Here is a 57,671-nt window from a genome sequence, read left to right as displayed (position 1 = left end):
TTGGGGGATGTTAGCGGCAAAAAAATTATCCTTCTGGTGGGAAAGGGAAATAACGGTGGAGATGGATTGGCCCTTGCCCGGCATTTGGCCAATGCCGGGGCCAAAATCCGGGTGTTTTTGCTATTTAAAGATAATTTTAAAGGGGATGCTTTAATTAATTTTAACATTTTAAAGAAAATGAGCGAAAAAATTTATGAGGGGATTACCGAAAATTTAAACCTTTTAAAAATCTCCCTGATTGATGCCGACATGGTGGTGGATGCGATTTACGGCACCGGTTTTCGGGGGGCGCTACCGCCGGAAATCCGGGAAGTGGTGGAGATTGTCAACCAGGCGGATGTAGTTAGGCTCGCGGTGGATATCCCTTCGGGGGTAGACGCCGGCACCGGTCAGGTGGAAGGCGTTGCTTTTCAGGCCGACTATACGGTGACCTTCGGGTTTCCCAAAGTGGGACAAATCCTTTTTCCCGGGCGAAAATACTGCGGGGAAATTTACGTGGAGGATATTTCTTTTCCGGAAAAACTAAAAAAAGAGTTTTACGTTCGGCGCTGGCTTATTGAAGAAAAGCTAGTTAAAAAAATTTTAAAGCCGGTGGCAGCGGATACCCATAAAGGACGCCAGGGTTTTGGGTTAGTGGTCGGAGGGTCAAGGGCTTACTCGGGGGCGCCTCTTCTATCTGCAAAGGGATGTTTGGCGTCAGGAGTAGGCGGGGTTTACCTGGCGGTACCGGAAGAGTTATTTAAACCTTTAGCGGGTAAGGTACCGGAAATTATTTTAAGGGGAGTGCCGGCAGCATCCGGGCAATTGGCGCCGGAAGGTTTTTTTATGCTCAATGAACTTCTTTCGAAAGTAAAGGCAGCGGTTATTGGACCGGGAATGGGAGAGCTAAGCGAAAGCAAAGAAGCTTATCTTTCTTTTTTGGAAAATTGTCCTTTGCCGCTGGTGATTGATGCCGATGGTTTAAATAATCTTGCTGGTCACCTGGCGGTTTTAAAAAAGCGAACGGCGCCTACGGTTTTAACTCCCCATTTGGGTGAAATGGCAAGGCTGCTTGGGATAAGTATTGAAGAAGTGAAAGGAAGGCGCGAAGAGCTAGGAAAAGAATTTGCAAGAGAGTATAATGTCTACCTGGTTTTAAAAAGTGAAACTACTCTAATTGCCGTACCAGCGGGGGAAGTTTGGTACCTGGCGGGGGGCAATCCCCTTTTAGCCAAAGCCGGCAGCGGCGATGTTCTGTCTGGCTTAATAGCCGGCTTTTTAACCCAGGGTTATAAGCCCGGGGAAGCAGCGATTTTAGGGGTTTATTTTCACGGTAGAGCTGGAGAATTAGCTTTAGAGGAACAGGCGGAAAACGGCTTTTTTATTTCCGATATTTTTTCGTATTTAAATAAAGCTTTCCGGACTCTAGGGGTTAACAGTGGAAAGAAAAATATCCATTTGGAAAGATAAGTTTCCATAGTTTATAAAGTTTTGTTTAATCTTATAACAGACTGGAAAGTTTTATTTCCAGTTTGTTATTTTTTTAGGGAATTTTCGGGGTTTTTTGACGCCAACTGATATTGGCACTAAAATTGCTTAAACTAAATATAGCATTGGTTTTACTTAAAAAATTTGGGGGTGAATTTTGGATGATTATCGGTGTACCTAAAGAAATTAAAAACAATGAAAACCGGGTGGCGATTACTCCTGCCGGAGTTGAGGCTTTAGTTGCGGCGGGGCATAAAGTGGTGATTGAAAACAACGCCGGTCTTGGCAGCGGGATAACCAATGAAGAATACATAAAAGCGGGGGCGGAAATTCTGCCAACCGCTGCCGAGGTTTTTGCTGCTGCCGATATGATAATGAAGGTAAAAGAGCCACTACCACCGGAATACCCGTTATTTAAGGAAGGACAAATTCTTTTTACTTATCTTCACCTTGCACCGGAACCGGAACTTACCCGGGCTTTAATGGAGAAGAAGGTTGTAGCTATTGCTTACGAAACCATTCAGCTTCCCAACGGTAGCCTGCCATTACTAACTCCTATGAGCGAGGTTGCCGGGCGGATGGCGGTCCAGATCGGTGCTCGCTTCCTGGAAAAGCCTCAGGGCGGTCGGGGTATGCTGTTGGGGGGGGTTCCCGGAGTTCCGCCGGCCGAAGTGGTGATTATTGGAGGCGGTGTCGTCGGTACCAATGCCGCCAAGATGGCTATGGGCATGGGAGCTCACGTGACTATTCTTGATAAGAGTGCCGACCGGCTTAGATACCTGGATGATGTCTTTTTCGGCAAAATAACCACCATGATGTCCAACAGCTACAATATTGCCGAAGCGGTGAAAAAAGCTGACTTATTGATCGGTGCCGTCTTAATTCCGGGAGCCCGGGCACCCAAATTGGTAACGGAAGAGATGGTTAAGACTATGAAACCCGGTTCGGTTATCGTTGATGTGGCTATCGACCAGGGTGGTTGCGTTGAAACTATTGACCGGGTAACTACCCACCAGGATCCGATTTACGTTAAGCATGGAGTTGTCCATTATGCCGTTGCCAACATGCCCGGGGCGGTTCCGAGGACTTCAACTTTTGCTTTAACCAACGTAACCTTACCGTATGCCTTGGATATAGCCAATAAAGGCTGGGAGCGGGCGGTAAGGGAAGACCGGGCCTTAGCTTTAGGCGTTAACGTTTTAGACGGTAAAGTTACCTATAAAGCGGTAGCCGATTCCCTGGGCTTACCTTATACTCCGCTGGAAGAAATCCTCGGTTAGAGAGCAAAGGGGTGGATAATTCCACCCCTTTGCTATATCATTAAAAAAGAAAAGTTTTCTGGTAGGTGGAAAAAAGATGCGTCCGGTATGGGCAGAAGTTAATTTGGAAAATATTCGCCATAATTTCCGGGAAGTAAAGAGACTTGCCCGGATGGCGGAGGCGATGCCGGTAATAAAAGCCAATGCTTACGGGCACGGAGCGGTGGAAGTGGCAAAAGCTTTAATTGGCGAGGGGGCTAAACGGTTTGCGGTGGCCATTCTCGATGAAGGAATAAAGTTACGAGAAGCGGGGATAGAAGTACCGGTTCTTATTTTGGGTTACACTCCCCCCGAAGAGGTGGAAAAGCTTTTATTTTATAACCTGACTCCAACCCTTCACCACCGGGAATTGGCTTTAGCGTATCAGGAAAAGCTGGAAAAGTTTAAGAAAACTCTTTCGTATCATCTTAAAATTGATACGGGAATGGGGAGAATCGGATTCTGGTATGAAGAAATAGAAAAGATTGAGGAAGTATTAAAACTAAAAAATTTAGAGATGGAGGGAGTTTATACCCATTTTGCCAGGGCGGATGAGCAAGATTTAAGTTTTTCCAAGCTGCAAATAGAGAGGTTTAATATTGTGTTAGATCACCTGAAAACCAAGGGGGTTGAGGTAAAGTACCGCCATGCTGCCAACAGCGCCGCAATAATGAGGCTTCCCGAAGCACACTACGATTTGGTACGACCGGGGATTATGCTGTACGGCGAGTACCCGTCCCGGGAGGTACCCCGGGAACTTGCCCATTTAAAGCCCGCTTTAACTTTAAAAGCCAGGGTTTCTCAGGTGAAAAAAGTACCGGCGGGCTTTCCGGTGAGTTACGGTAGCACTTACGTAACTTTCAAATCTACCCTAATTGTTTCGCTACCGTTAGGTTATGCCGATGGTTATTTTCGCCGTCTTTCCAATCAAGGGGTGGTTTTATTAAACGGCAAACGCTGGCCCGTAGCCGGGCGGGTTTGCATGGATCAATTGATGGTAGCGGTGGATGAAACCGAAAGGGTAAATCCGGGAGATGAAGCTGTTCTCTTGGGAAAGCAGGGAGAAGAAATGATTACCGCTACGGAAGTGGCTGACCTGGTGGGAACTATAAATTATGAAGTTTTAACCAATATAAGTTACCGGGTTCCACGAATTTATGTGTAAAATTCAGCCATAAAAAATATTTATGGATTTTGAGGCGGAAAGCCTCTTTTTTTATGTATTTGAAAAGAAAAGTCGAATATGGTATAATTTTATTGACACACTTCTTTTTTCCTGCAAATTATCCCCTCATAAATTCTACCACTTCAACATAAACTTTTAGGGAAGCGGTTTTCTTTAACTATCCAGTAAATCAAACAATAAAAAATGGGAGGTGATAGTATTTATACAATTGCCAAGCTCCACTGGGCTTTTCCGCCAATTATCGGTGGGGTTGAAACGCACCTGGCGCTTTTGTGTCCGGAATTAACCCGACGCGGCTATAATTTACATCTTTTAACCGGTGCGGTTAATGGTGAACCCGAAGAGTTTGATTTCCACGGAATGCGGGTTCGAAGGCATAGATTCTTAGATTTAAATTCTCTTTCACCACAAATTATTAAAGAAAACCGCAGGCAAATAAAAGATCTCCTCCACTCCTTTCTCGATGAAGTCAATCCCGAAATAATCCATCTCCATAATATGCATTATTTTAGCCCGGACCATTTGGAGTTTTTGGTGGAGTATAAAAACCACCGGAAAAAGCCATTGGTATTAACCGCCCATAATGTCTGGGAAGATGATTTATGGCAGGAAATGCTTGCTTTTAAAGACGAGTGGGATTACATCATAGCGGTAAGCGATTTTATTAAAAAAGAGCTTATCCGTTTTGGCTTTGACGAAGAGAAAATTACCACCGTTCACCACGGGATTGATACCGAAAAATTTAAACCCGGCATATCGCCGGATAATCCTTATGCTAAGATGGAGTTTTTCGCCGGGAAAAAAGTTATCTTTCATCCGGCTCGCATGAGTTTTGCCAAGGGCTCCGATTATGCGGTAAAAGCCTTTGCCGAAGTTCAAAAACTATTTCCCGATACCGTCCTGGTGATGGCGGGGACCAAGAAAACGGTGGACTGGGGTGGGGTCCAGCAAAAAGAAGTACAGGAAATTATGAAGCTTGTGGAAGAATACGGTCTTTCGGATAAAGTTTACGTCCAGTTTTTCAACTGGCAGGAAATTCACTGGATGTACGAAATTGCCGACATCTGCATTTATCCCAGTTCCTTTGAGGAACCCTTTGGTTTGGTAATGCTGGAAGCGATGGCTTCCGGGAAACCAATTGTGGTGACCAATTCCGGGGGAATGCCGGAAGTGGTTCAGGATGGAGTAAACGGTTTTGTTATCCCCAAAAGAGACGCCGGCTCTCTTGCCCGGAAACTAAGCTTACTTTTGCACGATGCCGAGTTACGCCGGAGGATGGGTGAAAGTGGCCGGAAAATTGCCGAGGAGCGGTTTACGGTTAAAGTTATGACCGATAATACCGAAAAAGTTTACCAGAAGCTATTAAAACATTAAGGGAAACGGGAGTGGTGTGGATGGCGCTTGATCGGCAGTTAGACGAAGACCGGTTTCGGATTGCCCCCAAGGAATTTCAGCCCCGGGTGGAAGTTTTAAAAGAAGGAGAAATGTTTTTAACCGCTCTGCCCGATGGTTCAATCTGGGAGGGGGATTTGAGCGGTCTTGGGTTATTTTACCGGGATACCCGGTTTTTAAATCGACTATTGATGTATTTAGAGGAGTTTGAACCGTTACTTCTCTCCTCCCTAATTCGGGAAAGCCATTTTGCCCAGATTGAGCTTACCAACCGGGAGTTCCATCTGCCGGATGGGGTCTTACTGCCGCTTCAGTCCATCCACTTCCGCATCACCCGGGTTTTAAAAGAAGGGTTGTATCAGCGGCTTAGAATTATTAATTTTAACTCTTTCCCGGTAACGGTTAATCTCACCTTTTCCGCCGGAGCGGATTACGTTGATATTTTCGAAGTCCGGGGAACGACACGCCAAAACCGGGGGCGACTTTTACCGGTTTGCCAGAAACATAACGGTTTTACCTTTGCTTACGAAGGCCTTGATCATTATTATCGCTCTACCGACCTTACCTTTTATCCGGAGCCAAATCGGGTCTGGGTGGATGGCGATAAAGGATTTGCCCGCTTTACCTTGACTCTTGAACCTCACAAAAAATACTTTCTCTACCTGCAAATAATTCCCAGTATTGCCCGGAAGATTGAGTGTGAAGACGATCCATACGTCAAAAAAGAAATGAGTATTGGGTTTTCCAAAGCGGCAATCAATCTCAACAAAGATTACCTTAACTGGCAGCGCCAGTGTACCAAAATTGAGACCAACAATGAAATAATAAACCAGATGATTAACCAGGCGGTAACGGATTTGCGGGCGTTAATTTCCGAATACCCGGAAAGCGGAAAAATTATCGAAGCTGGGATTCCCTGGTTTGCCGCTCCCTTTGGCCGGGATTCTTTAATTACTTCCTGGCAAACGCTTATCTTAAATCCGGAAATAGCCAAAAACACCCTCAGGTTTTTAGCCCATTATCAGGGCAAGGTCCATGACCCCTGGCGGGAAGAACAGCCGGGGAAAATTTTACATGAAATCCGGCGGGGGGAAATGGCGTTAAATCATGAGGTGCCCCATACTCCTTACTACGGGACCGTTGATGCAACTCCCTGGTTTATCATTCTTTTAGGTGAAGTGTTCCGCTGGACCCATGATGAAAAGCTTTTGCAGGATTTAGCGGAACCGTTAAAAAAAGCTCTTTACTGGTGTGAAAACTACGGGGATATGGACGGAGATGGGTTTATAGAATATTTGCGGCAGTCGGAAAGCGGACTTTTAAACCAGGGGTGGAAGGATTCCTGGGATGGAGTTATTGACCGGGATGGTTCCTTACCGGAAGGGCCTATAGCATTGGTAGAAGTGCAGGCTTATTATTATCTGGCGTTACTCCGGGGGAGTGAACTATTGCAATTTTTAGGGGAAATTGAAGAAGCGTTGCGGCTACGCCGCAAAGCTTTAAAGCTTCAGGCCAAATTTATCAAAGCGTTCTGGATTGAGGACGAAGATTTTCTCGGTTTTGCTTTAGATGGGAAAAAAAGGCTTATTAAAACCACCGTATCAAATCCGGGCCATGCTTTATTTACCGGGATTCTGCCGATAAAGTTAGCCCACAAAGTTGCGGAAAGATTGTTTCGCCAGGACATGTATTCCGGCTGGGGTATCCGAACCATGAGTGCCAAGGAGAAACCGTATAACCCCATGAGTTATCATAACGGTTCGGTCTGGCCCCATGATAACTCCATCATCGCACGGGGTTTAAAGGAAATTGGTCAGGAATTTTTGTTAGAAAAACTTGTGACCGATTTGGTGGAAGCAGCCAGGTACTTTAATTACTACCGCTGGCCGGAATTATTTTGCGGTTTTACCCGCCGGGCCAACGGCGGTCCGGTTCGGTATCCAATAGCCTGCGACCCGCAGGCCTGGGCGGTGGGAAGCGTATTTATTTTGCTGCAAAGCATTCTCGGTATCTTTTGCGATGGCGGTGACATCAGGATAGTAAGACCAAATTTACCCGGCTGGCTTAGTGAAGTATATTTAGAAAACCTCAGAGTTGGAAACGGTAAGGTTGACTTAGAGTTTAGCCGGAGCCGGGGAAAAACTTACTGTAACGTTGTGAAAAGGGAGGGAGAGGTGAAAGTTTTGATAGAACCGTAGGAGGTGAAGGGATGCGAAGTAATCTTTTGGTGGTATCTAACCGGGGACCTTTTACCATTGAAGAAAATAACGGCAGTTTAAAGTGCCGTCCGGCGGTAAGTGGACTTGTGTCGGCGGTCCTTCCCGCGGTAAAAAAAATCGGGGGAACATGGTTAGCCTGGGCAGGGAGATTTGCGGAAAAGCCTGGGGAAGTCCAGGCGGTAATTAAAGACGAGTTTCAATTTGTGGAAATCCTTTTATCCAGAAAAGAAGTAGAGGGGTATTACGAAGGTTATGCCAACGGAGTTCTCTGGCCCCTTTGCCACCTGATGCCGGAAAAAGTAAAACTTTCCGAAGAAAATTACCAAATCTACCGGGAAGTTAACTATAAGTTTGCCCAAAGGGCAGCTGCATTATTGCGTTCAGGAACTTTGTTGTGGATTCATGACTATCACTTAGCTTTAATGCCCCACTTTATTCGCCAAAAAAATTCCTGGCAGCGAATTGCCTTTTTCTGGCATATACCCTTTCCGCCGGTAGAACTGTTTACCATTCAGCCCTGGGCGGAAGAACTGTTACGTGGCCTTTTAGGAGCGGATATTATAGGTTTTCATATTGATGATTACCGGGAAAACTTTTTACGGGCGGTGGAGCGGGTTTTAAGGCTTCCGGTAAATTACGAGTGGGGTACCGTTTATTATAATGGACGAGAAATCCTGGTTAAGGCAGTACCGATTGGTATTGAAACGAAAAACTTTCAAAAGGAAGTGCCAGAAATTCCGGAAATTAAGGAAGAAATTGCGGGACAAAAGGTTTTTTTGGGTGTTGAAAGATTAGATTATACCAAAGGGTTAAAAGAAAAAATCCAGGGGTTTGCCCGCTTTTTGGAAAGTAATCCCGAGTACTGGGGTAAAGTTAAGCTTTTACAGGTGGCGGTACCGACCCGGGAAAATATTGACCAGTATCAAGCTTATGCCCGGGAGGTTTTAGCCGAAGCAGCAAAGGTAAATGAACGTTTTGGAAACAACCAATGGCAGCCTATAAAAATTTTAAAGCGAAATTATAGCCAGGAAGAACTTATCTATTTATACCGCATTGCCGATGCGCTGGTTATTACCTCCCTGGAAGATGGGCTTAACTTGGTGGCTAAGGAATATATTGCTTCTAAAAAAGAGCCGGGAGTGCTTATTTTAAGCAAACGGACGGGAGTTGCCCGGCAGCTGGGGGCTGCCCTTTTGGTTAACCCCTATTCGCCGGAAGAAATTGCCTTGAAATTGAAAGAAGCTTTAGAAATGCCGGATAATCTTAAGAAAAAGAGTTTTTCTTTCTTAAAAGAACAGGTTATCTTAAAAAACAATGAATGGTGGCTGGAAAATTTCCTGGGAAAAGAACTCAGGTTTATGGATACAGGTTTTGGCAAATACTACCGCAAACGGGGTGAAAAGAAAGTTGGAGCTATTGACTGAACTTTCCGGCCGAAAAATACTGCTCATGACCGATTTTGACGGAACGATAGCGGCTTACAGAAAAGACCCGCGCAAGGTAAGTTTAGCCAGAGATATGGTGGCAATCCTGCAGAAATTTACCCGGCAGCCAAATCTTAAATTAGCGGTAGTTTCCGGTCGGGGACTTCAGGATTTAGAAAACAAGGTAAATATCCGGGGAATTACTTTAGCCGGCTGTTTTGGAGGAGTATTTCGGGATGAACGGGGAAAAGTTCATACCTGGGAAAAGGCGCCTTATTATTTTGGACCGGTGGAGGAGTTAACGGAATTTTTTTCCCGTTTTCCCGTTTTTAAAGAAGTTTATATTGAAAAAAAAGAAATTGCCCTGACTTTACATTACAAAGATTTGGGAGTAAAGAAACGGCGGGAGGTATTAAAGGTAATTGAAGAAGCCCGGGGGAAAAACCCTATTTTTAACTTTCACGTGGGGGATAAAGGAACCGAAATTATCCCGCAGGGATTGGGTAAAGGATGGTTTATTCAGAAAATGTTAAAAAAATACCCAGACTTTTATCCGGTGTTTTTAGGGAATGACTGGGTAGACCTTGAGGGAATTGAAGTTTTAAGGGGGCAGGGGTTAGCTTTTTACGTAGGGGATACCCCGCCCCCGGGAAGTCACGGGCTTTCGGGAATAAAAGAAGTGAAAAAGCTTTTTAAGAAGCTTTTGGCAGTAAACCAAGCCGCTTTAAATGCATCTTAATACCGGTGATTTCCCACATTCGTACCCAGGGGTCAATTTTTTGAAACTTTAAGGGATAAAAGATGGAATTATCGGCTATTTCTTCGATGGTGTACCCTTTTTGCCACAATGTTTTAATTTTTTCTTCCCGCAGGGCGATTATCTCTAAAAAACGGTCTAACCGGGGTAAAAAGTTTTTCTTTTCCACCATTCCTTCTTCGTGCCCCGTTATGTAGTATTCGGCATCAACTTCCCGTAAAATTTGGGAAGATTTGATAAACAGGTCGATATCACCGTCGGGAGCCATGTAAAAGGGGCCAAAGGAAGTTAAATCGTAATCTCCGGTGTAAATTACTCCGAGGTCCGGAAAATAAGGAAAAACATAGCCCGGGGTGTGGCCGGGGGCTTTAAGAAAAATGGTTTTAATTCCGACAATTCTAATTTCTGCCGAAGTTGGATATGCTTCTTTGGTTTTTTCGATAACCGTTACAATATCGGGACGATTGTACGGCGAAAGGGAAGGGCTTTTAAAACCCTTTTTTATTTCTTGAGCCCACCAGTTCGGGTAATCTTTACCGAAGTACTGTCCGGTTCCAAGACGCCGGGCAAATTCCCTTAAATCCGTAAGGGCCGGTAAGTCATCCGCATTTAGAAAAACGGCCGTGGTTTTTGGAAAAAAATTAACCCCCCAGACGTGGTCGTAGTGATAATGGGTTAAATAAATTTGCTGAACTGAAAGATTTCTAAGAATATTTCCTGCCCCGGGATCGATTAAGGCCTGTTTTCCGTTACCTTCGAGAAGCAGACTGGTGCAGTAGGGAAAACGGCTATTATTTTCCCCGGGAATAATTTTAAGTGGTCCGAAATCTTGCACCTTTCTCCCCCCTCTTCTTTACTATCTTAACAGAAAAAAATTAATCCGGCTATGCCGGATCAGGGGGTAGAGGGTGATATTTTTTTTAAATAAACAGGAAAAATGGAAAAATTACCGAATTCTTAAAGTAGTAATTATGGTATGTAGGTTTTTCAGAAAAGGTGCAGGGAGGCATGGGTATGAACAAAAAAATTTTGGGGCTGGTTTTCTTGATGATTTTCCTTTTTATTGCAGGGTGTGGCAGTAAAGAAGTGGAGGATAAAGTGCCGGTGAAAGAAGAAAAACTTGCCGTTAATCCCTTTTCACCGGCTACCGATTGCAGTTTTTGTCATAACCAGTTTTACAATGAGTGGCGGGGCACAATGCATAATCTTGCTTTTACTGATCCTTTTTATGCCAAGATGGCCGAAGTAGCTTCCAGAGAAACCGAAGGATTAACCGATAAATACTGTGCTAACTGTCATATTCCAATTGGGGTGCACACCGGACAAGTGCCACCGGTAGATGGTAGCGGTGCCGATACTATTTCTTTGGAAGGAGTAAGCTGCGATTTTTGTCATGCAGTGGAGGGGGCAAAAGGTATTGGCAACGGAAGTTTTATTGTAAATCCCGGAGGAGCTAAATACGGTAACCTTGCGGATGCGGATTCGCCGATGCATAAAACCGTCTACGTGGAGCTATTTAAAAAAGCTGAATTTTGCGGCATGTGCCACAGTGTAAGCCATCCTACCAATGGTCTACCCCTGGAAACTACCTATGAAGAATGGAAAAACGGGCCGTATGCTAAAGAAGGTATTGTTTGCCAGGATTGTCATATGACTCCTACGCCCGGGGTGAAAAAGCCCAATCCTGGGAAGGTAGCACGGCAAGGACGGGAGCGAAATCATATTTATACCCACACCTTTGTCGGAGGAAATTTCTGGATTACCGAAATTATGGGAGCAAAGGAAGTTGCTAAATTGGCCCGGGAAAGATTACAAGCCGCGGCTAAGGTAGAAATTGTTAACGTGACCAAACAGGGCGGTATGACGAAAATTAAGGTACGGGTGAGCAATGTAGGGGCTGGCCATTACTTACCTACCGGTCTAACCGAATCAAGACAGCTCTGGCTGGAAGTGACTGCTTATGATGGCAATGGCCGGGAAGTGTACTCTTCCGGTAAATTGGATCAGGATGGAATGCTTCCGGAGGGCACGGTAATTTATCATACCGAGGTGGTGGATGAAAGCGGGCAGGTAACGGAAAAGTTCTGGAGGGCAACCAAAATCCTTAAAGATTACCGGATTCCGCCTAAAGGATACCGGGAGGAGGAGTTTACCATCCCGAACTCATCCGGCAGTGTTATTGTTAAATTAAACTACCGTTCGGCAAATCAGGCATTCTTAGATGAGCTGTTTGGCGAGCGAAAGTATACTGTACCGTATTTAACCATTGCCCAGACCCGCAAGAAGTACTAACCATTTAGCTGTTGTTTTTGGCGTTTTAGCATTAAAATCATACCACTTAAAGTTTTGTCATTCCGTAAACTCCAATTAGATGTGTAAAATAATGTAAGAAAAGGAGGGAGCGGGATGACTCCTCGGGAAATCGAAGATGTTTTTTATGAAAGTCCTGAAGTTTTAGATGTGGCTGTAGTTGGTATTGATGAACCTTTGGCTACTGAAAATGCAGTTGCTTTTGTGGTGTTAAAAGATAAAGATAAAATTGAAACTTTGTTTGAGCTGTGTAAAACAAAACTCCCCCCGCGGTATATCCCCAAAAAAATTATTCCGGTAGATTTTATTCCCAAGACTAAGACCGGAAAAGTAGTTTTTAGCGAACTAAAAGAAATGGTACTATAAAAAACGCGGCTTTTAGCCGCGTTTTTTATCTTATCCTTACCGCACCGGCATAACGGCTGGCGTAATAGCCTTCGCTTATGGAGGAGATAATTACCCGATCTTTGCCGGAACTGGCATGAATAAACTGTCCGTTTCCTATGTAAATTCCCACGTGATTGATAACCGATGAGCCCTGAGTTTTAAAGAAAACCAAATCTCCCGGAGAAAGTTCGCTTCTATCAATTTTTTCACCCGTTGCATACTGGGCGCGGGAGTTGTGCGGCAGGTTGATACCTACCTGACGGTAAACAAAAGCAGTAAAACCGGAGCAATCAAAGGCCGAACCGGAGCTTGCTCCCCACTGATATGGGGTGCCGAGATAACCAAGGGCGATTTTTACCACCTCTTCCCGTCCTCCACCCCGGGAAACTTTTTTGGTGGATTTGGTTTTTGGCCTTGGGGTATTTCTTGAAGTGGTCTTTTTGACTACCAACTTTTGCCCCAAACTTAAATTGTCCGATTTTAGATTGTTTATACGCTTTAACTCATCGACCGACATATTGAATTTTTTCGCTAAATCCCAAAGGGTATCGCCGGCTTTAACTATGTAAACCGAATTACCGCTGGTGGAGCGGGAAACCGCCGTAGCCGTTGACTTTCCGGGAATCACTAATTTTTGGCCGGGCTTTAAAGCTTCCGATTTTAAGTTATTGGCTTTTTTTATCGCCTCAACGGTAGTGTTGTACCGCCGGGCAAGTAACCAGAGATTGTCGCCGCTTTTTACGGTAATGGTTGCGGCCAAGGCTGATGTTTGCAGTAAGAAAACCGATAAAGTTAAAGTTGCCAGGGTTTTTTTCAGGTTCATGGCCACACTCCTTAAAAGTTGTTAAAAACACTTTTAGAAGAGAGTATTCTACAAAAAAGTCCAAAATCCTGCATAAAATGACCAAAAATTTAAAAAGGAATTTTTGGGGGTTTGGTTGTATAATAAGTAAGATAGTAAAAAACTACGGGGGGTTTTGTGGTGAAGTTAACAGAAAATGCTCTAAAAGTTTTGGAAGCACGGTATTTGGCGCGCAATGAGAAGGGGGAAGTAATTGAAACCCCGGAACAAATGTTTTGGCGAGTAGCTCGGGCAATTGCTGAAGCGGAAAAAATTTACGATAAAGAGGCTGATGTCGAAAAAATTGCCCAAGAATTTTATAATTTTATGACAGAACTAGACTTTCTACCCAATACGCCGACCCTGGTTAATGCCGGACGGCCACTGGGACAGCTTTCGGCCTGCTTTGTTTTACCGGTGGGCGATTCGATGGAAGATATCTTTGATGCAGTAAAGTATTCCGCTTTAATTCATAAAAGTGGCGGAGGTACCGGTTTTAGCTTTTCCCGCCTTAGAGCCAAAGGGGCCCGGGTTCGCTCTACCGGAGGTATTGCCAGCGGTCCGGTAAGTTTTATGAAGGTATTTAATGCTGCGACCGAAGCGGTCAAACAGGGTGGTGTTCGGCGCGGGGCTAACATGGGAGTGCTCCGGTGCGACCACCCGGATATTCTGGAATTTATTACCGCCAAAGAAGACAACAAGGATATTACGAATTTCAATATAAGCGTGGCGCTGACCGATAAGTTCATGAAAGCATTAGAAGAAGATGGGGAATACGAATTAATTGAACCATCGACCGGAGAAGTAGTAGGTAAACTTCGGGCCCGGGAAGTTTTTGAAAGAATAGCGAAAAATGCCTGGAAAAATGGCGAGCCGGGAGTTATTTTTATTGACCGGATAAATGAAGCCAATGTCGTTCCGGAGCTCGGGGAAATTGAATCAACTAATCCCTGTGGCGAGCAACCTTTACTGCCCTACGAATCCTGCAACCTGGGTTCTATTAACCTTGCCAATATGGTAAAAGACGGAGAAATAGACTGGGAGCACTTGGAAAAAACCGTGAAATTAGCGGTACGTTTTCTGGATAATGTTATTGATGTTAACCATTACCCCTTACCGGAAATTGAAAAGATGACCAAAAAGACCCGGAAAATTGGCCTTGGGGTGATGGGCTTTGCCGATATGTTAATTAAATTAAGCGTTCCCTACGATTCGGAAGAAGCACTGAATTTAGCCGATAAAGTTATGGAATTTATTAATAAAAAATCCAAGGAAGCCTCAGCAGAGCTGGCCCGGGTTCGGGGTACTTTCCCCGCCTGGAAAAAGAGTGTCTGGGCTAAAAAAGGATTAAAACTTAGAAATGCAACTACCACTACTATTGCTCCTACCGGGTCGATCAGTATCATAGCCGGGGTATCGTCGGGAATAGAACCGGTTTTTGCTCTGGCGTTTAAACGACACATTTTGGACCGGAAGGACATTGTGGAAGTGCATCGCCTGTTTGAGCAGCACGCCCGGGAAAACGGCTATTACAGTGAAAAGCTCATGATGGAGGTGGCCAAAACCGGGCGGATTTCAGGGATTGCCGGGGTTCCGGAGGAGGCAAAGAGACTTTTTGTTACTGCCCTGGATATTGCCCCGGAATGGCATGTAAAAATGCAGGCGGTATTCCAGAAACATACCGACAATGCCGTATCCAAAACGATAAATATGCCCAATTCCGCTACGGTGGAGGATGTAAAGGAAAGTTACCTTTTGGCATATAAGCTGGGGTGTAAGGGGCTTACCGTTTACCGGGATGGCAGTCGCGAGGAACAGGTGTTAAATGTCGGCCTTACCGAAACTAAAAAAGACGAGAAGCCCGAAGAGTTAAAAACCAAAACCTATAAAGTTGTACCCCGACCGCGCCCCACGGTTACTTACGGCGTAACGGAAAAAGTTAAAATTGGCTGTGGCAACTTATACATTACCGTTAACCGGGATGAAGAGGGAATTTGTGAGGTGTTCACCAACTTAGGGCGGGCCGGAGGATGTCCTTCCCAGTCGGAAGCAACCAGCCGGTTGGTTTCCTTGGCGTTACGCTCGGGAATTGATGTTACCGAGATAATTGGGCAGTTAAAAGGTATAAGGTGTCATTCAACCTTAAGGCAGATGGGGAACGGTAAGGACATCAAAGTTTTGTCCTGTCCCGACGCTATAGGAAAGGCGATGGAAAAAGTTTTAAAGGATGCTTACGGTTTTAAAGGTAAGATAGAAGTGGAAGCGCCGCCGGTGGTAATCAGTAATGAGGGGGAGGTTTACATTCCCGAAGAGGAAGGCGAAAGGAAAAATGGCTACTGTCCTGAATGTCACAGCAAGTTAGAACATGAAGGCGGCTGCGTAGTTTGTCGCAATTGCGGTTATTCCAAATGCGGTTAAAAGGCCTTGCAGCTTTTGCTGCAGGGCTTTTTTCCTTTTTTGCATTTTTTGAGGTTGATATGTCCAAATTAATAGGTGAAGCTGAAAAAGTTAGTTTTTTCTTTGGTCGTGGCAAAAACCTAACGTAAAACATTAATAAAAAAGATTATAATGATAGACAAAGAGATGGTTTAGTAACAAACTTAATAAAAAAAATCAAAAAATTTTTTCAATCGCCGAAAAGTTAGCAGGAAAATCAAAAAAAAGAGCGAATATAAAATAATGTCGAAAAAAGACGAGAATCCTGAATAGGCAATTTGTGAACATTTATACAAAAACATTTAAAAAACCTTTTATATGTTACGGAAAGGAAGGAGAATTCCTGATGTCTCCGGGTAAAACCTTTTTTACAATTGGTGATGCGGCAAAGCTAATTGGTGTAGTGCCGGCAACTCTTCGAAACTGGGAAAAGGCAGGGTTAGTAAAACCGGGCCGACAAAATGGGAACTACCGCATTTATTCCCTTAAAGATATTGAAAGGCTCAAAAAAATCAAGTACTTAATGCAGGTTAAAGGTTTTAATATCGTTGGCGTGAAGGAATACCTGGCTGCCCAGGGAGAGGAGTTACCGGCAGAACCGGTTAAGATTGAAAAAAAGGGGCCAAGAATAGCGGTTGGGCAAAAATTAAAGGCGCTTAGAGAAAAAAAGGGTCTTACCCTGGAAGAGGTTTCCCAGGGGACGGGAGTTTCGGTTTCGTATTTAAGCCGAATTGAGTCGGGGCAGGTAAACGTGTCCATTGCTACCCTGCAGAAACTTGCTACCTTTTACGAAAAAAACCTCCTGTACTTTTTTGAAGGAATGGATACCAAAGAGCAAAAATTAATTCGGGCGGGCCTGGGCCAGGTACTGGAAACAGATGAAGAGGGGATTAAGGTTGAGCTTTTGACTGCTTTAAACGAACCGGCCATGGAGCCGCTTCTTTACACCGTAGCTCCGGGGGCAGGAAGGAATGAAAATATTTCCCATGAAGGGGAGGAATTTGTCTACGTTTTAAAAGGGGTTTTGGAAGTTTGGGTTGATGAAACCGAACGTTACGTGGTTGGACCGGGGGATAGCCTCTATTTTAAAAGTACTCAGCAGCACCGCTGGCGCAATATAAGTGATGAAGAACTGGTAGCCCTCTGGATTAATACTCCGCCTACCTTCTAAAAAGGTTGTAAGCCCGAAAGGGCTCTTAATACTTAAAAAATTTTAAAGGAGGTTTTAAAATGGGTTTTGATTTGGTTTTAAAAAATGCCAAAATCCCTCAAGGCAACCGGACAGTGGATACCCACATCCTGGTGAAGGACGGTAAAATTGCCGGTTTTACCAATGACCTTACCGGGATTGAGGTTGCCGAAGTAATTGATGCTGAAAATAACCTGGTATTGCCCGGGTGTATTGACTCCCACACTCACTTTAACGACCCAGGCTTTACCCACCGGGAAAATTTTGCCACCGGTACTCAAGCTGCAGCAGCCGGGGGAGTAACCACCATCATTGATATGCCCTGCTGCAGCGTTCCGTCAGTAAGAAGTGTGGACAATCTTGAAGCAAAGTTAGAAGTAATCAAGGACAAAGCGTACGTTGACTATGCCATGTGGGGTGGGGCTACCGGCGAAGATGTGCGGAACAATGCCCTCTACAACATTAAAGAACAGGCCGATTACGGGGTAGTAGCTTTCAAAGTTTACATGACTCCTTCGGTTCCGACTTATCCGCCGGCCAGCGATGCGGAGATGCTGGAAATTTTCCGGGAAGTAGCTAAGACCGGACTACCCGTTGGCATTCACGCGGAAAACCTGGATCTTTGCACCTATCACGTCAACAAGTTGAGAAAGGAAGGCCGTTTTGATGGGCCGGCCTGGGCCGAGGCACGGCTGGAACTGGCGGAAAAAGTTGCAATTCAAATGGCCATTAGTTTTGCGGAGGAAACCGGTGCCCGGTTACATATCGTCCATATGAGCACCGGTATTGGTGGGGTGCTTGTAGGGGAAGCTAAGAAACGGGGTATTGATGTAACCGCCGAAACTTGTCCCCACTACCTGGTCTTAAATGCCTATGAGTCAATGACTAAATGGCGTCAATTTGCCAAAATTGCACCGCCCTTAAGAACTACTAAAGACAATGAAATGCTCTGGGAACAGTTAGCCGATGGAAGGGTAGACTTTATCGCTACCGACCACGCACCTTATGAAATTGCTACCGAAAAAGAAGCTGAGGGGATGGACATTTGGACGGCGTTCCCTGGGATTCCGGGGGTAGAAACCATGGTACCGATTATTGTCAGCGAAGGTTACAATAAAGGACGTCTTTCCTTATCCCGGTTGGTAGATGTCCTCTCCCGGAACGCAGCGATTCATTACGGTTTGTATCCGAAGAAAGGTGCTCTGGAAATTGGCTCCGATGCTGACTTTACCGTAATTGACCTGGATTATGAATGGACCATTGATAAAGATAAAATGTACACCATGGCTAAGTATACTCCGCTTCATGGTATGAAGCTTAAAGGGAAACCGGTTAAGACCATAGTTCGCGGAAAACTCGTTTATGACGATAAGAACGGTATTGTGGGTAAGCCAGGATACGGTCAATTCGTAAAGCGGCAAACGATTTCGAAACTCGAACGCTGGCTTAAATTTTAACCTGTAAAAGGTTAAAAATATCATTACGAATTTGCAAAGGAGGAGAAAACATGAAAGGTGACAGACACTGTATTGTTATCATCGATATGTTAAACGACTTTATTGGACCCAATGCTCCTTTAAGATGCCCCGATGGGGAAAAAATCGTTCCCAACTTGCAAAAGCTTGTAGAATTTGCCCATGAAAACGGCATTAACGTTGTTTTCGTGCAGGAAGCCCACCGGAAAAACGATGCTGACTTTAGAGTACGTCCGGTTCATGCGGTTAAAGGTACCTGGGGTTCTGACTTTATTCCGGAGCTTCGTCCCGATGAAGAAAAAGGTGACTACATTGTGCAAAAGCGCCGTCACAGTGCTTTTGCTTACACTGACTTAGACCTTTATCTGCGGGAAGAAAAAATTGACACCGTAGTAGTTACCGGTGTGTGGACCAACGTTTGCGTAAGAAGTACCGCTTCCGATGCTCTCTATCATGCTTACAACGTTATTGCCATTTCCGACTGCTGCGCTTCTGCTAATGAAGAAATGCATCAGGCGGGCTTAAGAGACATGGCTTTATTTGCCGAAGTTATGACCTTAGAAGAATACATGAGAGAATGGCCCAATCGGGAAGGTGCCAGGAAGTAACTTTTAAGGGAAAGGTCCTAAATTGGGCCTTTCCCCTCTTTACATTCTAAGGAGGCCTTTATAAATGCGCATTGTAGTAGGGGTAACCGGGGCAAGTGGGGCCATTTACGGCTATACGTTAATCCAGGTTTTAGCGCAGATGGGGATAGAAGTTCATGCGGTTTATACCGAAATGGGTGAGAAAGTCTTAAAACACGAATGCGGTGTTGATTTAGCGGAAATCGCTAAATACGCCCGGCTCTACCATCATTCAGATCTGTTTGCCCCGATTGCCAGCGGGTCGTTTAAAACCCAGGGGATGGTGGTGGTTCCCTGCTCCATGCATACCCTGGGAGCGATAGCTAACGGAACCGGAGAGGATTTACTGACAAGAGCTGCCGATGTGGTTTTGAAAGAAGGTCGGAAGTTAATTATAGTTCCGCGGGAAACCCCGGTAACCGTTATCCATCTGGAAAATATGCTTCGCTTGGCCCGGGTGGGGGCGGTAATTTTACCTGCTTCTCCGGCGTTTTACTTTGGTCCCCAGACTTTAAGCGATATGGTGGCGTTTATAATTGGAAAGATTTTAGATTCCCTTGGAATTGAACACAATTTGTTTAAACGCTGGGGGGAGTAGTACGAGAGGAGGTTTTAACTTTTGGCAGCATCGCTCAGGAGTTTTTTAGAGCAATTAAAACGGCAAAACTCATTATACCTGGTGAAAAAACCGGTAAACCCCAGATTTGAACTGGGAGCACTTTTGAAAAAAACCAAGGGAACTGTTCCCATGTTTTTTCAAAAGATTGAAGGCTACGATGTACCGGCAGTAGGTGGCATAGTTGGTACCAGGGAAAATTTTGCTTTGGCACTGGGGATAGACAAATCCGAACTGTTGGTCAAAATAACCGAAGCAATCACCAATCCCGGTGAAACCCGGTTACTGCCCTCCGGTCCGGTACAGGAAAATGTCCTGACCAAAGGTTTTGATATCGGAAAACTGTTTCCAATTCCCACTTTTCACGAAAAAGATTCGGGAGCGTTTATAACAGCGGGGATCGTTGTTGCCAAAGATCCCTTTTACGGACGGCGTTTTACCTCCATTCGCCGGATGCAGTTAAATGGACCTAACAACTTGAGCATTTTAATTGAGTCTCCGGGTTTAATTGAACAATACTATGAATTTGAAAGACGCGGCCAGGCCATGGAAGTGGCCATAGTTCTTGGTGTGCACCCGGCCATAACTTTATCCAGCCAACTTTCGACCCAAACCTTTGGTTTAGATAAATATAATGTGGCCAGCCGGCTCATGGGAGAGCCGCTCCCGCTGGTAAAATGCAAAACCATTGATTTGGAAGTTCCGGCCGATGCGGAAATAGTGCTGGAAGGACGGATGCTACCGCATGTTCGGCATCCCGAAGGACCCTTTGGCGAATTAATGGGTTACTACGGGCCGCAAACGATGCAGCCGGTAGTGGAAGTGTCCGCTGTAACCTTTAGAAATAATCCGATTTTCCAAATTATCTTCCCTTCCAGTTACGAACATAAACTACCAAATGCTTTGATGCGGGAAGTAGTTTTATATAACCATGTTCGTCATGTGGTGCCAACGGTTCAGGATGTTCACCTCACCATGGCAGGCGGCGGACGCTGCCATGCGATTATTTCCATTAAAAAGACGGCGGAAGGGCAGGGAAAGCAGGCGATTTTGGCAGCTCTGGCCAGCAATAAGGATGTCAAGCACGTGGTAGTGGTTAATGACGATGTGGATATCTTTAACCCGGAAGATGTAGAATGGGCCATTGCCACCCGGGTGCAGGCGGATCAAGATGTGATAATTATCCCCGGGGCGCAGGGAACACCCTTAGAGCCTTCCCATAATTTAAGAGGGGTATCGGCCAAAATGGGTATTGATGCGACCTATCCCCTGGCGGAAAAAGAACGATTTGCCCGGACCAGAATACCGGGATATGACCAAATCCGGCTGGAAGATTACTTAACCCTTGAGTGGTAGGAGGTAATGTTAAATGGGTAATGCAATTGGCTTTGTTGAAACCCGGGGGCTTACAGCAGCAATAGAAGCGGCGGATGCGATGGTGAAAGCGGCCAATGTTCGCATTATTGAATACCGGGTGGTTGGCTCAGGCCTTGTCAATATTACCGTGCAAGGAGATGTAGCGGCGGTAAAAGCGGCGGTGGATGCCGGTGTGGCAGCGGCGCAAAAGGTAGGAGAAATAGTATCCTTTAACGTTATTCCCAGACCCCATGAAGAAATGCTGAAAGTTATACCCGCAAAATAAAGGGGTGAAAAAGTTTGGAAAACCTTGTAGATAAAATTGTGTCTGAGGTTTTAAACCGGCAGGGCAGAGAAACTACTACGATTATTGCCCAGCCCGGTATAAGCCGTCCCAATTATCAGCGGGAAAAAGGCAAGGAACGGCTTTTAGGAATTACAGCACCGGAAAGTGGCAATAAACCGGGTCCATCCTTTGCTCCCCAGTTAAATCCCAGCGGAACCCTTTTTACCGTTTCCATGAAGCCACCGGTGAAAATTAATACCGGGTTTACACCGATGGAAGAAAACATAGAGGTTAAAGCTGAAGTCAGAAAATCGGAAATTACGGAGAAAAGTTTTGGGCAAGCAAAATTTATCGGGGTTTCGGCGGGAAACACCGTTGGTTACGTAATTCCCAATCTTGAACCGGATTTAGGCCAGTACCTTCAGGTTAACAGAAATTTAAGGGCTATAGGGGTAATTAGCTCCCGGATTGGGGCTGCGGTACAAATCATGGCAGCCGATGAAGCGGTTAAGAAGACCAATTCCGAATTAATCCGGTTAGAGCTTGCCCGGGATGAATTAGGTGGTCCGGGCCATGGAGTTTTTGCCTTGTTTGCTGCTGAGGATGTTGCTGATGTCATAAGGGCGGTGGAAATTGCCCTTATGGCTACGGAAGAGTACTACCAGAACATAAAAAATACACCGGCCGGGAAAATTGAAACCCATTACACCGCTCGCGCAGCGGCAGCATTAAACAAGACATTTGGGGCACCGTTAAATCAGGCCTTCGGCATTATTATAGGGGCTCCGGCAGGGATAGGGTTATTGATGAGCGATACTGCTTTGAAAACTGCCCATGTGACCCCGGTGTCGTTCTGGGGGCCCTCGGTGGCTCAGGCTTTTGCCAACGAGGTATGGTTAACGGTCACCGGCGATTCAGCAGCGGTTAAAAATGCCCTGGAGGCAGCGCGGGAAGTAGGAATGCAGGTTTTGGCGGAATTTAGGGCTTAAAGGAGGTCTATTGAATGGATAAAGCCCTTGGTTTAATTGAAGCAATTGGGTACGCTACCGCGATGACAGCATTAGATGCTGCGGTAAAAGCTGCCAATGTAACCTTTTTGGGGTTTGAACGGGTTATAGGGGCCGGAAAAAAAGTATCCGTTACCCTAAAGCTTGAAGGGGAGGTAGCGGCGGTAAAAGCTGCGGTGGATGCAGGTGTTGCGGCGGCCCAAAAAGTTGGTGAAGTTTTAACGTCGCATGTTATTCCTCGACCCCATGGGGAGTTAGATAAAATCATTTTTAGCAATGAAACCAAAGAATCGTTGTTAAAGCCTGAAAAACCCGAGGAAAAAAATAAGGACAATAAAAAATCAAAATAAAAATTTTAAGGAGGTAATTTAATCATGGGTGAAGCTTTGGGTTTAATTGAAACTAAAGGTTTGGTGGCGGCGATTGAAGCGGCGGACGCGATGGTTAAGGCTGCCAATGTTACTATTGTTGGCTATGAAAAGATTGGCTTTGGTCTTGTTACTATTATGGTGCGGGGCGATGTAGGTGCGGTTAAAGCCGCTACCGATGCCGGAGCAGCTGCTGCCCAGAAGGTTGGCGAACTGGTAGCGGTCCACGTCATTCCGCGGCCCCACGCTGAAGTTGAAACGCAAATTTTAGCCAAGATTCAAGGGAAATAGTCCGGGAGTAATCCCGGTACTATCCCCTGCCTTGTTAGGAGGGGTTAAGTGGAGCTCGAACAAAAACTTAACTTGTTAAATGATTTAATTGTCGGGGAAAAGGTAAATCCCCTGCCACCACCCTATAAGGTTGGCGTTGACCTCGGAACTGCGGATATCGTTCTGGTGGTTACCGACCAGGAAGGAATACCGGTTGCGGGAGCCTTGAAGTGGGCCGGTGTGGTTAAAGACGGCCTGGTGGTTGATTACATCGGAGCAATCCAGATTGTGCGGGAACTAAAAGCCAGAGTGGAGGGGCTTTTAGGGACTGAACTTTCCCGGGCAGCCACGGCCATTCCCCCGGGAACTGTAGGACGGAATGCCGAAGCTTGCGGTCATGTAGTTGCCGGGGCCGGATTGGAGCTGGTAACACTGGTGGATGAGCCGGTAGCGGCTGCACGGGCCCTTGGGATTGAGGACGGTATTGTGGTAGATATAGGTGGCGGTACCACCGGTATTGCGGTAATTGAAAAAGGGAAAATTACCGCAACCTTTGATGAACCAACGGGAGGAACTCATCTATCACTGGTCTTAGCCGGAAATTACAGGATACCTTTTGAGGAAGCAGAAGCCCTCAAAAAAGATTTTAGCCGTCACCGGGAAATTATACCGGTAGTTCGACCGGTAATTGAAAAAATGGCAATTATAGTGAAAGAAGTAATTAAAAATTACGATCAATCTTTACCGGTTTATGTGGTGGGTGGCACCGCTTACCTAACTGGATTTCGCGAAGAGTTTTCTACGTTTCTTGGCAAAGAGGTACAGGTACCTATTCATCCGCTGCTGGTAACCCCTTTAGGAATTGCGCTTTTTGGATAGGGGTGAAAAAATGTCCATTTATCTTACCGCAATGAAAAACTATTTAGAGCAGCAAAATAACTTGAACAGTGCAAAGCCCAAAGCATTAATTTTGGTTGCCGGTGCGACCGGTGGGGCGCAGGAAGGCTTTCAAGCCTTAGAACGTTTAAGGGAAAGCTATGAAATAATAGTTGTTGCCAGTCAAGCGGCTTTGGAACTTTACGGTGAAGAAAATCTTAAATCCCTTACCGGAACTGCAAAAATCTATCAGGGTAAGGAGTTTAAAATTTACGAGTTTTTAAAAGCCGTAACCCTGGTGTTTTTACCGGTGGTTTCTGCCAACCTGGTGGGCAAGTTAGCCCATGGTATTTACGATGAACCGTTGGCTTCCCTGATTTTTCATGCCAAACTTGCGGGCAAACCGGTTATTGGTGTTGTGGATGGAGCTTTACCTGCTGGTGATGGCTTTAAAAGCCGGGGATTTGCCAATCCCCCTCCGGGTTTGATAAGGCTAATTGATGAAAATATAGAAAAATTACGGGCCCAGGAAATCTATCTCTATGAAGGTAAAACGATTTTAGAAAAGCTTTCTCCCTACCTTGGACCGCAAACAACAGAAAGTACTGTTGTTTCGTTAAAGGCGGGAGTTACTTTAAATAAACGGGTTATTACCCGGGAAGATCTTTTAAAGCTTGCCAATCAAACTATTACTGTGTCCCAAAAAACAATTATCACCGACCTTGCCCGGGAATATGCCGCTCAAAATAATATAGAAATTAATTTTGTTGAATAGGCGGTGAGGGAATGTTATTAGGTAAAGTTATTGGTAACGTAGTTGCCACGCGAAAAGACGAAGCACTGGTCGGGACAAAAATGCTCATTACCCTGCCGGTAGACTTGGATGGTAATCCTGCAGGCCAGCCGTTTGTTGCTGTGGATACGGTGGGAGCTGGAGTTGGCGAGCTGGTGCTGTATGTTACCGGAAGTGTGGCTCCCTTTGCGGTACGTCGGGGGGAGGTACCTATCGATGCGGCGATTATCGGTATTGTGGATAAGCTTGAGTGGCAACGAAGCTAAAGAGGAGGTTTTTTATGGATGCCCAAACCTTTAAGACCGCAGTTGTTCGGCGGCGTTTGGTTGATGTTTTAATGAATCCGGAATTAAAAGCAACACTGGTCTTAAAAAACGGTCTGGTAATCAATGTTATAACCCGGGAGATCTATCCGGCGGATGTGGCAGTTTACGATGAATACATTTTAAAAGTGGGAGATGCTTCCGACCTGATTGGCCCGGAAACGGAAGTGGTGGATTTAGGGGGAAAATATTACTTATCTCCGGGATTTATCGACTCCCACATGCATTTTGAAAGCAGTATGCTAACCATTTCCGAGTTTAGCCGGCTTTCCATTCCTTCGGGTACCACTACTTTAGTAGCGGACCCCCACGAAATTGGAAACGCTTTAGGGCCTATCGGTATTAAAGCTATGGCCGAAGAAACCAGGGTAGTTCCCAACCGGGTATATTTGGTAGTACCGGCTTTAACTCCCGACTGTCCGGGGTTGGAAACTGCAGGATATGATATTACTTCCAGGGATATGCCGGAAATATTAAATTATCCCAATGTCATCGGCATCGGGGAGCTTCAGGGCTTTTCCAACGCCAGGTATGTTTATAAATACACCCCGGAAATTATTACCGACTTAATTGCTTCAACTACTTACGCCATGTCTATTGGCAAAATAGTGGACGGTAACGCTCCGGAGCTTTTCGGCAGCGAATTAGCCGCACACTTAATTGCTGCCGGTACCGAAGCTTCCTGTCACGAAACCACCACCAAAGAAGAGTGCGTGGAAAAGCTGCGCTATGGCATGTATGTTTTTATGCGGGAAGGTTCGACCCAGAAAAACATGGCCGAATGCATCCGGGCGGTTACCGAAGAAGGTCTGGATTCCCGGCGGTTAATTGGAGCTACCGACGACATGGTGGCCGAGGATTTGGCTAAAAATGGCCACATGAACTGGGTAGTAGCCCGGATCATTAAACAGGGGATTGACCCGGTGGAAGCAATCCAAATGGTAACCATTAACCCCGCAACCTACTTTGGCTTGAAACACGTTGGGGTTTTAGCTCCCGGGAAGATGGCCGATATTGTGGTTATTTCCGACTTAGTGGAAATGAAAGTTGAGAAAGTTTATATTGGCGGAAAATTGGTGGCCGAAAAGGGCAAAATGGTAGTTAACATTCCGAAATACACTTATCCCGATGAAGTAAAGCACTCTGTAAAATGCAAGCCGGTAACGGCGGAAGCTTTAGAGATTAAAGCTACTGGCAGTACTGCGGTAGTGCGCACCATCGGTTTGATACCCGATCAGAACCTTACCGAGGCTTTTGAATTTACCGTTCCGGTTAGTGGGGGTGTGGCACAACCGGATTTAACCCAGGACGTACTGCCGATTGCGGTGGTGGAAAGATACGGACGTAAGGGCAGTATCGGACGGGCTTTTGTTAAAGGTTTTGGGTTAAAGAGCGGTGCCTTTGCGGAAAGTGTCAGCCACGACGCTCACAACATCATTGTGGTCGGAACCAACTACCAGGATATGGCGTTAGCGGTTAACCGGGTTATTGAAATGGGCGGTGGCGTGGCGGTGGTGAAAAACGGCAGGGTTTTAGGTGACCTTCGTCTGCCGGTAGGAGGATTAATTACCGACGAGTTAGATGGCTACGAATTATCCCGGAAGATTGCCGAACTTCACCGTTTAACCGCCGTGGAGCTTGGTTGTACCGTTCATGCACCGTTTATGCATCTGTCGTTTTTAGCCCTGACCACCAGTCCCAAATGGAAAATTACCGACCAGGGTTTAATTGATGTTAATAGTTTTGCCATCATTCCGCCGGTTAAGTAAGGAGGGGCACTTATATGCAAAAGGTTGATTATTTTCGTCCCGAAACCATAGAGGAAGCCCTGGAGCTTTTAGCCGCCGGACGGGAAGAGTATAAAATTCTCGCTGGCGGTACCGACCTGGTGCTTCATTTACGGGAGAGGAAAGTTAGTCCCAAGGCTTTGGTGGATATCACCCATATTTCTGCTCTTAAAGGTATTCGGGAAGAAGAGGGGAAAATTATTATTAAAGCGGCAACAACCTTTACGGAAGTTGCCAGTTCTACCATAGTTTTAGAAAAAATCCCGGCCCTTGCCGATGCCTGTAAAGTTGTGGGCTCACCGCAAATTCGCAATCAAGGGACCATTGGGGGCAATATAGTAAACGCCTCTCCAGCCGCCGATTCGGTACCGGCACTGGTGCTGTTTGATGGGGTAGCCAGACTTACAAGTAAAAGGGGCACCCGGGAGATTTTACTTACCGAACTTCTCCAGGGGGTAGGAAAAACGGCAATTGAACCGGATGAGTTGTTAGAAGAGGTTATTTTAACCCCGTATCCGGGAAGTGTCAGCGGTTTTTATAAACTCGGGCGACGGAATGCTCTGGCAATAGCGCGGATTTCAGGAGCGGTGGAGCTTGTTTTTGCCGGCAGCAAAATTGCAAAGGCAAGAGTGGCCCTGGGTTCGGTTGCTCCCAATCCCTTTCGGGCAACAGAATTAGAACAGTTTTTAAACGGTCGGGAATTTAACGAAGAAACCAAAGAAGAGCTTATCGCTCTTGCCAAAAATTTGGTGGCGGATAAGCTCGGCAGTCGCGCATCGGCCCCCTACAAGCGCGAAGCGATTGCCGGAGTTATGCGGGAAATTTTAAATCGCATTGAACAGCGCCGGGGGAGGTAGCGGCCGTGGAGATGAAAAAGCTTTCCCTTACGGTTAACGGAAAATTAATTGAAAGAGAAGTACCGACCAACATTCGCCTTCTCGATTTCCTTCGAGATTACCTGCACCTGACCGGTACCAAGGAAGGTTGCGGTGAAGGAGAGTGCGGGGCCTGTACCGTTCTCCTGGATGGAAAACCGGTCAACTCTTGCCTGGTAATGGCCCATTCGGCTCACGGGCGGGAAGTGATTACCATTGAGGGCATAGGTACTCCGGATAAACTTCATCCCATTCAAGAGGCTTTTTTGGAGGCAGGAGCGGTGCAGTGCGGTTATTGTACTCCCGGAATGGTGCTGGCTGCCTACGCTTTATTAAAAGAAAATCCCAATCCAACCCGGGAGGAAATAAAAGTGGCAATTTCCGGGAACCTCTGCCGTTGTACCGGTTACAACAAAATTGTTGATGCGGTGGAACTGGCTGCCCGAAAGGAGGGAAAGTAAATGCATGAGCGAATTGTGGGGCAATCTCCCTGGAGGGTTGATGGCATAGCTAAGGTTACCGGAAAGGCGGTTTTCCCCCAGGATATATACCTTCCCGGAATGGTATACGGTAAAACCGTTCGTTCCAAGTATCCTCATGCAAAAATAACCAAACTTGATACTTCTAAAGCCGAGGCGCTACCGGGAGTTTTAAAAGTATTCACCGCCAGAGATGTACCCGGTCATAACGGTCACGGGGTTTTGCATCCGGATATCCCGGTTTTTGCCGACGGTAAGGTTACTTCCATAAACGATGCTATTTGTTTGGTAGTAGCTGAAACTCAAGATATTGCCGAGGAAGCGGCGCTTTTAATTGACGTGGAATACGAAGAATTGCCGGCGGTTTTTGATCCCCGAGAGGCTATGAAAGAAACGGCTCCCAAACTTCGTGAAAACGGTAACATTGCCTATCACTTAAAAATTCGCAAAGGGGATGTGGAAAAGGGTTTTGCCCTGGCCGACGTCATTGTTGAACAGAGCTTTAAGACGTCCATGGTAGACCAGGCTTTTTTGCAGCCGGAAGCAGGAGTGGCCACGGTTGACGAACGGGGACATATTGTCATTTATGTTGCCACCCAGTATCCCCACTGGGATAGAACGGAAATTGCCCGGGCTCTGGGGGTTTCACAGAATATGGTCAGAGTGGTGACCACCGCGGTAGGAGGGGCTTTTGGCGGCCGGGAAGACATGACGGTGCAAATTCATGCCTGCCTGGCAGCGATGGTATTAAAACGGCCGGTAAAAATTGTTTACGACCGAAGCGAGTCGTTTAAAGCCCATAGCAAACGCCATCCCATGTATATGGATTACAGGGTGGGTGCAACCCGGGATGGTAAACTGGTGGCCTTGGAGGCGACGATTATCGGGGATGCCGGGGCATACCTTTCCTGGTCGCCGAACATTTTAAGAAAAGCAGCGGTACACGCCACCGGTCCGTATTATATCCCCAATGTTAAAGTTGACTCTTATGCCGTTCACACCAACAATCCCTTTACCGGAGCAATGCGCGGATTTGGTGCGGCGCAACCCCCAATGGCTTACGAAGCTATTATGGACATGCTGGCGGAAAAGTTAAATCTCCATCCTTTCACCATTCGCTGGCGGAATGCCTTTGAACGGGGTTCGGAAACGGCTACCGGTCAAATATTGGACATGAGCGTTGGGCTGAAGGAAACGATGCTTGAAGCCGCCAGGCGTTTTGGCTGGAACGTCGAAGAGCTTAAATAAGGAGGTGGAAGCGGTGAAAAAAAGGGGTATCGGAATGGCGTCAATTTTTTACGGTACCGGCTACGGTAACGGTTTTCCGGATGTCTCCAGTGCGGTGGTGGAAATCCACGATGACGGGAGTGCTACCGTTTTAACCGGGGCTGCGGACTGCGGCCAGGGTTCCAACACGGTGCTGGCCCAAATTGCCGCAGAAGAACTGGGGATTCCAATTGAAAAGATTACCTTAATTTCGGCGGATACCGACTGTACACCGGACGCCGGAACTACCGCAGCCACCCGGCAAACTTATACCTCCGGCAATGCGGTAAAATTAGCAGCGGCTAAAGCGAAAAAAATTCTTTTGGATTTTGCTGCCGGAGTTTTAGCGGTTAATACCATTGATGGTCTTGATATTAAAGACGGTTATGTTTATGTGAAAACCTTCCCCCAAAAGCGGATTTCCGTTGCAGAATTAGCCAGCCATGCGCGCTTTAAGGGCAACCGTTTAATCGGAGAAGCAAGCTTTACCACCCATTCCACCATGGTTGATCCGGAAACGGGACAGGGAGCTCCCTATTACCCCTATGCTTTTGCTACGCAGATTGCCGAAGTGGAAGTGGATACGGAAACCGGGAAAGTGGAGGTAATACGGATTGTAGCGGCCCACGATGTAGGCCGGGCAATCAATAAGATTGCTGTGGAGGGCCAAATCCAGGGGGGGGTGGCCCAGGGAGTAGGCTGGGCTTTAACCGAAGAAGTAGAACTGAAAAACGGCCAGATTCAAAACCCGAGCTTTACCGAATATTTGATACCTACCGCTTTAGATGTACCTGAAGTTACTCCTGTAATTGTCGAAACCTACGAAGAAACCGGTCCTTACGGGGCCAAAGGGGTTGGGGAGCCGGCAATGCTGCCCACAATGCCTGCCATCTTAAATGCTATTTACAATGCGGTAGGCGTTAGAATTACCGAACTTCCCGCCACTCCCGAAAAGATCTTAAAAGCCTTAAAAGAAAAAGAGCAGAAAAATGCTTAACTTTGCCGGTTATCAATTAAATTATCCCATATGGTTAACCGGCGGCGGGGGCAAAACATCCCTGATGTATTATTTGGCCCGCTGCCAGAACGGTCCCCTTATCCTTACCACTTCTACCAAACTTGCTTACCCGCCCCGGGAGGAACTACCCTTTTACCGGGTACAAAACTTGGAAGAAGCGTTATTGTTGGTAAAAGAAGAAAGAAAAATATTAGTGGGAAGTCGGGTAGAAAAGGAAAAAATCATTGGTTTTACCCCGGAAGAGTTAGACGCCTTTTACCGGCAGTACAGGATTCCTCTTGTAATCGAAGCCGATGGCAGTAATCGTCGGCCCCTGAAAATTCACTGGGCCCATGAGCCCGCTCTGCCAGATGTTCCGGAGACGGTTATCGCTGTGGTAGGATTATCGGCATTAAACAAACCGTATAGCGGTGAGTATATTCACCGGGCCGAAGGGGTGCCGGGAAAAATTATTTCGCCGGAAGTTCTGTACCGGCTTATTTTGCGGGGAAAATATTTTTCTCCGAGTACCAGAAAAAAGGTTATCTTTTTTAATCAAGCCGATGCGGTAGATAATAAACAGTTAATGAAGGTTCTGTCCTTGTTTAAAAATAGTGGCGTTATCGTAACTTACGGTTCGCTCAGGGAGGGTTACATCTTGCCGGGGTAGTGGGGGTTTTTATTCTGGCCGGGGGAAGTTCCCGGCGGATGGGGAAGGATAAATTGGCATTACCGCTATTTGGCAAAACGATATTGGAGCAGACCGAAGCAACGTATAGACGGGTTTTTGCCGAAGTTGTGGTGGTAACGAAGGACAGAGTAAGTGAAAGCGCCGCTTTAGAAGGAATGGGGGGAACGTTACGGGAAGCAGCGCGACTGCTCCCGGGCTACTGGCAGGGTGTGGTGATAGCCCTTGGTGATATGCCGTTTGTAGGAATTAGCAGTTTACAGGCTCTTTTGCAAGCTATTGAAAAAAACCCGGAAGAAGTTTGGTGTTTAAGTTACCGGGGACAACGAGGACATCCGGTCTATCTGCCCGGAAAATATTTTTCCTGTTTAAAAAGGCTTACCGGAGACACCGGTTTACGGGACTTACTTCCGGAGTTAAATCCCAAGTACATCGATACGGAGGATTACGGTGTGCTTTTTGATATAGATAAACCCGATGATTACCTTTCTTTTCAGCGGCTTGTTGTGGTCAAAGGCGCTGGAGATATCGCAACGGGCATAATATGGCGTTTGCATCAAGCGGGATTTAAAGTGGTGGCAACGGAACTTTCCAAACCTACGGCAATTCGCCGGATGGTAGCCTTTGCTCAGGCGATCTATACGGGAGAACATACCGTGGAAGGCGTTACTGCACGCAAAGCTAATCTTGAGGAAGTTCCCAACCTGCTGGCAAATGGTATTATTCCCGTTATCCCTGATGAAAAAAGTATTGTGGTAAAAGAGCTAAAACCCTGGGCGGTAATTGATGCGCGTCTGGCCAAGAAAAACCTGGGGACTAAAAAAGAGGAAGCGGAAATCGTTATCGGTGTGGGTCCCGGTTTTACTGCGCCCGTGGAAGTTCATGCGGTTATTGAAACAAAACGGGGACATTACTTAGGGCGTGCCATTTATCAGGGCTCAGCTTTGCCCGATACCGGCATTCCCGGGGAAATCGGGGGACACACCGTTAAAAGGGTGGTTTATTCCCCGGGCAGGGGTAAAATTTGCTGGTATTTTGATTTTGGCCAGGAAGTTAAAGCCGGTGAGGTAATAGGAACTGTCGGTGAAAAGCAAATTGTTGCGGAGGTTTCCGGAGTAATCCGGGGCCTTATTCACCCGGAGGTCCGGGTGGAGGAAGGAATGAAAATTGGCGATATTGATCCGCGGGGGATAAAAGAGTACGCGTTTACCATTTCCGAAAAAGCGCTGGCGGTTGCTGGCGGAGTTTTAGAGGTGCTTTTAAAGCTGGGTAACCCCGGCTTAAAATAAAAAATTAAAAACTATAAGAAGGAGGAGGATACATAATGAATAAGTACGTCCATGCAGTACCGAACTTTTCCGAAGGACGGCGGAAGGAAGTAGTAGAAGCTATTGTGGACCAGGTAAGAAATGTACCGGGAGTTAAACTAATCGGGTATTTCCCCGATGCCGACTTTAACCGGACGGTGGTTGAGCTCATTGGTAAGCCAGAACCCTTAAAAGAAGCTTTAATTAATATGGCGGCTAAAGCCATTGAATTAATCGATATGGAGCAGCAAAGGGGTAACCACCCGCGAATTGGAGCGCAGGACACCATTCCCATTTTCCCCATGAGAAACATTACCCTGGAAGAATGCATTCAATTAGCCGAAGAAATTGGTGTAGAATTAAATAAGCGTACCGGTGTACCTATTTTCTTCTCCGGGGAAAATGCCCGTATTCCTGAAAGAAAAGCCCTTGACTTTATTAGAAAAGGTCAGTATGAAGGTTTACGGGATTTACTCCTTTCGGAAAATCCCGACCCCAAGCGTCTTCCGGATATCGGTGATGTTAAGGAGTTTGTCCATAAAGGTGGTACCATCGTTAGTGCCGGAACTAATCCGTTGGTGGCATTTAATGTTATCCTCGGAACCGATAACCTGGAAATTGCCAAGCAAATCGCCAAGGCCGTAAGAGGCCCTTCCGGTGGCTTTACCTCGGTGCGGGCGGTGGCTCTGAAGTTTACCGAAAGAAATCAGGTGGTTGTTTCCATGAACATGTTTGACCACGAAGCTTGCCCCCTTTACCGGACCTACAACTTTGTCAAATCCGAAGCAGCCCGGTGGGGAGTACCGGTTGTGGGCACCGAATTAATTGGCACCGTGCCGCAGGAAGCTCTGGTGCGGGTAGCCGAATACTTCCTGCAACTGGAAAACTTTAACCGCGACCAGATTCGGGAAAACCACATTCCGGACTTACTGTAAGGAAAAGTGGGCAGGGTTTACCCCTGCCCCCAATTAAACTGGAGGTGAAATTATGCTAACGGACCTGACCATCCGTGGCTTTATCAATGAATTGGCGTCATCATCTCCCGCTCCCGGTGGGGGTAGTGTTTCGGCCCTGGCCGGAGCAAACGGTGCAGCTCTCTTAAATATGGTGTTAAATTTAACCCTTGGCCGGGAAAAATTTGCCGAGGTAGAAGCGGAACTTGCTCCTTTAAAAGATAAAACCGAAGCTTTATACGAACGTTTGGTCAATTTAATTGATATCGATACCGAAGTTTTTAACGAAGTTATGGCGGCGTTTAAGCTTCCCAGAGATACCGAAGAGCAGAAAAAAGAGCGTTCGGCAAAAATTCAGGAAGCCTATAAAAAAGCGGCGGATGTACCTCTGGAAGTTGCCGAAAAGTGCCTGGAAGTTTTACGCCTGTGCCCCGTTATTGCCGAAAAAGGGAATCCCAATGCCCTTTCCGATGCCGGAGTTGCTGCGCAAATGGCTTATGCCGGTTTACAAGGGGCGATAATGAATGTTAAAATTAACCTTACTTCCATTAAAGATGAAGGATATGTTTTGGCGGCCCGGGAAAGGGTGGAAGCTTTTTTAAAAGAGGGCACCGAGCTCAAAGACCGGGTAACCAGTTATATCAATGAAAGATTATAAACAAATTTTTAAAGCATAAAATAAGGAAATCTACAAAATGCGACAAAAATTTATTTTTTCTGAAAATTAAAGAAGGAATTTTAAAATCCTTGTCGAATAAGTATTTTAAGAAAATATTGAGATAAAAACTAAGAATGTTAAAGAGAGCTTTAAAAAATTTACCGAAAAAATATGTAAATAGATTTTATAAGGTTATGGGTAATAACCCGCAAGGGTTATTATAAATGGGGCACCGGAGGATTTACAAAATTATTAAGAAAGGGGTATGGTTATGGCATCTAATCAAGGAGTGCTCGACCGGATTTTCAAGTTGAGCCAGAAAGGGACCAACGTTAAAACCGAGATTTTAGCAGGTGTTACTACCTTTGTAACGTTGGCCTACATTATCTTTGTTAACCCGAACATCCTGGCCGATGCCGGGATTCCCAAAGAAGCGGCCATTGCGGCAACGATCTGGGCTACTGCGGTGGCTACTACTTTAATGGGGCTCTGGGCTAACTTTCCGGTGGCGGTAGCCCCTGGAATGGGTTTAAACGCCTTCTTTGCGTACTTTGTTGTGGCTCAATTAGGGTTACCCTGGCAGGTAGGTCTTGGTGCGGTATTTTTCTCCGGTATTTTCTTCTTAATATTAACCATTGGCGGTATCCGTCAGGCAATCGTTAATGCGGTGCCCAACAACTTAAAAGCTGCCATTGGTGTAGGTATTGGTTTATTCATTGCGTTTATTGGATTAAGGAATGCGGGGATTGTAGTTAACAGCGAAGCAACTTCGGTAACTTTGGGTAATTTAACCGAACCAAGCACATTGCTGGCAGTTGTAGGTTTGATTTTAACTGCTGTCTTAATGGCCCGGAATGTTAAAGGTGCCATGCTCATCGGGATTATTACCACTACTGTTCTCGGGATGATTTTTGGCGTAGTACCGGTGCCCAAAGGAATAAGCGGAATTATGAGCTTTAATATTCCAAGTCTTAAGCCCACATTCTTACATCTTGATCTTGCCGGTGCCTTGAAGTTTGGTCTTTTTAACATTATCTTTACCATGACCCTGGTTGAGCTTTTTGACAACATGGGGACCTTAATTGGTTTAACCCGGAAAGCGGGCTTAATGGATGAAAATGGCAAGATTGAGAACTTAGACCGCGCTCTTACCACCGACGCTATTGGTACGATTATCAGTGCGATTTTCGGTACCACCACCGTTACTTCGTATATTGAAAGTGCGGCGGGTATTGCTGAAGGTGGTAAAACCGGTTTAACCGCTATTGTGGTAGCAGTGCTTTTTGTAGTAGCTTTAATATTTGCTCCGCTAATTGGCTTGGTACCGGCCTTTGCAACTGCCCCGGCCTTAATTCTCGTAGGTGCTTTAATGTTAGCGGAAATCCGGCATGTTGATTTTGATGATTTTACCGAAGCTTTCCCGGCGTTTATGACCATTATCATGATGCCCCTTACCTACAGTATTGCTAACGGTTTTGCCTTTGGTTTTGTTTCCTACACCTTGGTAAAAGCTTTAACCGGAAAATTCAAGGATATTAGCTGGGTAATGTGGATTGTTTCCATTGCCTTTATCATTAACTTCTACATGCGGCTCCACTAAAGGCAAAATAAACTCTTACAAGGGAAGGCCAGGCGTTAAGCCTGGTCTTTAATCCTTGTGAGAAAAGTTGCAAATTTGATTTACAATGTCGGGCCCAAACTGTTTTCAAGGGAGTGACTGCCATGTCAATTTTAATTAAAAACGGAACCATTGTGACAATGAACGCAAAACGTGAAATTCTAAAAGGTGATATCTACATTGAAGGAAACCTTATTAAAGAAATTGGTCCAAACCTCCAGGTGAAGGCCGATAAGGTTATCGACGCTACCGGTAAAGTGGTGATTCCCGGATTAATCCAGACTCACATTCACCTCTGCCAAACCCTTTTTCGGGGCCAGGCGGACGATTTGGAACTTTTGGATTGGTTAAAACTTCGGATCTGGCCTTTAGAAGGAGGGCACGATCCCGAATCCCTGTATTATTCGGCAATGCTTGGAATTGGCGAGCTGTTTAAAGGTGGAACTACTGCTATCGTCGATATGGCAACGGTTAACCATACCGACTCTAATTTCCAGGCCATTTACGACGGCGGTATCCGGGCGATTTCTGGAAAGTGCATGATGGATTACGGGACGGAAGTACCCAAGTCCATGCAGGATACCACCGAAAATGCCATTAATGAAAGCGTGCAGCTCCTTGAAAAATGGCACGGCAAGGACAACGGACGCATTTTGTACGCCTTTACTCCACGCTTTGCGGTTTCCTGCACCGAAGATTTATTAAAGGAAGTTGTCAAATTAGCTGATCAGTATAAAGTCCGGATTCATACCCATGCTTCTGAAAATAAGGGAGAAGTGGAGCTTGTTTTAAGGGAAAGAGGTATGAGAAACGTTTTGTACTTAGAAAAGTTAGGGATGACCGCTCCAAACCTGATCCTTGCCCACTGTATCCATTTGGACGAACAGGAAATGAAGGTTCTGACTGAATCGAAAACCAAAATTGCCCACTGCCCATCTTCCAACTTAAAATTGGCCTCAGGCATTGCCAAAATTCCCGAACTTTTAGAGATGGGCGCGGAAATTTCCATCGCCGCCGATGGCGCTCCGTGCAACAATAACCTGGATGCTTTTATCGAGATGCGGATGGCAGCGCTGATTCAAAAACCGTTCTACGGTCCAACTTCTATGCCCGCCCAGAAAGTGTTTGAATTAGCTACCATTGGTGGTGCCCGGGCCATGGGCTTGGAAGACCAGATTGGCAGCCTGGAAGTGGGTAAAAAAGCGGATGTGGTCATTGTGGACCTGGATGAAATGAGAACAACTCCCAACGAGGGGGTAAATATATACACCCAGCTCGTTTATCAGGCTCAGAGCAGTAACGTTTTAACCACCATTGTTGATGGTAAGATTGTAATGGAGAACCGGGTCTTAAAAACCATGGATGAGGTAGAAGTCCGCCGAAAAGCCAATGAAAGCTTAAAGCGTGTTGCTAACCGGGTTGGAGTTAGCTTAGAATAGGTGAGAGCGATGAAACCGGTAAAAGATTTGGTGGAAGTAGCCTTAGGGAAAAAGCCTGCGGACCTGGTGTTAAAAAATGCTCAAGTGTTTAATAGCTTTACGGGAGAGTTTGTTACCGGCGATGTAGCGGTGGTTTCCGGCTACATCGCCGGCATTGGGGAATATGAAGGAAAGACTACCCACGATTTACAGGGAGCGTATGTCACTCCGGGATTTATTGACGGGCACGTGCATATTGAAAGTTCGATGGTATCACCGGCAGAGTTTGCCCGGGCATTAGTACCGGCCGGCACCCTTACGGCAGTGGTTGATCCCCATGAAATAGCCAACGTAACCGGAATTGCCGGAATCCGGTACATGCTGGAAGCAAGCAGTAATTTGCCGATAAATATTTATGTGATGCTTCCTTCCTGCGTTCCGGCAACTTCGCTGGAAACTGCCGGAGCGGTATTAACCGCCCGGGAGCTTTCGGAATTTATCAATCACCCGCGGGTTTTAGGATTAGGGGAGTTGATGGATTATCCGAGCGTTTTAAATACTCGGGAGGAAATGCTGCAAAAATTGGCGGTGGCAGAAGGAAAATTAGTTGACGGCCATGCCCCGGGGATTTCCGGAAAAGAGCTGACCGCTTATATAGCTGCCGGGGTAAATTCGGAGCACGAGTGCACCACCGCTGAAGAAGCCCGGGAAAGATTATCCCGGGGAATGTACTTAATGCTCCGGGAAGGATCGGCGACGAAAAATTTATTGGACCTTTTACCCGCCGTTGACCGTTATACCGCTTCCCGCTGCCTCTTTGTTACCGATGACCGGCATCCGGAAGATTTAATTAAACTCGGTTCTATTAATCACATGGTTAAATTGGCGGTTTCGGCGGGAGCGGATTTACCAACGGTCTTGCAGCTGGCAACCATCAATGCTGCCAATTACTTTAGATTGTATGATTTGGGCGCTATCGCGCCGGGTTACCGGGCAGATATTTTAGTATTTGAAGATTTACAAGAATTTAAGCCCAGGTATGTGTTTAAAGATGGTAAATTGGTAGCGGAAAAGGGAAAGCCGCTTTTTACCGGTTATCCGGTGGACGACCGGGCGGTTCGGAATACGATGCGCTTAAAAGAAATCAACCCGGAAAAACTAAAAATACCTGCTAACTCCAACAGGGCCCGGGTCATAGGGTTAATTCCCCACCAAATTGTCACCAAAAAATTAGTATTAGAAGTTCCGGTGGAGGGAGGATACTTTAAAACCTCACCGGAAAGGGATATTGCCAAACTGGCAGTTTTTGAACGGCACAATTATACCGGTAATGTTGGGGTAGGGTTAATCCACGGCCTGGGGCTTAAAAAAGGAGCTATCGCCTCCACCATTGCCCATGATTCGCATAACTTGGTGGTAGCTGGTATAAGTGATGAAGATATTATTGTCGCGGTGGAGGAACTAAAGCGCATTGGCGGGGGGCTTACGGTCGTTGCCGAGGGCCAGGTTTTGGGAAGTTTACCGCTTCCCATTGCCGGTTTAATGTCCGACCGCACCCTTTATGAAGTCCAGGAAGAACTGGAAAAGCTCCACCGGTTGGTTAGAAGTCTTGGGGTTTCTGAAGATTACGACCCATTTATGACCTTAGCCTTTTTAAGCCTTCCGGTGATACCGGAATTAAAACTTACGGACCGTGGTTTGGTTGATGTTTCTACTTTTTCGGTAGTTCCCGTATCCCTGTAGAAGGACGGTAGAGAAAAGATGGATTTACTGGATATCATCGGACCGGTGATGATTGGGCCCTCCAGCTCCCATACGGCCGGAGCGGTGCGGTTAGGGAGGGTTGGGCGCCTTGTCTTGGGGGAGGAGCCAAGAAAAGCTAAAATCTTTTTGCACGGATCCTTTAAAGAAACGTACCGGGGTCATGGTACCGATCGTGCTATTATTGCCGGCCTTTTGGGCTTTGATACCAGTGATCCCCGTATTCGGGAAAGCTTAAAGATTGCCAAAGAACGCGGTTTAAACTATGAATTTTTGCTGATAGATTTGCCGGAAGCTCACCCCAATACTGCTTACATGGAACTCTGGGGGGAAACCAGCATTGCGAGGGTTACCGGGAGCTCGATTGGGGGAGGAGCGGTGCTAATTACCGATATCAACGGTTATCCGGTCAATATTTCGGCCAAATATCCGACCATAATTGTTCCCCATAATGACCAGCCGGGAGCGGTAGCCAAGGTGACGTCGGTATTGGCATGGCACGGGATAAACATTGCCCGGATGAGTGTTGCCCGTCAAAAAAAAGGAGCGGAAGCCCTGATGGTTATTGAAACGGACCAGCCCGTTGACGATGAAACCTTTAAAGAGATCAAGAGACTGCCCGGAATTACCGGTGGTTTTACCATTCCACCCCTTTAAGGAGGAAAGATATGTATTTGGAGTCAGTTGAGCAGTTGATAAAAATTGCGAAGGAAAATGGCCAAACCCTGGGGCGCATGGCCTTAATCTTAGAGGCCAAAGACCGGGAAGTTCCGGAAGAACACCTTTTAAATATCATGCGGGAACGACTGCAAGTAATGCGGGCTGCGGTGACCGAAGGCCTTCAGGGGAATCGTTCGGTGGGAGGTCTTGTTGGAGGGCAGGCTTTAAAGTATCAGGCCTGGTACAATTCCGGTAAATCATTAGCTTCGGGGGTCTTTGGGAAAGCTATAACCTATGCTCTGGCGGTAAGTGAAGCCAATGCTTCGATGGGATTAATTGTGGCAGCTCCTACTGCCGGATCGGCAGGGGTGATACCCGGAGTGCTTTTAAGTATCATGGAGGAGTATGAAATTCCCGAAGAAAAAGTTATTGAAGGTTTGTATGCCGCCGGAGCGGTGGGGCTGGTGATAGCTTTTAAAGCTTCTCTTTCCGGAGCTCAGGGGGGTTGCCAGGCGGAATGCGGTTCGGCGGCAGCAATGGCGGCGGTGGCAGCAACGGAACTTTTGGGGGGAAGCCCCGAACAGGCCGCCCATGCGGGAGCCATTGCTCTGAAGGGTATGCTTGGGTTGGTTTGTGATCCCGTGGCCGGGCTTGTGGAAGTACCCTGTGTAAAACGAAATGTCTCTGCTGCAGTACAAGCCTTAGCGGCGGTGGATTTGGCTTTAGCCGGAATAACCTCCGCCATTCCCCTGGATGAAGTTATTGGGGCTATGGGGGAAATTGGCCGGGAGTTACCGATATCTCTTAAGGAAACTGCCCAGGGGGGACTTGCGGCAACCCCTACCGGGAAGGCTTTAGCGCAAAAAATTTTCGGGCGAAAGGAGGAAAAGAATGGCGAAAATAATTGATTTATCCCAGGAAATTTATCAGGGAATGCCGGTTTTTCCCCTGCATCTTACCACGTACATCTTCCAAAATATAACCCACGAGGAAAGTATTAAAAAGATTGGCTTTCCCTTTGCAACCCGTAACTTACTGATGAACGAACACGGACCAACCCACTGCGATGCGGTGTACGAATATAATCCTCAAGGTCCGACCATAGATAAAATGCCGCTGGAATATTTCCTGGGTCCGGCGATTTGTCTTGATGTATCCCATGTTCCGTATGAGCGCTACATTGAAATTTACGATTTAGAAGGGGCATTACGGAAACACGGACTCACCATTGAACGGGGAGATATTGTTCTGCTTTATACCGGCCACTATAATCGCAACTACGGCACGGATAAGTGGCTTACTACCTATACCGGTTTAAGTTATGCGGCGGCGGAATGGCTGGCCCAAAAGGGAGTAGTAAATATTGGGGTAGATGCTCCGGCTATTGACCATCCCGACGATCCCTATTACTCCGGCCATGCGGTTTGTGCGAAATATGGCCTTACCAATACGGAAAATTTAGCCAATCTCGATAAAGTGGCCGGAAAGCGCTTTTTGTATGTTGGTCTACCGTTAAAAATTCGGGATGGTACAGGCTCGCCAATTAGAGCGGTAGCTTTGTTAAACGAATAAGCAATGAATACAAAAAACATGCAAAATCCCCATTGACAAAAAAATATTAATAAATTATTCTCTAAATATAGAAATACATAGTTGGGCACAAGGGTGTGTCCGTTTTCAAAGTTAGCTGGCAATGGTGCCTTAATATTTAAGGCGCCATTTTCTATTTTTGGGACGGTGACAGAATGTTTGGTGCAACTGTGATTATTGCTTCCGCGGACAGCAACTTTCGGCAAATGGTCAAATCAGCGGTAAAAAATCTCGACTACGTTGTGGTGGGCGAGTGCGCTGATGGGCCGACCGCTTTAAAAATGGCCCGGAATTTTCAACCGGATATGTTTATCATTGATGATCATTTAATAGGTGTTCCTGGCCGGGAGATTGCCAAGATCCTTTCTTTTGACCGCCAGTGTGCGGTAGTTTTAGCTATGGAGTTTGAAATTGATAAACTCGATGAGTTTTTAGGAGAGATGGGTGTGGTTGGGGTTGTAATTAAACCCTTAGAAGAAGAACAGTTGATCATGACCGTTCAGGTAACCGAACATAATTACCAGCGGATTAAAGAACTTGAAAAAGAAGTAGAAGACCTAAAAGATGCCTTAGAAACAAGAAAACTTGTGGAGAAAGCTAAAGGAATATTAATGGAAAGCCTGGGGATTTCCGAAAAGGAAGCTTTTCGGAAAATCCAAAAACAAAGCATGGATAAAAGAATTTCCATGCGGGCGGTGGCGGAGGCCATTATCTTAGCGTATGACGTTAATCAAAAAAAATAAAGGGGGATTTTTAAATGAGTTACACCAAAAACGATATTATGGACATGGTGCGGGAGCAAAATGTTAAGTTTATCCGGCTCCAGTTTACCGACATTTTCGGGGTTTTAAAAAATGTGGCCATTCCGGTGGAACAGTTAGATAAGGCCTTAAACAACGAGCTAATGTTTGACGGCTCCAGTATTGAAGGTTTTGTGCGTATTGAAGAATCGGATATGTATTTGCGGCCGGACCCCAATACTTTTGCCGTATTTCCCTGGCGACCCAGAAACGGTGCGGTGGCCCGGCTGATTTGCGATGTGTACAATCCCGATGGTACTCCCTTTGAGGGAGACCCCCGCTATGTTTTAAAAAGAGTTTTGGCGGAAGCCAAAGAGCTGGGTTATACCATGTATGTTGGCCCGGAATTAGAATTTTTCCTTTTCCAGGTAGATGCCGAGGGAAAACCCACCCTGGTGACCCATGACAATGCCGGCTATTTTGATTTAAGCCCGGTAGATTTGGGCGAAAACGCCCGGCGGGACATGGTGCTGGCTCTGGAACAAATGGGGTATGAAGTAGAAGCATCCCACCACGAAGTAGCTCCTGGGCAGCACGAAATTGACTTTAAGTATTCTGACGCTTTGGATGTGGCCGATAAAATTGTTACCTTTAAAGTAGTTGTACGTTCCATTGCCCAGAGGCACGGACTTCATGCTACCTTTATGCCAAAGCCTTTATTTGGGGTAAATGGTTCGGGAATGCATACCAACCAGTCGCTGTTTAAAAACGGTCAAAACGCTTTTTATGATCCCAATGGGGAGTTGCAATTATCCGAAACCGCTTACTACTATATTGGCGGTATTATGAAACATATTAAAGCTATTACTGCCATTGCCAATCCGGTGGTTAACTCCTACAAGCGCTTGGTTCCAGGATATGAAGCACCGGTTTACATTGCCTGGTCGGCAAGAAACCGTAGCCCCTTAATCCGGATTCCGGCCAAAAGAGGTTCCTCTACCCGGATTGAGTTAAGAAGCCCGGACCCGTCGGCAAATCCGTATCTTGCCCTGGCGGTTATGCTTAAAGCGGGCTTGGATGGAATTAAAAATAAAATTAAGCCACCGGCGCCGGTTAACCAAAACCTTTATGAAATGACTGCTGAGGAGCGAAAGGCTCTGGGAGTTGACACCTTACCCGGTAGCTTAAAAGAAGCCATTGATTATCTCATCGAAGATAAAGTAATCCAGGAGGCTTTAGGTAAACATGTATTTGAACGGTTTGTGGAAGCTAAGTTAAAAGAGTGGGATGAGTACCGGGTGCAGGTTCACGAATGGGAAGTTAAAAAATATCTGACCGTTTATTAAAAAGGGCTGTCAAAAAAATGGGGGACAGCCCCTTTTTTTATGTTATTAGTATGTTATTATTTATATAGTTGAGTTATGACGTAATATTTATAAATTGGTGAGGAAAATGCCGAAGTCGATTAAATACCGCTTAATTTTCTTTTTAACCCTGACCACGGTGCTTGTAGGAGTTATAAGTTTTGGTTTTACCCATTACCGCGAAATAAAAGTAGCGGAAGATTTGGGCTTAAATGCCTCACGGGAAATGGCTAAATTATATGAAGAAAAATTAGATAATTTAGACGAATACGCCTTTAGGGATATATGGTGGAGTTATGATTTAGCCGAGGGGCTTTTAAAGGGCTTACCTTATAATGACTACTACCGGGAGATTGAAAACAAAATTATTAAAACCATGGCAGCCCGGAAAGGATTTATCGAAGTTATCGATGACCGGGGTAATGTTATTTACAGCCAGGGGGTAAAAATTTCTTCCACTTATTTCAGGTATCTCATAAATAAGCCTACCATGTTGGGCAGTATTTCAGGTTTCTATGAAATAGAGGCCCCTTTTGGCAAAAAACATGTAGCCTATCTAAGGGCCGAGCAGGTCCTGAATGAAGAGGGGAAAACTTTGGGGGTAATTGTAGTTGGTTATAGTTTAGAGGAAAACCAGGTTCTTTTTTCAGAGTTATTTGCTAAAGATTTGCAAAAGCAAAAATTCGCGCCAGGCTTAATTTTATACTGGCAAGACAGGCCTTTATGGTATTTTGGTGATGTTAAAAAGGAACTCTTTTTGCAGGATAAGCTAAAGAAACTTTCTGGAGAAAAGTTCCTATCGGAAATTCAGGTTATTGAGGGCAAAAAGTATTTTGCTTCTTACTTGCCGGTTGCTAGCCTAAAACCGGGGAGTTTTCTTACTTTAGGCGTATTTGTCCCTGCTGACTTGCTGGTTAGACCTTATATTATAAGCTTTTGGCAGGGGCTAATCCTTTATGTAGTTCTTTTGGGTTTACTGGTGGTGCTGGGGATTTATGTAATCATCAATCGCCAATTGGAAAAGCCCTTAAACGAGTTATTGGAGGTACTTATCGACTGGATCGAGGGTAAAGAGCTGAACTTTACGGAGTACCAGCGAAAGTATCCGGAATATGAAAATCTTTTTAAGCGAATTTACGACTTAAAAACCACCAAAGAAAAAATTGCCAATCAATGGTACCGGCTGGCCGAAGGAGTTTATAATTTGGGTGAAGCGGCCAATGATGGAGATTTGGTCAAAGAGCTGGTTTTTCATATTAAATCACAGGTAGAAGTAAAGGGAATAAAAATAGTCCTCAAAAATTTGGAAAGCAACGAATATTTTACCCGTTATGCAGAAGGGGAGGTTGCTCCCGAGCTCCCGGCGTTTTGCCCGGATAACGGTGAATGTCAAGGCGATACCTGCTGTTTCTCCATTACCCTGGGAAGCGAGAAACTGGGGCATATTATTATTACGGTCGAAAAGGACAAACTTACCGAGGAAGCACGGGAGTTTTTAAACAACTTAATCTTAATGAGCGGCCCTCTGGTAAAGCTTTATCTTTTAAAAAATTACCTGGCGGAAATTTCGCAACGGGATCCGCTAACGCAGGCGTTTAACCGGAGATTTTTAGAAGATGCGATTTTGGAAAAGAGGGATTGTAACTATTCCCTTATTTTTATCGACCTTGATAAGTTTAAAGAAATTAACGACACTTTCGGGCATAATGCGGGCGATATGGTTTTAATCGAACTTACGAAAAAAATTAGGGAAAATTTAAGAAGTCAGGACCAGGTAATCCGGATGGGTGGGGATGAAATTTTAATCTACCTTCCCAATACTGCTGTTGAGCTTGCCCAGGAAATAGCTACCCGGATAAAGGAGTTAATACGAAAGCAAAAGTTTGAAGTTGCAAAAGATAATAGAAAGGTTACCTTCAATGTTTCGGCCAGTATGGGTATCGGAAGCTGCCGGGAAGGAGAAAGTTTTGAGGAAGTTTTGGCGCGGGTGGATAAAGCCCTTTACCGGGCTAAAGAACTGGGAAGGAATCAAATTGTGGTAGCCGGTGACTAAGTAATGTATACAAGATATTTTTTGAATTAACCTTGTCATAAAATTAAATATTCATTATAATTTTACTACAACTTGCCGGCACAACGGCGTGCCGGATCCTAAGGCATTGACGCCTTCCTATCTCTATTTAGGTATTATTGTACCTATAGAGGGGAAGGCTTTTTAATTTATAGATGGGAGGAAATGGAAAATGGACCGGACTTTTGAACGGATCCCTTCCGGATGTGCCATAAGCGGCATCATGAATGTTGCTGGTCAACGAATTTCGGGAGAAAAAATTATTGCTTCGATTTCCCTGATGCATGACCGGAGTAACGGTTTAGGAGGGGGTTTTGCCGCTTACGGCATTTATCCGGAATTTGCCGACCATTACGCTTTTCATTTAATGTACCAGTCGGAGCGGGGTAGAACTTTAACCGAGGAGTTTTTAAATAAACATTTTATCATTGAGCGCGGGGAACCAATCCCAACCCGTCCGGTTGCGACCATTACCGATCCTCCACTTTTGTGGCGGTATTTCTTAAAGGTTCCGGAAGAGCGCCTTTATAAAAACCCCGAACCGGTGGATGAACGGGATTATGTGGTGGAAAAGGTTATGTATATTAACGACAACATTCCCGATAGTTATGTGGCCTCTTCCGGGAAAAACATGGGTGCTTTTAAAGGAGTCGGCTATCCCGAAGACATTGGGCGGTTTTTCCGCCTGGAAGAGTATGAAGGTTATTTGTGGACGGCCCATGGGCGTTTTCCCACCAATACCCCAGGCTGGTGGGGTGGAGCCCATCCTTTTACCTTATTGGACTGGTCGGTAGTGCATAACGGAGAAATTTCTTCTTACGGCATTAATAAGCGGTATCTCGAGATGTTTGGCTATAAATGCACTTTAATGACCGACACCGAAGTGGTAGCTTATGCAGTGGATTTATTACACCGCCGGCACGATTTACCTTTAGAAATTGTGGCTAAAGTGTTGGCTGCTCCCTTCTGGAAAGATATTGAGAAGATGGACGAAGAAGACCGGAAACTTTACACAGCCTTACGGCAGGTGTACGGTTCTTCCCTTTTAAACGGGCCGTTTAGTATTATTGTAGCTAACAGCAAAGTGATGATGGGCTTAAACGACCGGATCAAATTACGGCCCATGGTCTGGGGGCGGCGGGGTGACTTTTATTACATGGCTTCCGAAGAAAGCGCCATTTATGAAATTGAACCGGCTTTAGACGAAGTTCATGTGTCTAAAGGCGGTGAGCCGGTAATCGTCCGGCTAAAGGAGGGTGAATAAAATGGCAAACTTAATACCTCCCCGTTTTAAAGTAGTAATTGATTATGAAAAATGCCGGAAATGTAAAAGATGCGTTATCAACTGCGGTTTTGGTGTGTATAGTTTTGCGGACCGGGTTATTCCCGATCATAAAAAGTGTGTTTCCTGCCAGCGGTGCGTGGCTTTTTGTCCGGAAGAAGCGATAACGATTATCGAGAACCCCAATGTTTTTCGGCCCAACAGCTACTGGACGATGGAAGACCGGATTAATATCATGAAGCAGGCAGGATCCAGCGGTATGCTTTTAACCGGTATGGGCAATGACCGGCCTTATAAAAATTACTTTGACCATTTATTAATTGACGCCTGCCAGGTAACAAACCCGTCCATTGACCCTTTAAGGGAACCGATGGAACTTACCACTTACCTTGGCAAAAAGCCGGATGCGGTAACGGTTAAAGTGGAAAACGGTAAGGTAAAACTTGATACCCGGATTGCGCCGCAAATAAAGCTCGATACGCCGATAATCTTTTCTCCTATGTCTTACGGTTCGATTAGTTTGAATGCGCACAAAGCTTTAGCCCGGGCGGCTAAAGAGTGCGGGATTTTAATGAATACCGGTGAAGGAGGGCTTCACAAAGACCTTTATCCTTATAAAGACTGGATAATCGTGCAGGTGGCATCAGGCCGTTTTGGAGTAAATCAGGAGTATCTCGACCATTCGGCGGTAGTTGAAATTAAAATTGGCCAGGGGGCAAAACCGGGTATTGGCGGACACCTTCCCGGGGAAAAGGTAAACCGGGAAGTTTCGGAAACCAGGATGATACCCGAAGGTACCGATGCCTTAAGTCCTGCTCCCCATCATGATATTTACTCCATTGAAGATTTGGCCCAGCTTATTTATGCCTTAAAAGAAGCTACCAACTACGAAAAACCGGTTTCGGTGAAAATTGCTGCCGTGCATAACGTGGCTGCTATAGCCAGCGGTATTGCCCGGGCCGGAGCCGACATTATTTATATTGACGGGTTCCGGGGCGGTACCGGGGCAGCACCAACCATTATCCGGGACCATATCGGTATACCTATTGAATTAGCAATAGCAGCGGTGGATGACCGCCTGCGAGCCGAAGGTATTAGAAACAGCGTTTCCATTGTGGCTGCCGGCGGTATCAGGCATTCGGGGGATGTGGCTAAGGCTATTGCTCTCGGAGCTGATGCGGTGGCAATTGGTACCGCTGCGTTAATAGCTATGGGCTGCCACGTGTGCCAGATGTGTCATACCGGTAATTGTTCCTGGGGGATTGCCACCCAGCGGCCGGAATTAACCCAGCGGCTTGACCCCGACTGGGCTGCTCAGCAGTTAATAAATTTGGTTAAAAGCTGGTCTTTAGAGTTAAAAGAGATCTTGGGAGCTTTAGGGCTAAATGCCATTGAGAGCTTGAGGGGTAGCCGGGAGCGGTTAAGAGGTATAGGGCTTAACGATACTGAACTGGCTATTTTAGGCGTCAAACATGCCGGAAGGTAGGGTGATGGCTATGGAAATAAACGCAAAAGGCATGTATTACCGGGATTTAAACAATCTTTTAAGGGAAAAAGTGGCCGAAGGGGTAACCGAATTTACCCTGCAGGGAATAAACGGCCAGCGGTATCTCGGGACGGGATTAAAAGGTAAGGTCAAAATAGAAGTATATGGTACTCCGGGAAATGACCTGGGGGCGTTTATGGATGGACCGGAGATTATCGTTTACGGTAACGGTCAGGACGGTATTGCCAATACGATGAACGATGGGCGGATTGTGGTTCACGGCCATGCGGGGGACGTATTGGGCTACGGCATGCGCGGTGGAGAGCTTTACATCCGGGAATCGGTGGGTTACCGGGTGGGTATTCATATGAAAGAATATAAAAAGCAGGTACCGGTAATCGTTGTGGGCGGTACCGCCGGCGCCTTTTTTGGCGAGTACATGGCGGGAGGAATTCTGGTGGTGCTGGGTTTAAATAAAAAAGAGGGAGAACCGCTAACCGGAGATTATCTTGGTACCGGAATGCATGGAGGGGTTATTTATTTAAGAGGAGAAGTGGAAAAAGATATTTTAGGAAAAGAAGTGGCAGAGTTTGAATTGAACGAGGAAGATTACAGGAGGTTAAATCCCTTACTGGAAAATTATGCAAATTTCTTCAATGTTTCCCTGGACGAAATAAAAAAAGTTCCCTTTAAAAAATTGGTGCCGGTTTCCCATCGGCCTTACGGCAAATTGTATACTTATTAACCGCAATGCATAACTGCTTGCGGTTTTTCCTTTTTTTATTATAAGATATTGAAAAAAAGCTGAGGGATTTATTTTGGAAAATTTGAAGGTGGTTTTGGGGATTAGGGATTACACTGAGAGAAAAAGGTTTAGGGAAATATTAAGAACCATGGGAGTTTTAATAGTAGGCGAGGGAGAGGAAATCCGAGCTCTGATAAATTTATCCTCCCGGGTTTGTCCGGATTTAATCATTTTAGACGAAAAGCTTGGGGCTACTAAAACCCTGCCCTATACCAAAATATTTTATGAAAGCCGGCTGTGCCCGGTAATTTTATACGTGGAGCAACTGGATTGGGAATACCTTGAAGATTTCAAAAAAGGCCCTACTTTAAGCCTACTGGTAAAGCCGGTAACGGCCTTAAGCTTAATGGGGGCAATTTATACCGCTTTGACCAACTTTAACACTTATTTAGACCTGGTTACCCAGAAAGAAGATCTGGAAAAACGTTTAGAGGAAAGGCGTTTAATTGACCGGGCTAAAGCGTTGTTGATTCAATGGGAAAATTTAACGGAAGAGGAGGCTTACCGTTTTCTGCGGGAGGAAAGCCGCAGGCAAAATATTTCCATGGGAAAGGTGGCCAAAAAGATTATTGAAAAGTATACATAATTCAATTTAAGAAAATATTGTAATTGATGAAGATATTTTGTAAAATAAATTGCGAGTTTAGGTCTAAAAAAGCCATAGTTTGGGGCGATGAAGTCCCGCAAGGAAAGGTTTTTACCTTTCTTTGTGGGACTTTTTTATTTTTGGAGGTATCGACCAATGGAACCTGTGGACTTTCTTGAACAGTTAAATACTTACAGTATAAAGTTTTTACGGTTGCAGTTTGTCGATGTTGCTGGAAAGTTAAAAAACGTGGCAGTAACTTCGGAAAATGTGGGTGAAGTTTTAAAAAAGGAAATGACCTTTTTCCATGATGGCGAGAAGGTAGTTTTTGAACCGGATTTAGAAAGTCTAACGGTTTTACCCTGGCGACCCCGGGAAGGGGCGGTGGGACGGATTTATGGTAATCTTCTCCTACCGGAGAATGAAGAAAAAGTAATTTGCCCGCGCAAATTTTTTACCCGGTTTAATTTACCCCTTGAGGTAGCGGTAGAATTTTCCTTTTATCTGCAGGAAAAAGCTCAAGAGAAAACACCGGTAGATTATGCCGGGCTTTGGGACGTGTCTCCTCTGGATTTGGGAGAAAATTTACGCCGGGATGTGGTTTTAACTCTGGAGAAAATGGGAATTGGGGTTAAATATTCGGGACATGGTGCTCAGCCCGGGGAACAGGTACTCGGTTTAAAACCGGTTAAGGGGAACAAGCTGCCCGATATTTTAACCACCGCCAAGTTTGTGGTCCGCACAATCGCCGAGCGCCACGGGCTTAACGCTTCCTTTTTCCCGTACCATCATAAAAAGCCCGGCCTTTCGGTTAAATATAGCTTTTTGGGCGAAAAAGAAGAGACGGAAAAGCTTTATCAAAAAATCGTTACCCTTTTACCCGAGGCGGAAATAATTTTCAGGCCGTTAATTAACGATTATTACGGTTATCCGCAAAAACCGGAAAACTTTATTTTTTACGATGGAGACCATTTAGTTTTGACGGTAAGTCCTAAAGCCAATCCTTATTTAGTTTTAAGTTTACTGGCGTTAGAAACTATTGGAAGTGTTGAAAAGCCTGTTCTGGCTTCGGATTTTGGGCAGGCTTTACGCCGTTTTTCCGAAAGCACCAAGCTACGGGAATTTTTTGGTGAACTATTCTGGCGGTACTTAAAAATCAAGCAAAAAAGTTATTTCGATTTTTGGTCAAGGGTTCATGAGGAAGGCGATAATGGGGATTAATTAAAATTTTTCAATAAAATTTTAAGGAGGGGTTACCTATGACTTTTAGCCTTGGCTTAAACGGTACCGAGGCCACCAGAACCAAAAGGCGAACCGGAGGGGATTTCAGCCCCTACAGCGGGATGTGCGTTACCTGTCTCGACGGGTGCGTGGGCTACTGCGAAATCGCCAAATCGGCCATCCGCGGTAAAGAGGTGATTTATCCGCAGCCCTTCGGGACTACCACTTCCGCCTCCCAGAAGGACTATCCGGTCGATTACTCCCACTTTAATATCATGGGTACGGCGGTAGGGGCAGTAGGCATTGAAGCTGATCCGGATAAAGCGATTTTCCCGGCTGCCAACATTGAAACCGCTATCGGAGCTAATAAAGACATTAAGTGTCGCTTCCCGGCGGTTATTGCGGGAATGGGATCCACCAATGTGGCCGCCAATAACTGGGAGCATTTAGCTGCGGGAGCAGCATTGGCTGGAGTACCCATTGTTATCGGGGAAAACATTTGCGGCATGGACCCGGACTTGGAACTGGAAAATGGGCGGGTAAAACGCTCCCCGGCGCTGGAAAAAAGGGTTAAAGCGTTTACCGAGTGGTATCAAGGCTACGGAATTGTTGCCGTCCAGGCTAACGTGGAAGATACCCGTTTAGGGGTTCAGGAGTATGCTATAGAAAAACTTGGCGTTGAAGCGGTAGAAATTAAATGGGGACAGGGTGCCAAAGATATTGGCGGTGAGGTTAAATTAAATACCCTCGAGCGGGCACTGCAGCTTAAAAGCCGGGGCTATATCGTTCTGCCCGATCCGGAAGATCCAACGGTCCAGGAAGCTTACAAAAAAGGAGCTTTTAAAGAATTTGAACGCCACTCCCGGATTGGCATGGTAGATGAGGAAAGCTTCCACAAGCGGGTAGAGGAATTGAGAAAAGCTGGGGCTAAATATATCTTCTTAAAAACCGGTGCATACAGACCGGCGGATTTAGCCCGGGCGGTGAAGTTTGCGTCCGATGCCAGGCTTGATCTATTGACGGTGGACGGTGCCGGCGGTGGAACCGGAATGAGCCCCTGGCGGATGATGAACGAGTGGGGTATTCCGACTGTTTACATTCAGGCTTTACTTACCAAATACTTGGACCGTTTAGCCGAAAAAGGAGCTTACATTCCTCCGGTAGCTATTGCCGGGGGCATTAGCCTGGAAGACCAGGTGTTTAAAGGTATAGCCCTTTCCGCTCCCCACGTAAAAGTAGTAGGTATGGCCCGGGGACCTTTAGCCGCGGCTATGGTGGGTAAAACCGTGGGTGAGCGGGTTAAAGCCGGAAAAGTACCTACCGAATACCAAAAATACGGTGAATCTTTAGAGCAGGTATTTATCTTTGCCGAAGAGCTTAAAAATAAATTAGGGGCCGATTTATTTGCTAAGCTTCCCGTTGGGGCAATTGGTGTTTACTCCTATTTTGAACGGATGGCCCAGGGATTAAAGCAGTTCATGACCGGGGCCCGGAAGTTTAACTTGGACGCTATTACCCGGGACGATGTGGCTGCCTTAACCCGGGAAGCAGCAGAAATCACCGGCATCAAGTATATCATGGACATCGATGCCGAAGAAGCTATGAAAATCTTAGGATAGCTTTATTTTGCCGTCCCTTTTAATTTAGAAGGGACGGTTTTTTTTGGTTATTATTAAAAATGGGTTTGCTGAAAAGATGAGGGATGCTATACTTAAACGTAGTAAAATTTATTAATTGGAGGTAAGCGAGGTAATGGTAAAAGCAAAGATTGTTTTTGGAGATAGTCGAAGCATGCAGGAAGTAGAAAATGAATCGGTTGATTTAATAGTTACTTCGCCTCCTTACTGGCATTTGAAAGACTATGAAGTTACAGGTCAAATTGGTTTTGGGCAAAGTTTACATGAATATCTAAAAAGTCTTTATCAAGTTTGGAGAGAATGTTATAGGATCTTAAAACCTGGTACAAGACTTTGTATAAATGTTGGAGATCAATTTGCCCGAGCTGTAGTTTATGGCAGGTACAAGGTAATACCTATTCATGCGGAGATAATATCCCAGTGTGAAGAAATTGGATTTGATTATATGGGGTCAATAATTTGGCAAAAAAAGACAACGATGAATACCACCGGTGGAGCAACTGTTATGGGATCTTTTCCCTATCCACCGAATGGTATTATTGAAATAGATTATGAGTTTATATTGATTTTTAAAAAACCGGGCAAAAGAACTGATATTGACAAAAATTTAAAAGAAGCTTCAAAACTTACCAAAGAGGAGTGGAAGGAGTATTTTGCCGGGCACTGGAATTTTGGTGGGGCAAAAAAAATCGGTCATGAAGCTATGTTTCCTGACGAACTGCCAAAGCGACTAATTAAAATGTTTACTTTTATTGGAGATACCGTTTTGGATCCTTTTTTGGGGAGTGGTACCACAGCGAAAGTGGCTTTAGAGTTAGGACGTAATGTAATTGGTTATGAGATAAATAAAAATTATTTAAAAATAATAAAAAATAAAATTGGAATTTCGCAAAACATCTTTTTAAATGGTGTTGAAATAATTGAAAGAAGTCAGCCACTCCAATCCACTACTGAAAGTTTGGATTATGTTCCCAAGATTCAAGATGCAAAACCTCTTATTAATCCAGGTATGTTAAAGTTTTCAGGAGAAAGATTATATAAAGTTGAAGGTATTACAGACGACCTTTCATTAATTTTAGATAATGGTTTGGTTGCTTCTTTTTTAGGAGTAAAAATCGTAAAGAAAAAAGAAGCTTTGGATTATTTAAAAAATTATATTTTGGGTAAAAATATTTTTATAAAATATGATGACATTCAAATATTAAAAAAGGACCGAATTATGGGATACATATATTTGAAAAATAAAATATTTGTAAACTCATATTTAATAAAAGCTGGCTATGCAGTTCCCAGTGATGAAACAGAATATAAATATAAAAGTAAGTTTATAAAGATTTTTGAAGAAAATAGTCATGTGTCACATAAGTAGTATTAAGGTCAATTCTTTTCATATTCAAAACTTATTCCGTCATCTTCTTCAATATATTCAATTATTTTTGCGTTGATATTTTCTTTTAAGTAATCCATATGTTCATAAGTTTTTGGTTTAATTGAAATAGGTGTATTGCCAACAAATCCATCTATTCCTTTAGATTCTTCTTCTGGAGTAGCTAGTCTATAATCTTTTCCTTCTATTTCTGCTATTTTCTTAAGTATTGCTCTTTGATAATACATCCCTATAAATGTTTTCGTTATCACTAAATCTTCTACCCATGCTTTTATCATTTCTTCGTTAATTTTATTCATAACATTTTTCATTTCTTCAAGTTTTTTTAGGATCTTGCTTACTGCCTCATTAATGGCATTAGGGTAACGTTGGAGATACCAATTCTTCCATTTATCTACCGAAGGTTCGTCGGTTTCTTTTAAAAATTCTTTAAATAGTTCTGTCATTTGTCCAACAACCTCAGGGCGAGTTGCCTGGGAAAATCTGTTTGCGTTATTTAAAATTGTTGAAACATATGGTGGTAGTTTTAAATTCTGTATTTCATTATACTTTGCTAAAGCTTTATTTGTTAGTCTTATTTTGGGCATTATTTATCCCTCCTGTATTCCATTTAACGATATCAAAGGGAGCAAATAGAAATTAGTTTTCTTCGGGCAAAAAAAGTTTGTAAATTTCAATTTCTAAGGCCTGAGCTATTTTTTGAATATTATCAAGAGCAATCGATCTCTTTCCACATTCAACAGCGCTTATATATGTCCTATGGAGTTCAGCAAGTTCTGCGAGTTGTTCTTGACTTAATTTTTTTTGCAGTCGATATTTCCGCACATTACTTCCAAAGAGTTTTTTGATGTCAAGATTATTTCCCAATTTTTCCACCTCTAAGCAAACCTATAATATTTCTTAGCTTAAAAGTCTACAGACAATAAGTAACATATTTTTTAAATATTTTCAAGGATACTGGATACATAAGGAGTGAATAAAAAATTTTGGCAAAAATATGTTATAATAAGTGCAAATTGGGGTAAGGAGGTATAAAATGAGTCCTACCAAAGATGATATTTTAAAAATAGTCCAGGAGAAAGGCATACGTTTTATCCGACTGCAATTTACCGATATTTACGGGATACCCAAAAATGTGGCCATAACGGCGGAGCAGTTAGAAAAAGCTTTGGATGGGGAGTTAATGTTTGATGGCTCTTCGATTGATGGTTTTGTTCGTATTGAAGAGTCGGATATGTACTTAAAGCCCGATCCGTCCACTTTTATGATTTTGCCCTGGGCGGACCAGCGGTATGCGGAAGCGAGATTAATTTGCGATATTTATACCTATGATGGAAAGCCCTTTTCCGGCTGTCCCCGGGGAAATCTAAAAAGAATCCTCCAGGAAGCAAAACAAATGGGGATTGATGAAATGTACGTGGGGCCGGAAGCAGAATTTTTCCTCTTTCAAACCAAAGAAGACGGTACTCTTACCACTGTTACCCATGATGAAGCCGGCTACTTTGACCTGGCTCCGGTAGACCGGGGAGAAAATGCCCGGCGGGATATGGTACTGGCTTTAGAACAAATGGGTTTTGAAGTGGAAGCTTCCCACCATGAAGTGGCGCCCGGTCAGCACGAGATCGATTTTAAATATGACTCGGCGGTGCGAACTGCCGATAAGGTCGTTACATTTAAAACGGTAGTGCGGAAGATTGCCAAAAAACATGGGCTGCATGCTACTTTTATGCCGAAGCCCGTTTACGGCATTGCCGGTTCGGGAATGCATTTGAATATTTCCCTGGCGGCTAACGGGCAAAATATCTTTTACGATCCCGGTACCCCCCATCAGTTAAGCGATATAGCCTTGTATTTTATCGGGGGCTTATTAAAGCATGCCCGGGCAATTTCGGCCATAACCAATCCTCTGGTAAACTCGTATAAGCGTCTGGTTTCAGGATTTGAAGCACCGGTTTATATAGCCTGGTCATTTAGAAACCGGAGTCCCCTAATCCGGATTCCGGCCAAAAGAGGACCTTCGACCCGGATTGAGCTTCGAAGTCCTGATCCCTCGGCCAATCCTTATCTGGCGTTTGCCGTCTGCTTAAAAGCAGGATTGGATGGCATTAAAAATAAGATTATGCCTCCGCCGCCCTGCGACCGGAATATTTATCATATGAATGAAGAAGAGAGAAAAGCTTTGGGAATTGGTAATCTACCCGCCAGTTTAGGCGAAGCTTTAAAGGAATTGGAGCAGGATGAAGTAATCCGCGAAGCTCTGGGGGAACATATTTTTGAGCGGTATATGGAAGGTAAACGCCTGGAATGGGATACTTACCGCATGCAGGTTCACGAATGGGAATTAAAGGAGTATTTAGTGAAGTATTAAACGGGTTTAACCCGGTTTTTTCTTAATTCAAAAAAATAAAAATTTTTGGGTAAATTTGTGGTATAATAAAATACATTAAAGCAAATACCTTAAACACGCATTGCTGGGGGGTTTAAGATGTACGACGTAGCAATTTTAGGGGGCGGTCCCGGCGGTTATGTGGCAGCAATTAGGGCTGCCCAGCTGGGACTAACGGTAGCGGTAGTGGAAAAGGATGAACTGGGCGGCACCTGTTTAAATCGCGGCTGTATTCCCACTAAAGCTCTTGTTTCGGTAGCGGAACGGCTTCATCAAATAAAAAATTCTGAGGTTTTTGGGATTGAGGTTTCCGGTTACAATTTTAATTTTAAAAAGGCCGCTGAAAGAAAAAACCAGGTGGTAGAACGCCTGGTTAAAGGAATTCACTATCTTTTTAAGAAAAACAAAATTACCTTGATTAAAGGAACCGGAAGATTAACCGGTAAAAATGAGATAACGGTCGAAACTTCTGATGGTCTGGAAAAGGTTGAAGCCAAAAATATAATCTTAGCCACTGGTTCCAAACCGGCGTTAATTCCAGCTCTCGGCTACGATGGGGAAAGGGTAATTACCAGTGACGAAGCATTAAACCTGGAAAAGCTTCCCGCGGAAATGGTCATTATTGGTGGTGGGGTAATTGGGTCGGAATTTGCCACGATTTTTTCCGAAATGGGAGTTAAAGTAGCTATTGTAGAACTTTTACCATCTATCTTGGCAAATACCGATAAAGAGGTAAGCCGTTATTTAACCACTTTATTTAAGAAACGGGGAATTCAGGTTAAAACCAAAGTGGCGGTGAAAGAAGTTAAAAAAGGTGAAAAAATCACGGTGGTTTTAGAAAACGGCGAGGAACTCATTACCGACATGGTCTTAATTTCCATTGGGCGGGTGCTCAACACCCGAAACATTGGTTTGGAGGAAGTGGGAGTAGCTCTGGGTCCCAAGGGAGAAGTTTTGGTGGATGAATATTTAAGAACAAATGTCGAAAACATTTATGCCATTGGTGATATAACCGGTAAAATGCAGTTAGCTCATGTGGCTTCGGCCCAGGGTATCCGGGTGGTGGAAAACTTAGTCGGTGAACCCAAACCGATGAGTTACGATGTGGTTCCCGGGTGTATTTTTACATTACCGGAAATAGCCATGGTGGGTTTGACCAGCCAGGAAGCGGAAGAAAAAGGAATTAAAATTATTACCGGTAAGTTTCCCTTCCAGGCTTCCGGAAAAGCGGTGGCGATGGAAGAAACGGAAGGTTTTGTGAAAATTATCGCAGACTTTTATACTCACCGGATTTTAGGCGGTCATATAGTTGGACCTCATGCCACGGACCTGATTGGCGAGATAGCTTTGGCGGTTCAGAAAGGACTGACCCTGGAGGAAGTTGCCCATACCATTCATGCCCATCCGAGCTTGCCGGAGGCGGTGATGGAAGCGGCGGAAGCGGCTTTAAATAGAGCTATTCACATTTAAAGTAGGACGGGAGGGCTTTTATGAAAAAAATAACAGTCTTTTGGGGTTGTCAGATTCCCGGTCGCCTGACTTTTCTGGAAAAAAGTACCCGGCTGGGATTAAAAGCTCTGGGGTATGAAATTAACGATATTCCGGAGTTCGGCTGCTGTCCGGAAAAAAGTTTGATAAAAAATGAAGATGAGAAGCTCTGGCTTTTAACTGCTGCTCGCAACCTGGCTCTGGCGGAAAGGGAAGGGTATCCTTTAGTGGTAGCCTGTAACGGGTGCTCGTCTACCCT

Annotated in this window: 54 protein-coding genes (1 of these 54 only partly in view); 50 read left to right on the top strand and 4 right to left on the bottom strand. The window is 45.2% G+C overall.

The annotated features are described in order from the left end of the window. The 7 genes from ciss_RS12895 to otsB form a co-directional block, all read left to right on the top strand. A protein-coding gene (locus ciss_RS12895; RefSeq protein WP_075866687.1) for an NAD(P)H-hydrate dehydratase crosses the window boundary here: on the top strand, positions 1 to 1,449 show its 3' portion. 126 nt of this gene lie to the left of the window's left edge; 1,449 of the gene's 1,575 nt are visible here — the last part of the coding sequence; its start codon lies off the left edge, out of view; its stop codon occupies positions 1,447 to 1,449. Between the two features lie 179 nt (positions 1,450 to 1,628). Beyond that, a complete protein-coding gene (gene ald / locus ciss_RS12890; RefSeq protein ID WP_075866686.1) occupies positions 1,629 to 2,747 on the top strand; it encodes an alanine dehydrogenase in 1,119 nt (372 codons plus the stop codon). 76 nt (positions 2,748 to 2,823) lie between these two features. After that, positions 2,824 to 3,930 (top strand): alanine racemase, encoded by a 1,107-nt coding sequence (gene alr, locus ciss_RS12885; protein WP_075866685.1) that lies wholly within the window; start codon positions 2,824 to 2,826, stop codon positions 3,928 to 3,930. Positions 3,931 to 4,134: 204 nt separating this feature from the next. Continuing rightward, the gene (locus ciss_RS12880) at positions 4,135 to 5,325 is read left to right on the top strand and encodes a glycosyltransferase family 4 protein (protein WP_075866684.1); all 1,191 of its coding nucleotides are present in this window, start codon (positions 4,135 to 4,137) and stop codon (positions 5,323 to 5,325) included. Between the two features lie 20 nt (positions 5,326 to 5,345). Next, entirely contained in the window at positions 5,346 to 7,541 is a 2,196-nt protein-coding gene (locus ciss_RS12875; protein WP_075866683.1) for an amylo-alpha-1,6-glucosidase, read from the top strand. Between the two features lie 11 nt (positions 7,542 to 7,552). Next, complete coding sequence (locus ciss_RS12870; protein WP_075866682.1) at positions 7,553 to 8,986, top strand: alpha,alpha-trehalose-phosphate synthase (UDP-forming); 1,434 nt, start codon at positions 7,553 to 7,555, stop codon at positions 8,984 to 8,986. Further along, positions 8,970 to 9,725, top strand: coding sequence for a trehalose-phosphatase (otsB, locus tag ciss_RS12865; protein ID WP_075866681.1), 756 nt, complete (start codon positions 8,970 to 8,972; stop codon positions 9,723 to 9,725). Before ciss_RS12870 ends, otsB begins: the two co-directional genes overlap by 17 nt. Here the strand turns inward: otsB and ciss_RS12860 are convergent. Continuing rightward, positions 9,679 to 10,578 carry an MBL fold metallo-hydrolase gene (locus ciss_RS12860; RefSeq protein WP_075866680.1) on the bottom strand — a complete coding sequence of 300 codons (900 nt, stop codon included), beginning with the start codon at positions 10,576 to 10,578 and terminating at the stop codon, positions 9,679 to 9,681. The genes otsB and ciss_RS12860 overlap by 47 nt on opposite strands. Before the next feature lie 179 nt (positions 10,579 to 10,757). Here ciss_RS12860 and ciss_RS12855 point away from each other — a divergent pair, with 179 nt between their 5' ends. Together ciss_RS12855 and ciss_RS12850 are read left to right on the top strand one after the other, a co-directional pair. Continuing rightward, entirely contained in the window at positions 10,758 to 12,035 is a 1,278-nt protein-coding gene (locus tag ciss_RS12855) for a multiheme c-type cytochrome (protein WP_075866679.1), read from the top strand. 114 nt (positions 12,036 to 12,149) lie between these two features. After that, positions 12,150 to 12,419 carry an AMP-binding enzyme gene (locus ciss_RS12850; RefSeq protein WP_075866678.1) on the top strand — a complete coding sequence of 90 codons (270 nt, stop codon included), beginning with the start codon at positions 12,150 to 12,152 and terminating at the stop codon, positions 12,417 to 12,419. A 25-nt stretch (positions 12,420 to 12,444) separates the two neighbouring features. Here the strand turns inward: ciss_RS12850 and ciss_RS12845 are convergent, their stop codons facing one another. Beyond that, positions 12,445 to 13,263, bottom strand: a complete 819-nt coding sequence (locus ciss_RS12845) for a C40 family peptidase (protein WP_077177610.1) — start codon at positions 13,261 to 13,263, stop codon at positions 12,445 to 12,447. 159 nt (positions 13,264 to 13,422) lie between these two features. Between ciss_RS12845 and ciss_RS12840 the strand changes: the two genes are divergently transcribed. The 38 genes from ciss_RS12840 (at position 13,423) to ciss_RS12650 (ending at position 53,520) form a co-directional block, all read left to right on the top strand. Beyond that, positions 13,423 to 15,699, top strand: a complete 2,277-nt coding sequence (locus ciss_RS12840; protein ID WP_075866677.1) for a vitamin B12-dependent ribonucleotide reductase — start codon at positions 13,423 to 13,425, stop codon at positions 15,697 to 15,699. Positions 15,700 to 16,063: 364 nt separating this feature from the next. Beyond that, entirely contained in the window at positions 16,064 to 16,888 is an 825-nt protein-coding gene (locus ciss_RS12835; protein ID WP_075866676.1) for a MerR family transcriptional regulator, read from the top strand. A gap of 59 nt (positions 16,889 to 16,947) precedes the next feature. Then, positions 16,948 to 18,363: an allantoinase AllB gene (gene allB, locus ciss_RS12830; protein ID WP_075866675.1), complete on the top strand. Its 1,416-nt coding sequence runs from the start codon at positions 16,948 to 16,950 to the stop codon at positions 18,361 to 18,363. A 50-nt stretch (positions 18,364 to 18,413) separates the two neighbouring features. Then, positions 18,414 to 18,989, top strand: a complete 576-nt coding sequence (locus ciss_RS12825; RefSeq protein WP_075866674.1) for a cysteine hydrolase family protein — start codon at positions 18,414 to 18,416, stop codon at positions 18,987 to 18,989. A gap of 64 nt (positions 18,990 to 19,053) precedes the next feature. Then, positions 19,054 to 19,605, top strand: coding sequence for a UbiX family flavin prenyltransferase (locus tag ciss_RS12820; protein WP_075866673.1), 552 nt, complete (start codon positions 19,054 to 19,056; stop codon positions 19,603 to 19,605). A 21-nt stretch (positions 19,606 to 19,626) separates the two neighbouring features. Beyond that, positions 19,627 to 20,979 (top strand): UbiD family decarboxylase, encoded by a 1,353-nt coding sequence (locus ciss_RS12815; protein WP_075866672.1) that lies wholly within the window; start codon positions 19,627 to 19,629, stop codon positions 20,977 to 20,979. 13 nt (positions 20,980 to 20,992) lie between these two features. Beyond that, positions 20,993 to 21,265 (top strand): BMC domain-containing protein, encoded by a 273-nt coding sequence (locus ciss_RS12810; RefSeq protein ID WP_075866671.1) that lies wholly within the window; start codon positions 20,993 to 20,995, stop codon positions 21,263 to 21,265. A 14-nt stretch (positions 21,266 to 21,279) separates the two neighbouring features. Then, positions 21,280 to 22,254, top strand: a complete 975-nt coding sequence (gene pduB, locus ciss_RS12805; RefSeq protein ID WP_201787812.1) for a propanediol utilization microcompartment protein PduB — start codon at positions 21,280 to 21,282, stop codon at positions 22,252 to 22,254. 14 nt (positions 22,255 to 22,268) lie between these two features. Further along, positions 22,269 to 22,622 carry a BMC domain-containing protein gene (locus ciss_RS12800; protein ID WP_075866670.1) on the top strand — a complete coding sequence of 118 codons (354 nt, stop codon included), beginning with the start codon at positions 22,269 to 22,271 and terminating at the stop codon, positions 22,620 to 22,622. A 21-nt stretch (positions 22,623 to 22,643) separates the two neighbouring features. Beyond that, positions 22,644 to 22,931: a BMC domain-containing protein gene (locus ciss_RS12795; RefSeq protein ID WP_235837310.1), complete on the top strand. Its 288-nt coding sequence runs from the start codon at positions 22,644 to 22,646 to the stop codon at positions 22,929 to 22,931. 48 nt (positions 22,932 to 22,979) lie between these two features. After that, a complete protein-coding gene (gene eutJ, locus ciss_RS12790) occupies positions 22,980 to 23,789 on the top strand; it encodes an ethanolamine utilization protein EutJ (protein WP_075866668.1) in 810 nt (269 codons plus the stop codon). Between the two features lie 10 nt (positions 23,790 to 23,799). Continuing rightward, positions 23,800 to 24,561, top strand: coding sequence for a microcompartment protein PduM (gene pduM, locus ciss_RS12785; RefSeq protein WP_075866667.1), 762 nt, complete (start codon positions 23,800 to 23,802; stop codon positions 24,559 to 24,561). An 11-nt stretch (positions 24,562 to 24,572) separates the two neighbouring features. After that, the gene (locus tag ciss_RS12780; protein WP_075866666.1) at positions 24,573 to 24,845 is read left to right on the top strand and encodes a EutN/CcmL family microcompartment protein; all 273 of its coding nucleotides are present in this window, start codon (positions 24,573 to 24,575) and stop codon (positions 24,843 to 24,845) included. 14 nt (positions 24,846 to 24,859) lie between these two features. Then, positions 24,860 to 26,671: an adenine deaminase gene (gene ade, locus ciss_RS12775; protein ID WP_075866665.1), complete on the top strand. Its 1,812-nt coding sequence runs from the start codon at positions 24,860 to 24,862 to the stop codon at positions 26,669 to 26,671. A gap of 14 nt (positions 26,672 to 26,685) precedes the next feature. Beyond that, the gene (locus ciss_RS12770; protein WP_075866664.1) at positions 26,686 to 27,546 is read left to right on the top strand and encodes an FAD binding domain-containing protein; all 861 of its coding nucleotides are present in this window, start codon (positions 26,686 to 26,688) and stop codon (positions 27,544 to 27,546) included. A gap of 11 nt (positions 27,547 to 27,557) precedes the next feature. After that, on the top strand, positions 27,558 to 28,025 hold the full coding sequence (locus ciss_RS12765; protein WP_011343622.1) for a (2Fe-2S)-binding protein: 468 nt from the start codon (positions 27,558 to 27,560) through the stop codon (positions 28,023 to 28,025). After that, a complete protein-coding gene (locus ciss_RS13720) occupies positions 28,026 to 29,291 on the top strand; it encodes a xanthine dehydrogenase family protein molybdopterin-binding subunit (protein WP_075866663.1) in 1,266 nt (421 codons plus the stop codon). It begins immediately after the preceding gene. Between the two features lie 13 nt (positions 29,292 to 29,304). Beyond that, on the top strand, positions 29,305 to 30,306 hold the full coding sequence (locus ciss_RS13715; protein WP_075866662.1) for a xanthine dehydrogenase family protein molybdopterin-binding subunit: 1,002 nt from the start codon (positions 29,305 to 29,307) through the stop codon (positions 30,304 to 30,306). Further along, positions 30,299 to 30,976, top strand: coding sequence for a selenium cofactor biosynthesis protein YqeC (gene yqeC / locus ciss_RS12750; RefSeq protein ID WP_075866661.1), 678 nt, complete (start codon positions 30,299 to 30,301; stop codon positions 30,974 to 30,976). Before ciss_RS13715 ends, yqeC begins: the two co-directional genes overlap by 8 nt. Further along, entirely contained in the window at positions 30,976 to 32,283 is a 1,308-nt protein-coding gene (gene yqeB / locus ciss_RS13070) for a selenium-dependent molybdenum cofactor biosynthesis protein YqeB (protein ID WP_077177609.1), read from the top strand. The genes yqeC and yqeB overlap by 1 nt, the downstream gene beginning before the upstream one ends. A gap of 35 nt (positions 32,284 to 32,318) precedes the next feature. Beyond that, positions 32,319 to 33,236: a glutamate formimidoyltransferase gene (gene ftcD, locus ciss_RS12735; protein WP_011343625.1), complete on the top strand. Its 918-nt coding sequence runs from the start codon at positions 32,319 to 32,321 to the stop codon at positions 33,234 to 33,236. Positions 33,237 to 33,288: 52 nt separating this feature from the next. Beyond that, positions 33,289 to 33,912 carry a cyclodeaminase/cyclohydrolase family protein gene (locus ciss_RS12730; RefSeq protein ID WP_075866660.1) on the top strand — a complete coding sequence of 208 codons (624 nt, stop codon included), beginning with the start codon at positions 33,289 to 33,291 and terminating at the stop codon, positions 33,910 to 33,912. A 271-nt stretch (positions 33,913 to 34,183) separates the two neighbouring features. After that, on the top strand, positions 34,184 to 35,512 hold the full coding sequence (locus tag ciss_RS12725) for an NCS2 family permease (protein ID WP_088775872.1): 1,329 nt from the start codon (positions 34,184 to 34,186) through the stop codon (positions 35,510 to 35,512). A gap of 122 nt (positions 35,513 to 35,634) precedes the next feature. Further along, entirely contained in the window at positions 35,635 to 36,969 is a 1,335-nt protein-coding gene (locus tag ciss_RS12720; RefSeq protein WP_075866658.1) for a 5'-deoxyadenosine deaminase, read from the top strand. A gap of 9 nt (positions 36,970 to 36,978) precedes the next feature. After that, a complete protein-coding gene (ade, locus tag ciss_RS12715; RefSeq protein WP_075866657.1) occupies positions 36,979 to 38,691 on the top strand; it encodes an adenine deaminase in 1,713 nt (570 codons plus the stop codon). 18 nt (positions 38,692 to 38,709) lie between these two features. Beyond that, positions 38,710 to 39,366 carry an L-serine ammonia-lyase, iron-sulfur-dependent subunit beta gene (sdaAB, locus tag ciss_RS12710; RefSeq protein ID WP_075866656.1) on the top strand — a complete coding sequence of 219 codons (657 nt, stop codon included), beginning with the start codon at positions 38,710 to 38,712 and terminating at the stop codon, positions 39,364 to 39,366. An 11-nt stretch (positions 39,367 to 39,377) separates the two neighbouring features. Beyond that, complete coding sequence (sdaAA, locus tag ciss_RS12705; RefSeq protein ID WP_075866655.1) at positions 39,378 to 40,277, top strand: L-serine ammonia-lyase, iron-sulfur-dependent, subunit alpha; 900 nt, start codon at positions 39,378 to 39,380, stop codon at positions 40,275 to 40,277. Then, positions 40,261 to 40,941, top strand: a complete 681-nt coding sequence (locus ciss_RS12700) for a cyclase family protein (RefSeq protein ID WP_075866654.1) — start codon at positions 40,261 to 40,263, stop codon at positions 40,939 to 40,941. Before sdaAA ends, ciss_RS12700 begins: the two co-directional genes overlap by 17 nt. A 173-nt stretch (positions 40,942 to 41,114) precedes the next feature. Next, positions 41,115 to 41,702 (top strand): ANTAR domain-containing response regulator, encoded by a 588-nt coding sequence (locus tag ciss_RS12695; protein WP_075866653.1) that lies wholly within the window; start codon positions 41,115 to 41,117, stop codon positions 41,700 to 41,702. 14 nt (positions 41,703 to 41,716) lie between these two features. After that, the gene (gene glnA, locus ciss_RS12690; protein WP_075866652.1) at positions 41,717 to 43,045 is read left to right on the top strand and encodes a type I glutamate--ammonia ligase; all 1,329 of its coding nucleotides are present in this window, start codon (positions 41,717 to 41,719) and stop codon (positions 43,043 to 43,045) included. A 106-nt stretch (positions 43,046 to 43,151) separates the two neighbouring features. Beyond that, positions 43,152 to 45,116, top strand: a complete 1,965-nt coding sequence (locus ciss_RS12685; protein WP_075866651.1) for a GGDEF domain-containing protein — start codon at positions 43,152 to 43,154, stop codon at positions 45,114 to 45,116. A 190-nt stretch (positions 45,117 to 45,306) separates the two neighbouring features. Then, positions 45,307 to 46,398, top strand: a complete 1,092-nt coding sequence (locus ciss_RS12680) for a class II glutamine amidotransferase (RefSeq protein ID WP_075866650.1) — start codon at positions 45,307 to 45,309, stop codon at positions 46,396 to 46,398. A gap of 1 nt (position 46,399) precedes the next feature. After that, complete coding sequence (locus ciss_RS12675) at positions 46,400 to 47,902, top strand: glutamate synthase-related protein (RefSeq protein WP_075866649.1); 1,503 nt, start codon at positions 46,400 to 46,402, stop codon at positions 47,900 to 47,902. Between the two features lie 10 nt (positions 47,903 to 47,912). Then, the gene (locus tag ciss_RS12670; RefSeq protein ID WP_077177616.1) at positions 47,913 to 48,647 is read left to right on the top strand and encodes a GltB/FmdC/FwdC-like GXGXG domain-containing protein; all 735 of its coding nucleotides are present in this window, start codon (positions 47,913 to 47,915) and stop codon (positions 48,645 to 48,647) included. A 73-nt stretch (positions 48,648 to 48,720) separates the two neighbouring features. Next, positions 48,721 to 49,293 (top strand): ANTAR domain-containing response regulator, encoded by a 573-nt coding sequence (locus ciss_RS12665; RefSeq protein WP_075866647.1) that lies wholly within the window; start codon positions 48,721 to 48,723, stop codon positions 49,291 to 49,293. Positions 49,294 to 49,449: 156 nt separating this feature from the next. Beyond that, positions 49,450 to 50,514: a type I glutamate--ammonia ligase gene (locus ciss_RS12660; RefSeq protein ID WP_075866646.1), complete on the top strand. Its 1,065-nt coding sequence runs from the start codon at positions 49,450 to 49,452 to the stop codon at positions 50,512 to 50,514. Positions 50,515 to 50,552: 38 nt separating this feature from the next. Beyond that, a complete protein-coding gene (locus tag ciss_RS12655; protein ID WP_075866645.1) occupies positions 50,553 to 52,133 on the top strand; it encodes an FMN-binding glutamate synthase family protein in 1,581 nt (526 codons plus the stop codon). 133 nt (positions 52,134 to 52,266) lie between these two features. Next, positions 52,267 to 53,520, top strand: coding sequence for a DNA methyltransferase (locus ciss_RS12650; RefSeq protein ID WP_075866644.1), 1,254 nt, complete (start codon positions 52,267 to 52,269; stop codon positions 53,518 to 53,520). A gap of 8 nt (positions 53,521 to 53,528) precedes the next feature. On the opposite strand, the gene ciss_RS12645 is transcribed toward ciss_RS12650, so the two are convergent. Both ciss_RS12645 and ciss_RS12640 read right to left on the bottom strand, forming a co-directional pair. Continuing rightward, entirely contained in the window at positions 53,529 to 54,125 is a 597-nt protein-coding gene (locus tag ciss_RS12645; protein ID WP_075866643.1) for an MjaI family restriction endonuclease, read from the bottom strand. A gap of 52 nt (positions 54,126 to 54,177) precedes the next feature. Next, the gene (locus tag ciss_RS12640; RefSeq protein ID WP_075866642.1) at positions 54,178 to 54,405 is read right to left on the bottom strand and encodes a helix-turn-helix domain-containing protein; all 228 of its coding nucleotides are present in this window, start codon (positions 54,403 to 54,405) and stop codon (positions 54,178 to 54,180) included. Between the two features lie 169 nt (positions 54,406 to 54,574). Here ciss_RS12640 and glnA (ciss_RS12635) point away from each other — a divergent pair, with 169 nt between their 5' ends. From glnA (ciss_RS12635) to ciss_RS12625, 3 genes are all read left to right on the top strand, one after another. Beyond that, entirely contained in the window at positions 54,575 to 55,906 is a 1,332-nt protein-coding gene (glnA, locus tag ciss_RS12635; protein ID WP_075866641.1) for a type I glutamate--ammonia ligase, read from the top strand. A gap of 117 nt (positions 55,907 to 56,023) precedes the next feature. Further along, positions 56,024 to 57,394, top strand: a complete 1,371-nt coding sequence (lpdA, locus tag ciss_RS12630; RefSeq protein WP_075866640.1) for a dihydrolipoyl dehydrogenase — start codon at positions 56,024 to 56,026, stop codon at positions 57,392 to 57,394. A 20-nt stretch (positions 57,395 to 57,414) separates the two neighbouring features. Beyond that, a partial coding sequence (locus ciss_RS12625; RefSeq protein WP_201787810.1) for a heterodisulfide reductase-related iron-sulfur binding cluster occupies positions 57,415 to 57,671 on the top strand: 257 nt, incomplete at its 3' end.

Origin of the sequence: Carboxydothermus islandicus, from assembly GCF_001950325.1 — a bacterium.
Classification (GTDB): Bacteria; Bacillota; Z-2901; order Carboxydothermales; family Carboxydothermaceae; genus Carboxydothermus; species Carboxydothermus islandicus.
Note: the sequence above shows the minus strand (reverse complement) of the source record. Positions and strands in the feature narration are given on the sequence as shown.

Bases quoted from the DNA above. Each gene is read 5' to 3' on its own strand.
- glnA (WP_075866652.1), top strand. From the start codon at position 41,717: ATGAGTTACACCAAAAACGATATTATGGACATGGTGCGGGAGCAAAAT.
- ciss_RS12770 (WP_075866664.1), top strand. From the start codon at position 26,686: ATGCAAAAGGTTGATTATTTTCGTCCCGAAACCATAGAGGAAGCCCTG.
- ciss_RS12670 (WP_077177616.1), top strand. From the start codon at position 47,913: ATGGAAATAAACGCAAAAGGCATGTATTACCGGGATTTAAACAATCTT.
- ciss_RS12685 (WP_075866651.1), top strand. From the start codon at position 43,152: ATGCCGAAGTCGATTAAATACCGCTTAATTTTCTTTTTAACCCTGACC.
- yqeC (WP_075866661.1), top strand. From the start codon at position 30,299: ATGCTTAACTTTGCCGGTTATCAATTAAATTATCCCATATGGTTAACC.
- ciss_RS12700 (WP_075866654.1), top strand. From the start codon at position 40,261: ATGGCGAAAATAATTGATTTATCCCAGGAAATTTATCAGGGAATGCCG.
- ciss_RS12800 (WP_075866670.1), top strand. From the start codon at position 22,269: ATGGATAAAGCCCTTGGTTTAATTGAAGCAATTGGGTACGCTACCGCG.
- ciss_RS12765 (WP_011343622.1), top strand. From the start codon at position 27,558: ATGAAAAAGCTTTCCCTTACGGTTAACGGAAAATTAATTGAAAGAGAA.
- sdaAB (WP_075866656.1), top strand. From the start codon at position 38,710: ATGGATTTACTGGATATCATCGGACCGGTGATGATTGGGCCCTCCAGC.
- ciss_RS12725 (WP_088775872.1), top strand. From the start codon at position 34,184: ATGGCATCTAATCAAGGAGTGCTCGACCGGATTTTCAAGTTGAGCCAG.
- ciss_RS12645 (WP_075866643.1), bottom strand. From the start codon at position 54,125: ATGCCCAAAATAAGACTAACAAATAAAGCTTTAGCAAAGTATAATGAA.
- ciss_RS12720 (WP_075866658.1), top strand. From the start codon at position 35,635: ATGTCAATTTTAATTAAAAACGGAACCATTGTGACAATGAACGCAAAA.
- ciss_RS12855 (WP_075866679.1), top strand. From the start codon at position 10,758: ATGAACAAAAAAATTTTGGGGCTGGTTTTCTTGATGATTTTCCTTTTT.
- alr (WP_075866685.1), top strand. From the start codon at position 2,824: ATGCGTCCGGTATGGGCAGAAGTTAATTTGGAAAATATTCGCCATAAT.
- ciss_RS12695 (WP_075866653.1), top strand. From the start codon at position 41,115: ATGTTTGGTGCAACTGTGATTATTGCTTCCGCGGACAGCAACTTTCGG.
- ciss_RS12880 (WP_075866684.1), top strand. From the start codon at position 4,135: ATGGGAGGTGATAGTATTTATACAATTGCCAAGCTCCACTGGGCTTTT.
- pduM (WP_075866667.1), top strand. From the start codon at position 23,800: ATGTCCATTTATCTTACCGCAATGAAAAACTATTTAGAGCAGCAAAAT.
- ciss_RS12680 (WP_075866650.1), top strand. From the start codon at position 45,307: ATGGACCGGACTTTTGAACGGATCCCTTCCGGATGTGCCATAAGCGGC.
- ciss_RS12875 (WP_075866683.1), top strand. From the start codon at position 5,346: ATGGCGCTTGATCGGCAGTTAGACGAAGACCGGTTTCGGATTGCCCCC.
- ciss_RS13720 (WP_075866663.1), top strand. From the start codon at position 28,026: ATGCATGAGCGAATTGTGGGGCAATCTCCCTGGAGGGTTGATGGCATA.
- ftcD (WP_011343625.1), top strand. From the start codon at position 32,319: ATGAATAAGTACGTCCATGCAGTACCGAACTTTTCCGAAGGACGGCGG.
- ciss_RS12850 (WP_075866678.1), top strand. From the start codon at position 12,150: ATGACTCCTCGGGAAATCGAAGATGTTTTTTATGAAAGTCCTGAAGTT.
- ciss_RS12825 (WP_075866674.1), top strand. From the start codon at position 18,414: ATGAAAGGTGACAGACACTGTATTGTTATCATCGATATGTTAAACGAC.
- ciss_RS12845 (WP_077177610.1), bottom strand. From the start codon at position 13,263: ATGAACCTGAAAAAAACCCTGGCAACTTTAACTTTATCGGTTTTCTTA.
- ade (WP_075866665.1), top strand. From the start codon at position 24,860: ATGGATGCCCAAACCTTTAAGACCGCAGTTGTTCGGCGGCGTTTGGTT.
- ciss_RS12660 (WP_075866646.1), top strand. From the start codon at position 49,450: ATGGAACCTGTGGACTTTCTTGAACAGTTAAATACTTACAGTATAAAG.
- ciss_RS12780 (WP_075866666.1), top strand. From the start codon at position 24,573: ATGTTATTAGGTAAAGTTATTGGTAACGTAGTTGCCACGCGAAAAGAC.
- ald (WP_075866686.1), top strand. From the start codon at position 1,629: ATGATTATCGGTGTACCTAAAGAAATTAAAAACAATGAAAACCGGGTG.
- glnA (WP_075866641.1), top strand. From the start codon at position 54,575: ATGAGTCCTACCAAAGATGATATTTTAAAAATAGTCCAGGAGAAAGGC.
- ciss_RS12650 (WP_075866644.1), top strand. From the start codon at position 52,267: ATGGTAAAAGCAAAGATTGTTTTTGGAGATAGTCGAAGCATGCAGGAA.
- ciss_RS12870 (WP_075866682.1), top strand. From the start codon at position 7,553: ATGCGAAGTAATCTTTTGGTGGTATCTAACCGGGGACCTTTTACCATT.
- ciss_RS12820 (WP_075866673.1), top strand. From the start codon at position 19,054: ATGCGCATTGTAGTAGGGGTAACCGGGGCAAGTGGGGCCATTTACGGC.
- ciss_RS12730 (WP_075866660.1), top strand. From the start codon at position 33,289: ATGCTAACGGACCTGACCATCCGTGGCTTTATCAATGAATTGGCGTCA.
- sdaAA (WP_075866655.1), top strand. From the start codon at position 39,378: ATGTATTTGGAGTCAGTTGAGCAGTTGATAAAAATTGCGAAGGAAAAT.
- ciss_RS12675 (WP_075866649.1), top strand. From the start codon at position 46,400: ATGGCAAACTTAATACCTCCCCGTTTTAAAGTAGTAATTGATTATGAA.
- lpdA (WP_075866640.1), top strand. From the start codon at position 56,024: ATGTACGACGTAGCAATTTTAGGGGGCGGTCCCGGCGGTTATGTGGCA.
- ciss_RS12655 (WP_075866645.1), top strand. From the start codon at position 50,553: ATGACTTTTAGCCTTGGCTTAAACGGTACCGAGGCCACCAGAACCAAA.
- ciss_RS12835 (WP_075866676.1), top strand. From the start codon at position 16,064: ATGTCTCCGGGTAAAACCTTTTTTACAATTGGTGATGCGGCAAAGCTA.
- ade (WP_075866657.1), top strand. From the start codon at position 36,979: ATGAAACCGGTAAAAGATTTGGTGGAAGTAGCCTTAGGGAAAAAGCCT.
- ciss_RS12810 (WP_075866671.1), top strand. From the start codon at position 20,993: ATGGGTAATGCAATTGGCTTTGTTGAAACCCGGGGGCTTACAGCAGCA.
- allB (WP_075866675.1), top strand. From the start codon at position 16,948: ATGGGTTTTGATTTGGTTTTAAAAAATGCCAAAATCCCTCAAGGCAAC.